Below are 57671 nucleotides of genomic sequence, written 5' to 3' on the forward strand. Positions count from 1 at the left end.
TTCGTTATAAACTCTACGACCTTTTTCATCACGAGATATATTTGGTAATATCCCTTGCTCTTCATAAAATCTAAGTGTCTTTGCAGATACATTTAAATTCTCCACTACATATTTCATCGGATACAACATTTTATTTTCCCACCTTTTAGTTACAGTTACTGTAACTATAATATATCATAAGGGAGAATATATACACAACAATCCTTTATATAATCATATAAAAATCAATACTTGACTTACCCTAACGTTAACCAATTACACTAAAGTAGAACTTCTAATAGGGATAGTTGTAACGGCTCAGAATGGTAATAATAGTAGTCAGATTAACTCAACATTAGAAGAATATTCGATAGAGAGGTTAAAGAAATGAATCAAAAATACAGTAGGTTATTTGAATCCTTCACATTCAAAAGCGGAATAACAATTAAGAATAGAATCGTCATGGCACCTATGACAACCTGGTCAAGTAATGAGGACCTTACCATCTCGGATGACGAGGTAAAGTATTACAAACAAAGAGTAAATGGAGTAGGACTCGTCATTACAGGGTGTACTCATGTTACACCTAATGGGCAAGGTTTTACGAATGAATTTGCTGGATACAATGATGAATTTACTCCAAGTTTACGAAAATTAGCTGATGCAGCGAAAAGTGGAGGCTCCCCTGCGGTATTACAGATTTTTCATGCGGGTAATAAAGCCTTGTCTGGATTGGATGCAGTTAGTGCGAGTGCATTGCAACCCGAAGTTACTAATTTAGGTTCAACTTCAGAAACAAGAGAACTATCACATGAGGAGATCTTGTCGATTGTACGTGCTTTTGGAGACACAACAAGACGAGCGATTGAAGCCGGATTTGATGGCGTCGAAATTCATGGGGCTCATGGATTTTTAATTCAGAATTTTTGGTCGCCAGCAACGAATCAACGGACGGACCAATGGGGAGGATCACTTGAAAATCGCTTGCGTTTTCCGTTGGCAATTATTGAAGAAATCAAAAATGTCATTGAAAAACATGCTACAAAACCATTCATTTTAGGATATCGATTTTCCCCTGAAGAATCCTCTAAAAAGGACGGATTACGTATGAAAGACACGTATGAATTAATTGATTTCCTTGTTGAACAAAATTTAGATTATATACACGCTTCATTAGATAATGTGTCTTCAAAGCCAGTAGATAGTCAAGATGAAAAAACACGCCTTGAATTGATTCTTGAAAAAGCAAATGGTAAGGTACCTGTATTGGCTGCTGGTTCCATGATAACACCAGATGATTCTCTTAAAGCTATGGAATTAGGATTACCGTTAGTTGCCATTGGGCATGCGTTAATTATGAATCCTGATTGGGTTGAAAAGGTCGCAAATGGGCTTGAAGCGGAGGTTGCTTCTGAGTTAGACGTATCGAAACTTGACCAGCTTAATATTCCAGAAAAACTATGGAATGTTATTCAAGCAATGCCAGGTTGGTTTAATATTGGTAAATAAAAAAGTAGCCCTATGGGTTACTTTTTTTATTTATCTTGCACTAGTCGAGTAGAAGAGAACCTCTCTACCTTGCGGTAGATTGTATTTCTCCCCCCTCACAGAACCGTGCTTGCGCTATTAACGCACACGGCTCCTCCTAGTCATCATTTACAGAATGTAGCTAATCTCTTTTCTTAAATCGTATATATTCACTTTAATTCTTGGTGATGGTAGTGGATATTTATCAAGAAAGAGTCTGTACTTATCCCAAGTAAAGGATTTTCTTTGACTTCTTCTATTGAGCCACTTAAACAGTAAGTATTGGATTTTGTCTTTGAAGTTGTTAACATTTTGGGTATTATCTGTGATGCAGTAATAGTTGTAATAACCTGTTAGTGAGCGTTTGAATCTATCCATAATCATATGAATATCTTTATTTCTATTATTCTTTAACCATTCTTTAGATTCCTTGAGTTTGCCTTGAACTTTCTTCCTACTTGATTTCCGCTTTACTCGGAAGTTACCTTGTTTACTCTTCCCACAATAGTGTGTAAAGCCTAAGAAATCAAAGGTTGCTGGTTTACCCTCTCCCTTTTGATTTGCATTTTTCTCCGCAAACCTCCCGAAGGGAATAATTTTGGTTTTATCCTCAGCTATTTCTAGGTTAAACTTCTTTAATCTCATCTTTAAAGAATGGAAGAATTCCTGAGCTTCACTCTTATATTGAAAACAACAAACAAAATCATCTGCATATCTCACTATGTATGCTTGTCCTTTGCACTGTTTTCTAACCCTTTTCTCAAACCAAAGGTCGAGGACATAATGGAGGTATACATTAGCTAATACAGGTGATATTACTCCACCTTGCGGTGTACCATTATCTGTTTTGTGTTTTCTACCTTCCTCCATATATCCACCTTTAAGAAACCTACCAATTATACTTAGTAAGTTAGGGTCAGCAATTCGCAGTTTTAAGAACTCCATCATCCATATGTGGTCAACGTTGTCAAAGAATCCTTTAATATCTACATCTACTACATAGTTTACTGACCTCTTTTCAATGTAGTGGTTCAGTATTTTCAAAGCATCGTGGCAATTACGATTTGGACGGAATCCAAAAGAGCAGTCTAGAAAATCATTTTCATAGATGGTATTTAGTATCTTCGTAATGCCTTTTGAACAATCTTATCTTCATGTTCCGGTATTCCCAATGGTCTTTTCTTGTTTGAGTTGAGCTTTGGAATATACATTCTCCTTACTGGAACAGGACGATAGCTTTTGCTTTTAAGCCTACATACTAAATCCTCTATGTTTTCTTCTAGATTTTCACTGTATTGCTCTTTAGTTGTACCGTTTACTCCAGTTGCCTTCTTATTAGGTAATTCAAGATGACATTGAACTAGTGATTGCTCATTTAGTAAATGTACAAGAGATGTAAATTTCATTTTAGGATCAGATTTTGCTAGTTTTGTTTCCATTTATTATCCCTACCTCTGTGTGTAGTAAATGTGTCCCTAGTAAGGGTGATAACTGGTAGCTAGCCTTTCCTCCATCGGCATTACCCAACTTCATCGGTACTACGCTGCTATCCGACTCCCTACATCGGCATTTGGTTTCCTTGCTTGTTATCGCTTGTACACCATACTCTTCTAAAAAAAAAAAGAAAAGACCGGTAGGGTCTCCCGAGTTGCCGTATCATATCAATGTGTAACGTGCCAAGGTCTCTGACTCCAGAGAGGTTTTATCCATCTTGCCCTTAACGAAGAATAAATTGTTGAATAAGATTAAGATAGTTCTTTCACGTCTATTTAACATAATAGTGCTTATCGTAAATGAAAAAGGCTGACTAAGCAGCCTTTTCTCTTTAATTTATCTTCTTATTGTCCTTGCTATTTACAATAATTTCATAAGATTCATTTTCTAATATTGAGGATATTTCTTCTGATGTTAGAAAATCAAGAATCATTGATTCAATTTCAGTTCCAAGTGTTTTAGCTGTTGGATCAGAACTTAAGATAGAGGTCTTTATTATAATGCTCAACGGTTCACTTTTATAACTTACCCCTGTAACCTTAAATTCCTTTTTCGACAAAAGCCCTTCAGCAATCGCAGGTATAATTTGAGCTCCTTTATCGGCTTTTGTTACCTTCACTGTTACTCTCGTTACATTAATTTTATAATCTTTATATTTATTCGCATTTGCAACTTCTATGACCGTTTTTTCAACAGCATCTTGAATCGAATTGTAGTATTTCTTGGAACCGACTATATTTATGAAAATTGTTTTCTCCGTGGGGTCGACTTGTACCATATCAAACTTATAATCCAATTGTTTGATCTTTTTTGTAACTTCATCTTCTAGTAGGTTTTTTTCTTTCGTTTCTTCCTCATTAAGGACATAATCGCTTTTGGCTACAAATTTATTAACTTTTACGAAATATGCATCATACCCTTTTGATTTTAAAATTCCATTTACAATCTTTTCGACATCATCTTTTACTTCATTGTAATAATCATCTGAACCCTCTATACTTACTTCAACTATTTTTTCAGGCTCGTATCGGATTCCTGTCGTAATGTTATAACCTTTTTCCTGTAGTTCTTCGTAAATCAAGCTATCTACTGATTTAGATTGAAAAATTAAACCTAAATATGGAAAATTAGAAATTACCTTTGCCATAGTAGGAGAAACAAATGCAGAACCAACAAATAAACCAAATAAAATAATTAAAGCAAAACCAAAGTAAGTTATCTTTCTAATCAGACCGAGTTTTTTGATATTATAAAACATATTAGGGATCTTTTTCATGCTCTCTAAATTTTCAACATCAGTCAAAATACGGTTCTTTAGTTCCCTTTTCTGTGTTTTATTCCATATAATATCATCTTCTAACTTTTTTAGAGAATGATCATCAAAACCGTCTTCAAAATGTTTTTGCATCCAAGAACCCCTCCTTTATTAATTGTTTTTTCAGAACTGGAATCGCCCTAAATAGCGTCGATTTAACCTTACTTTCAGACCAACTTAAAATCTTCGCGGTATCCTCAATAGAAAAACCCTTGATCTTTCTTAGAACTATCACCTTTCTATAAGTATCTTTGATTTCACTTAACGCTTTATAAAGTTCATATGAATTCTCTTTGATTTTAATAATTTCTTCAGGCAATGGATTATGGTCTTTTTGCGAAATAAATAATTCTTTAATAAACATGCTAGGCTTACGCTTTCTTAAAAAATCAACCGTTAGATTGTGAGCAATACTAAATAACCATGTTTTTTCATTAGAATGATGTTTAAATGAGTCATAATACAAATAGGCTTTAACAAACGTATCGTGGGTCAAATCCTCTGCTTGTTGATAATCTTTAACCATCAATAAAATAAAGGTTAAAACTGATTTACTATGTTGTTCATACCAATCTGCAATTTCTTCTTTTCTATACTCCCACAAAATTATCCCCCCTCCATTTCTTGATGTTCAATACTTAGACGGAATATCGAAATAAAAGTTTTGTTTTTAAATTTTTTTATTAAATTTTATCTTCTAAAAAACCCAAAATTACATAGAGATTTCATTCTCTCTTTTAAGGGTACCGCTAGCAAAATACGTATTTACAACGTTAAGGATATTCCAGTATTAAAAATCCCAATGTCTCAGTGATATAAATGAGACATTGGGATTTAATTCTTCAACAATATGGCCCTAATGTAGAATAACGATCGAATTCGATTACTCCGTTAAACTGCCCAATTCTTACATAAAGGGGACGATACTATGTGCTGCAATCGCCCCCGATTGTTGCATATCATTTATGTTGTCTTATCGAAAAAAAGCGCCCTATTCTTGAATAATCAACATAACTTCTATTTGCTGAAATTGCAGAATAATTGTCTGCCTATTTTACATAATTCTCGTTCCAGAAAGTCGAAAAAAAGCTCAAGAAACTTTGTATAGTCAGGTTTCTTGAGCCTTTTTTGTTTTTATTCTTTGTTTAGAAAAGAGAATTCAATTTGTCCTCTATTTGGTTTAGCATACCTTTTCGAGTAGCGTCATCTACTTGAGGAACACTTCCAAAGAATAAATGTTCTAACGTTTCGATACCAACAAAATCAAAAATACCTGTATCCGATGTTTTCTTTAAGGCATCCGTCATGCCAATAGAATCATAAATATCCTTTGGTGTTCCGTGTGTATTAATAATAACCCCTTTTTTCCCTGTAAGAAGTTTATTAATGTTCCCATCTTCACCATAAGCGTAAGCAAATCCATAGGAGAACACTCGATCAATATATCCTTTTAAAATAGCTGGAAGTCCTGTCCACCAAATAGGATAAATCAATGTAATGACATCAGCTTTTGTCACAAAATTCTGTTCAGTTTTAATGTCTGCTGGAGTGGCTCCTGATTGAAAACCAGCAAAATCACTGCCTTTCAGTACAGGTTCAATACGTTCCTTGTTGCCTCTGTGATTGTTTGCAGTCTGATTTTCACTAAACGAGAGGCTCTAGTTCAATATGCGCTAGTAGCTTTAGAAGCACTTTAAAATATTATGGATCTTCAACAATCGGACGCTTTTTTGAAGTAACCAAAGCCTCATTTCTCAGTGTTGTAAGCGAGAAATGAGGTTTTTTATGAAGTAAAGAGTACTCAATATTTACTTTTATTGGAAATTATCTGACGGACTAGAGCAAGAACCCTGTCACTACCCCTATTGCTATTGGTAGTAACCCCCTTTTATTTCAGCCGAACTCTTCTAATGAAATAAATAAAAGAATAATTTTTCTTCAACAGTTGGAAAATAGACAGGTAACCATAAAAGAGGAGGCTTTAAACCATGAACACTATTCGCAAAGTGATGATTTCTATCCTTTTCATTTTTCTTTTACTGCCCGCAACCATTGGTCAAGCACAACCGCCAGATTATGCAAAATGGGGGAAAATTGCGGTCGAGGAGACAAAAAAACAGTATCCAAATGCGCAGATTAGTGACTATACGTATCAAGGAAAGGTCTTCATCTCTGATGAAAGAGTCCAGTATAACTTTGAATTTTCCCTCATCACTAATCAACAAAAAAAGAAAGTACATGTATATGTTTTAGTTAACCCCAAATCGGATAAACTCATTGATGTTAATTTTGATGAGATCGAACAAGGAAGGCTCTAATGTTGCTTCTGGAAATGACTTTGACCGTCCGAATTACATAGTCATGAAAAGCAAAAAGAAAGGGGACTGTTTTCGACAGTCCCTTCATTGTTCAATTATTGCACCCTATAGTTAAACAAGATTTTTAGAAAATCCTATACTTTTATCCTTATACCCCATATTTAGATAAAATTGATGTGCCCCTTTTCGTTCTTCACGATTACCACTATTTAGTCCAATGGAGATAGCTCCTTGCTCTCTTGCCCAATTTTCAGCCTGCTGTATTAGTTTTTCTCCAATTCCTTTTCTCCGATAATTTGAATCCACAACGAAGGCTATAATTCGAACATATGAACCATCATATTCATAAAATAAACTTGTACATAACCCTGCCATTCCAACAACTTTCCCATCCAATTCAGCCACTAATGTATGATAGTTTGGATTTGCTGCAATAGCATTAAATCTTAGTTTAAACCTATCGACTGAAGTTGGATAACCAAGTTGGTCCATTAAAGAAACCAATTTAGGAACATCATTTATCGTAGCTTCTCTTATATCCATCAATTCCCCTCCATTTTAAATGATTCTTACTTTATTCTTCTTATCGAAATGACATTCCTTCTTCAAGAAACTTGCTTACATTAGTACAATAATTCAACAAAAATGCTTTAATCCAAGAAGGATTAAAGGGGATTAAAGCACGTTAGCACAACAAGAAAAGAGATCGCCGCAGCGATCCCATCTTTAACTCTTGCACCCGTTAGTTGAACAAGCATTTATTCATCATAGGCATCTCCTAAAGGTGTAAAATTGTCTTGAAGCCAGTAACAATGATTACCTTTATTCATTACTAAGCGTTCTAATAGTTCTGTAAAGAAATTTGCGATTACTGGGCAGCAACCACATGCCCATCATGTTAAGACTTAGTTAAGCCAGTAGGAACCTAGCAAATGACGCTAAGCAACCTTCTGCATGAGTTAATCGCTCCCCAGGCATGACAAATAAACGTCCGTTTTGAGCATTTTTTGCTGATGCAACCGTTTTCATTTTCCTTCTTCGCTCGTATACTACACACAGAATATCAAAAACGGTTTTCTTCTCATACCGGTGGGATTTTCGCTAGGCGAAATCTCGTTTCTAAACCTTAATCCAAAAAAATAAAAATAACACCAAGAAACGATCAACAACAGAAAGTTTAACTAACCAAAAATGTACAAAGAACCAGTCACATCAACAGGGAATAAACTAACCAATGACATTTCACAATGTCAAAGGCCAACCCTTGATATGAATGGTCTTTTTTAGAGATTGTGTGAACTAAGGAACAAAAAACAAGAGATCACTTTATGCTACTGGATATAAACATTGAGGCATCTTGATTCATAAAAATACGATTTCCATGATAGAATGTCTTAATTTCAATTGATTTAAATCCAACTTCGGATAATCTTTTTTTCAGTTCTTCATGCGAAAAACCGTTATGAACTTTCGGATGATTTATTTTATCGTTTTTGTCAAAATCAATAATAATTAGCTTGCCACCATTATTTAAAATGTTGAACAATTCATGTAAAATTTTTTTAGTATCCGGAATATGAAGAAGGACTAGTGACATTAAAACTATGTCTGCCTTAAGTTCAGGAGTTTCTTGAGTAAAATCTGAATAAAGTACTTTTGAGTTGGTAATCCCTTTGTGAGAAATTTTAGCTTTCGCAACCTCCAACATTTGTTTTGATGAATCTACCAACAAAATAGAATCTACTAAATCTGATAATTCTAAACTAATTAGACCAGTACCACTCCCATAGTCTATTAAAGATTTTGATTTACTATTTCGTAATTCTGGTCTTACTTCCTTAACTATAACTTTAGCTAATTCAATTCTTTCTTCTGTATCATATCTTTTTGCCATCTGTTCAAAAACGTTATTTTCCATATTCCACTCCCTATTTATTAAAAATTAAAGCTACATAGTGGTCATTATAACAAAAATTAAAACCTTAAGGGGCTATTCTCCCCCTCAAACCCTTTCGTATATACCCCGGTGGGCGCGGAAAGTCTACATAAACAATCTCGTATATTCCTTTCTTATCGAAGCAAATGTTAGATGGCCTAAGAATAATATTCTCCTCTGCTTATGTCATTTGTTGTTCCACTAAACTGCCATATAGTTTAAGTAAATTTCTTCACAATCTCTTCTAAAATATCCATTTATTTTGAAAATGAGTTACTCAACAATCTGGCCCGTTTGCTTAATAAGAAAAAATCATACATAATCAATCCAATAAATCTTAAATTTTATACACTTTGTTCTATCCTGATACTTGGAGGGTTTTTTTTGAATGTTAAAAGTAAACAAATTTAAAAAAATGTCTTATAAACAAATTATTATGTACACCATAATAGGACTTTGTTTTGTCGCCTCTGTTTTTTTTGTTAATCACAATTATTCATTCTATGAACGTCCAATAGCCGAAGTTATTGATACCAAACTAGAAAATACCTCTGAAATGGTTGATATACATAATAATGAAGATAAGCTATTCACACAGAGTATAATAGCAGAGTTAAAAAATGGAGAAAATAAAGGGCAGCTTATCCATTTAACGAATGAGTATTCATCCTCTAGAGCGTTTGATCAAGAATACCATGTCGGAAATGAATTGTTTGTTTCGATTAATACGAACACAGAAGAAAATACAGGTTTAACTGGAACCATAAAAGATGTAAAACGTGATAAATACGTTTTGATTATAGCTTGGATTTTTATCTTGACATTACTTATCGTTGGAAAAAAGCAAGGACTGTTTTCTATTATAAGTTTGGTAGTCAATGCTGCATTGTTATCGTATGCATTAGATATTTATCTGAATACATCAGGCATCAGTTTGGTATTGATTTGCAGTATAAGTGCTATTTTCTTTACTTTTATTTCTTTATTACTCGTTAACGGTTTTAATGGAAAAACATATGCAGCTATTATTGCGACTCTGCTAGGAACGTTTATATCGCTGTTAATTACCTATCTTGTTATGTGGTTAACTTCAGGAAATGGCCTTCGATATGAAGAAATGCAATTTCTAACTCGTCCTCCACAAATGGTGTTTATGGCGGGGGTATTAGTAGGATCTTTAGGAGCTGTAATGGATGTAGCCATTACAATGTCTTCGTCTATATATGGGTTGTATGAAAAGAATAACAACATACCAATAAAAGCACTTAAAACTTCAGGAATGAATATTGGGAAAGATATTATGGGAACCATGACAAATATTTTGTTTTTTGCATATATAAGTGGTTCGATTCCAATGCTTATTTTGTATTTGAAGAATGCTTCTCCATTGGCGTTTACCCTTTCCATGAACCTTTCATTGGAATTGGCTAGAGCTTTAGCTGGTGGTATTGGAATCGTGTTAACTATTCCAATCGGTCTATATACCTCTATTTTTTTCATTAATCGAAAGAGGGCACGATAATGAATGTATTAGTGTTGCTAGCAACTATTTTATTTATATTGATGATACTTATTGGTGGAAAAAAAGGAGCTAGGTCTTTTATTGCTCTCTTCTTAAACTTTGCTGTGTTGTTTCTAACAATCCTTTTTATGACAGATCCACATGTTAATCCGATTATCTTAACAGTAATTGCATCTACATTGATTAGTTGTATTACTCTCTTTTTTATTAATGAAGTGAATCGTAAAACAGCAACAGCGTTCTTTTCTACTATTATCACAATTGTGATTTTACTCTTTTTTATTCTCTTCGTGACAGAAAATGCAATGATTCAGGGATTTGGCGAGGAAGAAACGGAGGAGCTTGGCATATTTTCCCTTTATATCGGAGTGGATTTTGCTAAAATTGGAGCTGCAGTGGTTATTATGAGTACAATAGGTGCGATTACGGATGTTGCGATTTCCATTGCCTCTCCAATGCGCGAAATATTGAATCATAATCCACTAATTAGTAGGAAAGCTTTATATAGATCTGGAATAAGTATTGGGAAGGATATCTTAGGAACCAATACGAATACGTTATTTTTTGCCTTCTTTGGAGGCTATCTCGGATTGCTCATCTGGTTTAAAGATTTATCTTATTCTGTTGGCGATATCGTAAATTCAAAAGTATTTAGTGCTGAAATGATCACTATATTTTGTGCCGGAATTGGCATAGCTCTAATTATTCCAATTACTTCCTGGATTACTGCCTATTTTTTAGTGAAAACAAGAGAAAATAACGAGACATTTAAATAGGTTTTATGACAGGAAAGACCACAAAGTACATGGGAACTGATACTTTAACTTTTGACATCAATCCGAATCTATTCGGCCTTAATGAAAATGATAGTTACCCAGTTATTAAATTACTTCATTATAAACAATGGGAACCCAAAAATTAAGAGACCTCTTTTAAAAAGGAGGTCTTTAAAACTATTCTGCCACTTTGGTTTTAGTACAATCCTTCACAAACTCGCCATACTAATGCTAATATAAATATACAATTTGGTTTGAGATTCTTATTCAATTAAATGGCCCCTATAATACAAAAAGAGCACAATTCTTATTACAGAAAAGCCCCCGTTTGTTGAATATCATTTATGTTGTCTTATCGAAGATAAGCGCCCTTTTCTGGAATACCTAAAATATGATTTCAATCTTAAAATCAATTAATTCTTCTTTCACTAACGCCCCCGTTTGATAACGCCCCCGTTTGTTTAAGAACATTTCTTCACAATCTGTTACTTTTCTTCATTTAACCGTAGTTCTCTCTCATTCGGTTTATATCTACTCTAGGTGGAAAGCCAAACATTCGGGAATATTCTCGACTGAATTGAGATTGACTTTCGTACCCCACCCTGAATGCAACATCAGCTACAACTGTTGACTCAGCTAATAATAAGCGTCTAGCTTCCTGCAATCTCAGTTGTTTCTGAAACTGAATGGGACTCATAGCCGTTACCTCTTTAAAATGTCGATGTAGCGATGATACACTCATATTCGCTATTTCGGCAAGCCCTTCAATTTGAAAAGGCTTTTCATAATTATTAATGATATGGTCTATAACCTCTCTTATTCTAGAGGCATTGCTTCCTTCTAATGCCATTTGTTCAAGCGCTTCGCCATGTGGCCCTTGTAAAATCCAATAGATAATTTCTTTTTTAAATAATGGAGCAAGAACGGGGATATGTTTCTGATTTTCTACTAGAGAAGCTAGTCTGAGTACTGCATCCAACAAAGAAGGTTCTACTTCGCTAACAAACATAGCTCGTTTAGTGTTCTTCCCCTGTTCAAATTGAATGTCTGTTTCATTTAATACTTCTAAAACTTGGCTCGGTGTAAATTCAATTTTGAGAGCTAGATAGGGAGATTCTGCTGAGGCTTTAATTACTTGTCCTGTAACTGGTAAGTCAACGGATGCAACAATATAATTTCCAGGACCGTACAAAAAGCGTTCCTCTCCCAATAATACCTCCTTCTCTCCTTGGAGGATAATGCAAAAAGACGGCTCGTTAACTCGAGAAATTGGTTCAGTAATAATGGATTCACGGATGAGAAATAAAGATGGAATAGGCGTCGGATGAACACCATCCTGTTTTGAAAAGCGCTCAATAAGATTAGCAAGTTCATATTGCTGTTTATAGGTTTTCTCAGACATAAATTTATTCTCCTTTTTCTTCATCTTCGGTTCATTGTATCTGATATTCATTGAATAAGTAAGAGGTCTTGAGAGGATTAGGCAAAAACTTGATAGTAATGTGATAAGGGTTTCTTTATTATTTATGACATAATTAGTTGTAAATAGGTCATGATAAACGCGGCAAATAAACAAAAGAGAGGAAAAAATCAAATGGAGTATGTGAAACTTGGTAATACAGGCTTAGATGTATCTCGATTTTGTCTTGGGTGTATGGGTTTTGGGGACGCTAACAAATGGTTTCACCAATGGGTACTTAACGAAGAGGACTCTCGCCCTGTAATAAAAAAAGCCCTTGAGTTAGGGGTTAATTTTTTTGATACAGCAAATGTATACTCACTGGGTACAAGTGAGGAATATCTTGGACGAGCTTTGAAAGATTATGCAAATCGTGATGAAGTTGTAATAGCAACTAAAGTACACGGACAAATGCATAAAGGTCCAAATGGTTCTGGTCTTTCTAGAAAGGCAATTATGAGTGAAATCGATAAAAGTCTTAAGAGATTGGAAACTGATTATGTAGATCTTTATATCATCCATCGCTGGGATTACGATACCCCTATTGAAGAAACAATGGAAGCACTGCATGACGTGGTGAAAGCTGGAAAAGCCAGATACATTGGTGCTTCTGCTATGTACGCTTGGCAGTTCCAAAAGGCTTTACATGTGGCAGAAAAAAATGGTTGGACTAAGTTTGTGTCCATGCAGAACCATTTAAACCTAATTTACCGTGAAGAGGAAAGAGAAATGCTACCCCTATGTAAGGAAGAGAAAATTGGTGTGACTCCATATAGCCCTCTTGCATCGGGTAGATTAACGCGTGACTGGTCAGTAACAACGCATCGCTCTGAGACAGACCAGGTCCAAAAATCCAAGTATGATTCGACTGCGGATGCGGATCGATTAGTTGTGGAGCGAGTTGCATCCATTGCAGAAAAACACGATGTCCCTCGCACACACATCGCACTTGCTTGGATACTACAGAAAGCGCCAGTAACAGCTCCTATCATCGGTGCTACGAAAATATCGCATCTTGAAGATGCTGTAGGTGCTTTATCAGTTAAGCTAACAACTGAAGAAATTGCATTCCTTGAAGAGCCATATGTACCGCATCCAATAGTAGGTCATAATTAATTGTTTTGATGATATATAGAAGAAATCCAATTTTCCATAGTAGGAAGGATTGGGTTTTTTCACATTAAGATTATATATCAAATTTCATTGGGAATTAGCAGGCTGGGTTTCTAAGTATTCGAGTTACCAGGTATTGTTCATGTCTGTCTGTGTCAGTTGTGTTCTTCCCTATTGATATCACTTTGTTTGTGAAACGTTGAGGACCACAGAATTTAACCCTCAAGGAGGTGGTTCTATTTCTTCTAGAAAATTGTTCCTCTAATTGAACTATCTATTTTTAAACTTTCATGATAAAAATAATGCCGTTCTAATCAAGATGATCGGCCTTCCGTAAGGTACGCGGGCCGTAGTTTACATTACATCAAAAGTTCCAGATTCCACACTTGACCCATCCAAGACACACTACTCGTATTATCTTTTTGTGAAATTTGAAACTGCATATGAAAGGAGAAAACAATGACAAAAAAGTTATCAGCAACGATTGTGTCACTTATTCTGCTCACTTCTGCCATTTATTTTACAAGCCAAAGCATAGCAGCCGAAGCTAAGGAAAATTCAATGACCATCTCACGAAGTGGTTCCCAGCCTTCCTCAAAGGGATCATCCGAATTTTTTACCGGCAATGTACGCATTGAACCCCTTTTTTCTGAAAACGGATCGGCACCATATTCCGGTGCTTACGTCACATTCCAGCCAGGTGCTCGAATCATCATAAAATTCAAGTTCTGATTCACCGATAATTTCTCCTTTTACAATTAAACGATCGGTGCTGTCTTCCATTTTAAAACTATGCTTTTTTTCGTTTAACTCTTCCATATTTACCTCCTTTTAAAGCAATGCTGCTTAATAAACAGATTTATTTACCAGCGGTGATATCGGGGTAAGGCATGATGAGCTTCGCTACCTTTTCATAGCTCAACGGCCCTATTTCTCTTACTAAACGCGGAATGGCTTCTTCGGGATAACCATAGTCACGAAGAAGTTTTTCTACCTTTTCTGTATTGTTCATCATCTACACCTCCGTTTTATAGCATTCCCCATTTTGATAAAACAAAGCCGGTATGAAAATCGATTCCAATGGAAGGATCATTGAAGCCTTTACCATTCTTTTCTTTTTTCATTGCTAAAAATCGGTTAAAGAAAGATCAAAGTTAGAATTTTCTTCATTCAAAAGACCAAAATTTTATAAAAAAGGTTGATCAAAACAAACAATAATAGTGGATTTAACAGCAGTTTTATAAAAAAGGGACTAAAACTTGATCGATCTTTTTTATAAACATCGCAACTTTTTTATAGTTGATCAAACTTTATTTTAAATCTACATAAACAAGAATTAGAGGATTATATCCACTATTACAACCACAAACGAATTAAGGCAAAATTAAAAGGCATGAGCCCGGCTCAATACCGTACTCATGCCCTGTAGCTGCTTAAAATTCGTGTCTAACTTTTTGGGTTCAGATCAAATTGGCCTTTCTTTTTGTAGAAGAAGAGACAATTTTCACACAATTCATTAGGGGAAGGAATATAAATTGAAAGATGGTCGTCTAAGTATTATTCTGTGATTAATGTATCTGATCTATTTTTGGATATTTTCGCCGAAGATCTCGCGGTTGCTGAAGATAAACCGTCAACATTATCGTCTTTCAGATTATAGCCCTGGGAGTATACATCATCGTCTTCTTGATTAAACCTCTTAGCTTTTGCATTATCTTTTTCGATAAATGAATTATCCATTCTATCACCTCTAGGTTATTGTCTCATATTCTGCAATAAAAGATGTAATCCTTAATTAGTTACAAGAGTTTTTTTCAGTTGAGGTATCATTGGGTAGTAAAGTTAATCACTGCCCCTAATGAGGGAGATTCGAAAAAACTTGCCTTCATGTAAACGGGTGTTGACGGACAGCCTCATGACTGACGACCCGATTGTCCGGAAGTGTTTCAAGCACGGTGGCAAACTCCCGATAGTAAGGTCCATTAATGGCTAGCTGCATTGCAGATTTTTAACCAACGGACTAAGGTCCAACCCCCCTCTATTACTTTACATTGTCGTCATTTTACGGCATTCTTCAGCACACTGACGGCAGAAGTTAGCACATTCTTGACAATGTGCATCCTGGAAATTAGCACATTCAACTGCACATGCATCACAAATTGTTGCACATAGTTGGCAAAACTGCTTTGCATACATACTTCCACGTGACATCCATTGCGATGCCATTGCACAAATGTCTGCACAATCCCTTAAAATATTAATGCAGTGTGTTCGTGCTTTAACGTCAGCTTCCTTTAGACAAGAAGTTAAACATTCTTCACATGCTTGCATACATTTGTTACAAGAATCAATACACGTTTGAAATTGCTGAACAGATGAATCGATAACAGTTGTCATAAAATCGTTCACTCCCTTTTATGAAATTCTTTTTATTGTTATCTAATTAATGATCAATAAACTGGTAATAAAAACCCCCATAAAAAAAATGGCAGAAGTCCAGTGAAATTTGCTGAATCCCAATTCTTTTTATTCAGGCTTTAATTGATGATGGTTTGATGACATAAGAAAAAAACAAAAGCGACCTATCGCACTAGATGTGGGGAGTTATTCCTCGAATCGTTGACTTACCCCTGTAAGGATATGACTTATTTTTACTTGTATCTTGGTCATACCCCTACCCAGAATTTAGTAACATTGAGGTTCGATTCTCTTTCTAATAAATTCCTCTCTTATTCAAGAAAATGGCCCTTTAACTAAAGAAGAATGAAAATCGAATCCTCCACAATCCTGCCCTTTAATTCAATAACATTTTTTTCAAAATTCCGTGATTTGAGCAATCGCTTTATTCCACAATCTGGCCCTTATGTAGAAGAACTTCAGTATCCGCTTACTCTGTTAAACTGCCCTTTACCTTAATAAGAAGAGGCGACACTTTGTTAAGCAATCGCCCCCGATTGTGGAATATCGTTTATGTTATCTTATCGAAGAATAGCGCCCGATTGTTGAATACTAGCAGCGTGAGAAATGTATTGAAGAAGTGACTGAGTTATGGTAAACATGGAAAACCTTTTACAACAGATAAAATCAATGAAGTGACAAATATGATGAACAGACTCAATTTACGTAATATTCCACTCAAACAAAATGTTACCGTTGAAATGATTCAGGAATACGTAAATAAATTAATAAAATGGTGTTCATCTCAAAAAAGCGAACACTGTCGCTGTTCGCTTTTTTTAAAATTATTTAGCCTTTTTTACTTCTTCCATTAAGTTTCTGACGAAATTATCATCTTGTACAAGCCATGCTGAATATTTTCTTTTTAAGAACTTTTCTGCTTCTTCAAAACTTGGGTGGGTCTGTTCCGTTATTGTTTTATTTTTTTCAATCCCCCATTCCCCATTTTCTAAAGGATATATAAGATAGATCTCGTCACTTCTGTTTTTATACATGGTACCAAAAGTGGATTCTTTTACATTATATCGATTTTTTTTCGCATCTTCTGGTAACGGTTCAAGATGATAGGTATCAATTACGAATTGCTTGTAGGCATCTTCTGTTAAGGTGCAGCCGGATGCTTTTGCATGTCCCCCGCCACCGAATTGTGCAGCAACATCAGACACATCAATATGATCGTGGATTGTTCGAAAACCCATTCGTTTGCCGCCAATATTTAATATGGCTATATAATCTAGGTGCGGGTTTTCTTTACCGAGTTCATTCCCGAGTTCTGAGTGATACGATTCCGCATAAACCACACCCACAAAAAGTCCTCCAACCTCTGTTTGAACGAGCTCCCTTCTTTTCCTGCGAATATATCTGTCAATTTTATTTTCTTCCATATCAAGGATTTTTGTTTCAAATTCATCAAAGTAGAAATGATCACTCGTTTGCAGCCGGGAAATCATTTTTTCTTCAAATTGATCTATTGAGAGAAGAAAAAATAATGCATTCAGTCGCTGTGCATGGTGGTTTTCATTTTTCTCCCACTCCCACGTATCGTATTGTCTTACGAGTTCAACAAATTCCGCTGTTGCGTCTGATGGCTCCATTAGTTGATGAGATATGAGGAATTCATATAATAAGGAAGTAGCTGAAGTTAACTTCCCTTCCTCACCCTCCACCACAACATGCCCCCACTTATAATCATTATAACGGAGAGCCGTTTTATGGTGATCAATCAACTTAACCTTTCCCCCTGCTTGAAAGAATTCTTCCAGTCTTTTTTCATTTTCTTCACTTACGGACAAATCTGTAATAAATAAGAAAGTATCCTTACCCTCATTTTCTAAGAACCATTCCACTTCACGATTAAGACCTGAAATAGAATTGTAGCGTACTTTGACCTGCTCGCCAAAAGAAAGTTTTGCTAAAATACCGCAGCCAACTCCATCGAGATCATTATGAGATAACAGTTTATACATATTCTTCACCTCAAAAGATAGTATAGGTTTAACTATTGATTAACATGTAAATAAAAAAGCTGACTCAAGGTCCTCCCTTCAAGTCAGCTTTAATGATTTATATAGTTTCTTCACTTTCCCGCCCAATTGTTAATATGGCTTTCCATCAAAATCCCCCTAAATCGATTCTTCACTTATTCCGCAATTGTGCCGATTATTTGAAGAAGGAAAAAGCTGGAGATCACCTGGCTGATCTCCAGGTATCGAGCCCGATACTTTAAACACACACTTTCACAATCTTCAATACATAATAAGAAAGATGGGAATTAATCCTTTTTGCATTGCATTATGGATTAATTATTTCAACTTTACAAACTGGAGTTTGACATCCTACTTTGTTGTAATGTTACGATATACCATCAGATTAATTGCATTTAATATAATGGTAACGATAAGAAGAACTGTTGCCGCGAACGCCACAGTATAAATTGTGTCCATAAGAGCACCCCAATCCTCAATCTTTACGAGATGATAGTTATAGAAGATCTGGAAACATAGCGAAATAGCACAAGCACTGATGCTCATAATGGAAAGAACTACCCAATTCTTATGGTTATTCTTTTTAGATCGCATGAGATTAACAACTGGAAGCGTTCAAGCAATTAGTCCAAGCACGAGACTCCAAGATTAAGTAAACTAACCATGTTTAATTCCCCCTTTTTTTGTTTCTTAATTCTTGTTCAGCAATTCAATTCTGCTTCGTTAATTTAATTACCATCTATTCCTAATTTCAGCATAAATGACAAACCACGTTGTTCAACAATCTGGCCCGATTGTTGTAAAGAAACAATACTCACTCTTCCACAATCCTGCCCGATTGCTGAACAAGAAAAAATCTTGTACATTATTTAAATTTATTTCAAATCCACATTTACTAATGCTTTTTCATTTATACATTTAGATTACTCATTTGTCTTCTATGTTTCAAAACTCGTCCTTTTCTGAACACGCTTCTTTTTGAAAGGGGCTTTTTTATTGTCTTAAGTGTAATAAAACCCTGTTCACTATTCTATGTTCAATAACCTTTTTATTTTTATCTTATGTTACAATGAAATCAGAGTAAAAATGAGAAAGAGTGATAATTGGTGTTAATTGGATATGCACGTGTGTCGACAGGATTACAAAATTTGAATTTACAAACAGATGCGCTAACGCAACATGGTTGTACGAAAATTTATCACGATAAGATGAGTGGGACAAAAAAACAACGTCCCGGTTTAGAGGAAGCACTTCAGTATGCACGTGAAGGCGATACAATTGTCGTTTGGCGATTGGATCGACTAGGACGTAACATGCAAGATTTGATTCAAATTGTCAACAGCTTAAATGAACGAGGTGTTGGCTTTCATAGTTTGCAAGAAAACCTAACAATGGACAAAAGCAATGCAACGGGGCAATTGATGTTTCACTTATTCGCAGCGTTTGCAGAATTTGAACGTAACCTGATCGAGGAACGCTCGGTTGCAGGACGAGCAGCTGCAAAAGCGCGTGGGCGTCTAGGTGGGCGCCCAGAGAAGCATGGACCAAAAGATATTGAAATGATGAAAGCTTTAATTGAAAGTGGTACACCGATTAAAGATGTTGCGGAAAAGTGGGGCGTGTCTCGCACGACGATTTATCGTTATTTAGAAAAACAGTAAACCGGAAGTAATGAAGAAACCCAGCTAATCTTCTCATGGTAGCTGGGTTTTAAAGTTGGATGTGCAAAATAACACTTAAAATAAGTGCAAAATATCTCCATCCTCACTATTTCGGGATATGTCAAGTGACACTCCGATTATTGGATTCTAACAATATTATAAAATCACAAATAGGGTTTATTCTATTGGAATGTTAACTTAACAGATGTTTTTAATTTAGTAATAGACATATGGGTACGTTTTTTTAAAAGGAAATCGTATAGAAATGTTGAATTGAGTAGATGAAAAGACAACATGGAAGGAAAAAACACTTTTTTATCTACTAAAATTATTTTATATGGAGGTTATGTTCATGAGTAAAAAAGTACTGATTGTTACTGGGGATGCTGTAGAGGCGCTTGAAATTTTTTATCCATATTATCGGTGTCTTGAAGAAGGATTTGACGTAACGATTGCTTCACCTTCTGTAAAAAAACTACAAACAGTAAGTCACGACTTTATAGAAGGAATGGAAACATATGTAGAAAAACCTGCATATGGCATTGATTCTCAAGTAGCTTTTGCTAATGTTAATCCCTCGCAATATGACGGGTTGATTATTCCTGGAGGACGAGCACCTGAATATATTCGTTTAGAGGAATCGTTACCGAAAATTGTCCGTCACTTCTTTGAGGAAAATAAGCCAGTAGGTGCTATCTGTCATGCGGCACAAGTGCTTACTATTGTACCGGATTTGATGAAAGGCCGGGAGTATACAGCATATATTGCTTGTAAACCTGATGTGACTGCATGTGGCGCTACATATATTGATGAAACATTACACACACATCAAAACCTTGTTTCTGGTCATGCGTGGCCAGATCTACCTGGGTTCATGCGTGAATTTATTAATTTACTAAAATAAGATGAGTTTCCCAAGGATATCTTGGTACAAAAAGCAGCAAATCTAAATGTTAGGTGGTACCTCATTAGAAAATTTAAAAGATAAGTATTATTTACATATTTCATGAGGATTTATTGTCGTAGAATAGTTCTTTCCAAGTTTAATGGAAAGGTAAAAATATATACTCGACACAGATCCACGATGGCAAAATTAGTGTTTCAGACCCTGATGGAAAGCCAGATTTTGAAGCCATTATCTATACTCAAGATTAAAAAACCCAATCTCTCAGTGTTTCACATGAGAAATTGGGTTTATTTACTCAACAATTGCGCCCGATTGTTGATTTTTATTTTGCTAAAATACGCATTAACACATCCACATCTGGCAACCCATACTCTTCATCCACCTCATCCTGAATAAGAAGACTGTTGATGATGGTAAAATACCAGGACAACATCTTTCGGGGTTCCCCTTGCGAAAATCCCCCCGATTCCTGCCCTTTAACGAAGACAGGAACCAACAGATCAATCAGAACATTCGTAGAATGTTCTTCAAAGATCTGAGTGACTTTTTCTGGAACATCATCCGCCTTACGAGCCCGTTCAATTAGCATAAAGGCGTACTTATTATTCTCATCAAGCATGTTTTCGGTTAAGTTTCTGATTTGTTCAAAGGGTGTTCCTGGTAAGTATTGAACATACTCAAGGTCCCTTCTCGCTTCTTCCATCAATTCTTGGACGATCGTGATGAAAAGTTCCTTTTTAGAATTGAAATAGCGGTAAATTAGTCCTTCACTAATACTTGCTTCCTTAGCGATCATGCTCGTTTTCGTTCCTGTGTACCCTCGGCGAGCAAACACTTTAAGCGCCGCTTGCTTTATCTGCTCTGTGCGCTCGTCACGGATTTGATCAAGCTGCTGTTTATTTAATGGGGACAATGTTCCAACCTCCGGATCTTTGAAAAATGTTATATTCTTTGTACCATCAATCGGGTGAAGTTATTGCAATTAGGAGAGAGACGTGGGTGCCAGCGGACGTACTCTCTTTATCAATTCCTCAAGGAACTGATCGGCACGAGCAAAAACCGCAAGATGGCCAGCGTTCTTGATTAGAACAAATTCCTTGTGAGGAGCTTCAATCTCGTCGTAATATGCTTTAGCCAGTTCAGTTGGCGTTAAAATGTCTGTGTCTCCTTGAAAAATAAAGATTGGCAGCTCAAACTGCATCCCAAGTTTTTTTAAGTCAAAATTCATTAATTCATCAAATAGGTGGTCAATGGAAAAACTCATACCTTTAAAGATATCAATCATTTCATGTATTTTGTGTTCAGGAGAAGAGAGCATAGATGGCAAAATTAGGTCCGTAATCATATTGGGAACATCCTTAATAGCTTTAACGATTAATCGATTCCTTTTGTCGAAGTCTTTACGACTCCACTGGGACTGATCCGACCCCATTTTCTCAAGCAACTGAACACCTTTCGTATTACCTACTGCACGGAGAGCATTGACTGTTAATTTGAAAAGATTTTGTGGATCCGGGACATTCTGATCTGTGCCGACATATGCATAAAAAAGATCTGGTCGAAGCTTTACCATCATGACACCAATCAAGCTACCAACGGAGCTTCCAATGATAATTACTTTTTGATGGCTGAGTTTATCGCGTAAGTATTCAGTCACCTCTATCCCATCCTGAGCGAGGCGATCGAAAGTAATGGTTCCGCTCCCGTCTTTACCGTTATTGCGGAATGTCTTACCTGCGCCACGCTGATCCCAGTGAACGATAGTGAAGTGCTTCTCCCAAGAACGTAACAACGGGCTGAAGATGGAATACGTAGAACCCGGTCCACCATGGATAAACAACAAAACAGGGTTATTTCGATCCTCACCGCGTATAGTGATCCACTGATCGATACCTCCGATTTTAACGTAACGGCCTTCAACGATACTGTTCGTAGTGTTGATCTGCAGTTCCTTGGTATTCTTGCTCTGATTACGCTTTCGTAGAACGATTTCCCGCAGGATATTGGTTTTGCTCATTTGAACATGCCCTCTTCCTTTTAATGAGTAAGCAACTCACTCATTATTATAATGTGGTATTTTCTGGAATATGTCAATAATAAATTTTTATTAATATACATGAGAAGATTTCTTTATAGATTCTTCACCACAGAAAATGTAATAAAATATCGTTCTTGCATGTTGGTTCAATAATCCTTATTCCATTAAATGGCCCTTATGTAGAATAAAGATCGAATTCGATTACTCCGTTAAACTGCCGAATTAAACTCCCTGTGAAATCTCATTTCACAATAATAAAGCACACCAACTTATATGATAATTGGTGTGCTAAATGATGTGTTATTTAGTATGCGATTTTAATGTTTTGTACCTCTAAACCGAACCCGTTACATTTATGCATGCAGCTTTTTTTATTTGCAGTTCTATTCTGATTCAATTTTTCTGATCTCTTTTGTTACATTTATGCATGCAGCTTTTTTTATTTGCAGTTCTATTCTGATTCAATTTTTCTGATCTCTTTTATTTGAATGGGATCGATAGGGTTACTATAAGTTGATTCATAACGGATTCCCGAACCAAAATGAACTTCTCCCACGTTAACTTTTTCTAAGAATGCAGGCAAATTTCGAGGTGTTAACCCTGATCCTGCCATAATTGAAAGACCAGTACTTGCTGATAGATCTGTCAGCTGACTTAGCTCTTCTATAGCTTCTGTAGCTTTATCCTTGCTGCCAGATGCGAGTACTCTAGATATGTCAGGGTACTTTTGAAGATCTCCTTAAGCAGTGAGCTGATGATCGACCTCGTCAAACGCGCGGTGAAAGGTAATATCTAACCATTTGGCTGCTCTGATTAATTTAGTAAGCATTTCTTATATATTTCCTTCTCGTTGGTAAGTGCACCAGTAACAACTTCAGCTGCACCTAAATTCCTGCAGATTTCAATATCTTCTAACATAATATTCAACTCTGCATCGGAATAACAAGCTCCGGGTATGCGGGTGAATCATTACATTTACTGGAATCGTCAATTCGTAGCAAACATTTCTAATTAAACCATAGCTAGGCGTAAGAATTTGCTGGCTATCTTGAGACTCAACTTCAAACCATTGTGCAGACGAGATTAATTAGCCTTCTGCTGCAGCGCCTGTACGTTATTGTTAGTGTACCAAATATATTTCCCTGTATAACCATAAATGATCGCAAGTGCAATGGAAACAAAACTTAACCACATGAATGGAACATAGGAAAAGGTAGATATACCTAGAATCCCTGCCATGAAAATTCCATTGTCGGACCAAGGAATCATCCCAGATGTTAGCGTACCGCCGACCTCAGAATTTCGAGCTAAAACTCTCCGATCAATGTGTAATTTATCATAGTTTTCTTCCATGATCTTTGGTGTTAAAATTAATGAAACGTACATAGCACAACCAAATACATTTGCTAAAAAGGCAACAATTAATGTTGACAGGGTTACATTACCTGCTGAAGTTAGCTGGTTCTGGAATTTGGAAACAATTACTTTTAGTACTCCTAAATGCTCCAATAGACCACCAAATCCCAATCCGAAAATAATGACGACAATTGAGCCAAGCATTCCCTCGATCCCCCCACGGTTTAGAAGATCATCCATGAATTCAATGCCTGTATCAATTGAAAAACCACTGTAAGCCGTACCGAGGGCCACAGAAAAATCCATCCCTTGGAATACGGTAGCCCAAATGATCCCTAAGAGAGCCCCTGCAGCAATCGTTGGCATAGAAGGTTGTTTTAGTGCGAGCATTAGAATGACAAATATCGCAGGAATTAGCATCCAAATTTGAATATCGAAGTTTTCTAGTAATGCAGTCTTCAGAAATTCTACTTTTTCTAAATCTGTATTTTTCACGCCATACATAAACCCTGCTATGGTAAAAAGAATAGCAGTAATAATGTATGCAGGGACATCTAAATATAACATGGCACGTACGTGTGCAATAACATCCACTTTCGACATTGATGCTGCGAGTACGGTACTGTCAGATAGTGGAGAAAGTTTATCTCCGAAGTATGCACCGGAAAGAACGGCACCAGCTACAAGCGGCAGAGGGATACCCATTCCCTCTCCAATTGCCATCATTGCGATTCCAGCAGTCCCGACTGTTCCCCAAGACGTACCTGTTGCCAAAGATGTGATCGAGCAAATGACGAGAGTGGCTAATAAGAAAATGCTAGGGTGGATAAACTCCAATCCGTAATAAATAAGTGTCGGTACGACTCCTCCTGCAATCCACGTCCCGATAAGGGCACCGACTGCAATCAGAATTAATATAGCCTCAAGACCATTCGAAATCCCGTTTGTAATAGCGCCTTGCAGTTGCTCGTATCGGTGTCCTAATCGTAATCCAAGTAAAATAACAATGAACCACGATATAAATAGTGCTAGTTGTATCGGTAAATCAAACATCGCGGTAAATGAAAAAACAATGGCTAAAAACAACCCCAATGTAAAAATAATTTCTAACATAGATGGTAATCGTACATGCTTCACTCTAACGCCCCCTTAAAATAAAACGCTTTCAAAATCTTGTTTTTAAAAATTAAATTTTTGTTTTACAATCATCCGCCAGTTGAGTGACTCATAACCAAAATCGAATTAGAATAACTTAAACGATCAATGACATTGCCTATCAAGCTTTGGCACCTAATAGGCAGGTTCTTCCTATAGAAATTCAAAATACATTTATTTCATCTGCAGATTTAATGGTTACTCTCGATCGAATAAAGTGCCACCTGATATACCAGGATTTGTCATTTCGTAGGGGTTTAAAATCAAATCGAGTTCTTCCTCTGTCAGCACGTCATATTGCAGGCAAAGCTCTCGTACCGATTTGCCTTTTAAAATGGCTTCCCGTGCAATTCGCGATACAACTTCATATCCTAAGTGCGGATTCACGGCTGTAATTATTCCCACACTTTTTTCAACATATTCTTTCATCCGGTCTTCGTTTGCCTCGATACCGGTTAGACAATAGTCTGTAAAGCTTTTAAACGCATTGTTCATAATACTGATGGATTGAAGCAAGTTAAAGACTAGCACGGGTTCCATCACGTTTAATTCAAGCTGTCCCGCTTCAGAGGCCAAGCAAATTGTATGATCGTTTCCGATGACCTGAAAGGCGACTTGGTTAATGAGCTCCGCCATTACTGGGTTGACTTTCCCAGGCATAATGGAGGAACCAGGCTGACGTGCAGGTAAGGTAATTTCACCAAGTCCAGCACGCGGGCCGGAAGCCATCAATCGTAAGTCGTTCGCGATTTTGGACATATTCATCATACAAACCTTCAATGCAGCTGACACTTCTGTGTAGGCATCCGTGTTTTGTGTTGCATCGACAAGGTGCTCAGTACCGACAAGCGGCAATCCGCTTAAGTCTGCAAGGTGCTTGACGACATTTTTGATATAGCGAGGGTCCGCATTTAAACCTGTCCCTACCGCTGTCGCGCCCATATTCACTTCGTAAAGATGCTGGCGAGTTTGCCCAATTCGTTTAATATCGCGTTCCAGTACGCGGCTATAAGCTTCAAATTCTTGACCAAGGCGAATTGGTACGGCATCTTGAAGATGGGTGCGTCCCATTTTTATGACATGATCGAATTGCTGAGCTTTCTTCTTGAAGACATCCAACATGTCATTCATGGTATCCAGTAGCTTTTCCAGCAAATTAAGGGTTGAGATGTGAATGGCTGTCGGAAACACATCGTTCGTTGATTGCGACATATTTACATGACTGTTCGGACTTAATTTTCCATATTCACCTTTATTATGACCGAGCAGTTCAAGCGCACGGTTTGCAATGACTTCATTTGCATTCATATTCATTGAAGTGCCGGCTCCGCCCTGGATCGGATCGACTATAAAATACTCGTGCCATTTTCCTTCCAGTATTTCATCTGAGGATCGAACGATTACTTCACCAATTCCTTCATATAGACGCTTGACATCCATATTGGCTAGTGCGGCTGCTTTTTTTACCATTGCTAGCGCTTTAATCATTTCATTATGAATTTTGTAGCCAGTGATTGGAAAATTTTCTACAGCGCGTAACGTTTGTATTCCATAATAAACATCTGCAGGAATTTCCTTTTCACCGAGAAAATCTTTCTCAATTCGGTATGCTCTCTCAACTCTCACCATTTTCCCCTGCTCCCCTTGTATGTTTTAGACTGTAATGTCATCTGCAACTGGTGTTTCCATCATTTCCTTCACCTTTTGTGGGTCCTGTGTCTTGCCTAATACCCACATCAATTTAGGAACGATAGCTTCTGTATTCATATTTCTGGAACGAATGATGATATTTTGATTTACTTTTCGCCCCACTTCATATATATCTATATCCTCCCCTTCCTCTAAACATTGAGTAGTAATGACAACTGATATTCCACACTCGGTCAACTCATTCAATTTCTGCAAAATGTTTCTTCCTTGAAATGGAATGCCACCGCTTCCATAACTTTCAATTACAATTCCTTTACATTGATTTTTCAGAATATCAAAGAATTCTGGCTTAATCCCGGGATGTAACTTAATCAAAGAAACATCCGTACAAAGGGAAGTATCTAACTTAATTTCCTTATTCTTTGGTGAATGAAAAGACTTATTATACTTAATATCATCTTCATGTATAGAGGCAATATAAGGATAATTAATACTTTCAAACGAGTCATAGCTTTTCGTTCTCAGTTTAATGGCCCTTGTTCCCTGGATAACTCTACCGTCAAAAACCACATATACCCCGCCTATATCTTCACAAGCAAATCGAACCGCGTCAGAGATATTTCTTTTGGCATCTGTTTTCTTAAAGGCAATTGGAATTTGAGAACCTGTAATCACTATTGGTTTATCTACATCTTGTAACATATATGAGAGCGCAGCTGAAGTGTAAGCCATTGTATCCGTCCCATGGGTGATAACAAAGCCGTCGTAATCATTGTATTTTTCATAAATAGATTTTGCCATGTCAGCCCAATATTCCGGTTGCATATTTGTACTATCAATATTCATCAAAGGCTTACTATCAATCTGACAGAGACTATTTAATCCCGGTAGATGACTTAAAATTTCTTCGGCTTTCATCTCAGGAAATAGCCCATTTTCCCCTTCTAACGAAGCAATTGTCCCGCCGGTAGTAAGTAACATCAACTTCTTCAATATAATACCTCCCTAAAAACTCCCTTGTTTCAGCATTAAAATTACTATAAGCATATTGACAGAAAAAAATGTATTTTCAGTAAAAAATACGCGTTACGCGTACTTTAATTGTAATTATAGTGATGTTTCAGGGTGAAATCAAGCAAATGATATTCATAACGCGTACATTTTGTATTCATATGATGATATAATAAATTGAAATAAAAGGAGAGTAATAAGATGATTTTAAATAGATTAACTACATTAAGGAAGGGCAAAAGGTGGTCATTGCAATATACGGCTGATCGACTCGGAATCGCCAAGAGTACTTATGCCGGTTACGAATCGGGGCACCGCCGCCCTTCATTAGAAGCCCTTAATTCAATGGCTGATTTATTTGACACATCAACCGATTACCTTTTAGGTAGAGTTGATCATCCAACTTTTCAGCTTGAAGAGGATACAATAAAGTCAGTTCAATTTATGGAATTAACTGATCTACCAAATTTAGAGCTGGCAGTGGATGGAACCTCTCTTTCTGTAGAAGAAATGCACCAATTTATTGCTTTTATTAGAGCTAAGCGAGAATTGGAAGGAAAGGCACCATAAATGCTATGTCTCGCTTGCTTCCTACTATTCAACACAAGTTAACGTCCAATGCTCCAATTTCCAAAAAGAAGACGTGAGTTTTTCAGTACGGAAAAATGGCAACAAATAACTTCAGCTACCACTGAAAATGTGGTTCTACTGAAGCAGGTTTAGCTTTAGTGCTAACGGAGGGGGATGAGTTCCCTAAACCATTAAGAAATTGCTTCGAAAATAAGGAACGTAAACCCATCGGCACTTGATAAACCTCATTTTTCCAAATAGCATGTGTATCCGTAGACGGTTCATTTCCCTTGATTGTAATCCCGAGTTCATCAAATATCTTCATTGCTTCACCGCCTTTATAAAGGGCATGAGCACCTAGGTTCATGAGAACGCCATTTTTATTAATGGTCATCGATCGTCCACCGTATCGGTCTGATTTCTCAAGCACCACTACCTTCTTACCTTCCTTTGCTAGAAAAAGAGCAGCTGTTAATCCAGCAAACCCACCACCAATAATGGCCACATCAAATTTATTCATTTAAATCCCTCCTATTCTTTTCATTAATCAAGACGGATAGAGGGTTTCAATTGTGACAAAAAAACTTAATTTATGAAAACCTTTTTCTTTAGCCGAATATACGAACCAGTTTACTTATGGGCTATATTCATTATTGGACATATGGTGGCACAATTCGCAGATGCTACCTTTACTGGCGGTATCCATTATGTAAATAGTTTTTTCACAATCTGGCCCGATTGTTGATCAAACTCTTGAAACCACTCTTCAACAATCCTGCCCTTTAATGGAATAACTACATATTCAAGATAAACTAACTAATTTCCTTACTCCAGAATCGGCCCGATTGTTGAAGATCAAAGGCTGTTGAATCTGGATCACACTTATTGAACTCTAGCACCCGTTACTTTAAGTACTATACTTCACAATCTGCTTCGTTAATAAAACCAAAAAAGGCGATACCTTTAAAGAATCGCACTCATTTAGACTAGTTAAAATATATTCTTGATTATACGAATCATCATTCTTGGTATAAACATTAAGATGTTCCAAACTAATTCAAATAAGATTGAATCTCGAATTTCAATAAGTATGTCTTTAAAAATGCCGCCCTGACCATTCTTTTTTTTTTGATTTTCATCCTCTATCTCCTAATAACTCAATATTTACTATTATGACCCGATTTTCTAAAAAAATATTTCGATTATCCTTTCTGTTAGCACAACAAGAGCTGTCAAAATGACAGTTCTGATCTTCAAGTATGCACCCGTTAGTTTAGTAAGGAAATGATTTCAATACTCAACAATATTAAGCCATTGACCATCAGGACCAACAGTTATGTGAGGAATTTGGTTTGTTTTGTAAAAGGTTTCCTCAATGCTAACATAAGAAATCTTCCTATTAGTAAAATCTTTGTGCTTCGCTTCTTCTATCATCGCCGTTTGAAAGGATGGATGGAACGATTTCAAGGAGTTGGTACGTATTATTTAGACCATTACTTATACTGGTATCGTTGGATTGAGTGGCATTTGAAAATCGGGTAGAGAAAATGCTTATTTCACTTGTCAAAAATCTAACTATTTCACAGTAGAATCATTAAAAGAAAACAAAAAAAATCAACTGTTTTCAGCGACTTAAAGTAGCTGATTCAATTGTAATTAAAGGATTTTAGAAATATTTGTAAAATATAAACACTTATAATTCTTCGTTATTCAATTAACGCAGCAGGTTAATTGAAGAAAAACCGTAAAATAAAGGGAGAGAACTGTGAATAAAGAGATAAATCTTGGAAAGTATTTGAAGATGTCATCTACGTTTGAACAGTTAAGAAAATTAGAGGAGATTCTCAAAAAAGAAGGAGATTCTTTAGGTGAAGATTTAAATCTTTTCTTACACTCTGAACGTTTTGCTTATGATGTTACTCCCTATGATGTAATTACATTTGCGAGTACGGGTATGGATGGTCTACATTTCGGCTTATTAACCGACTTTGGAACGGTATTAGATATAGAGAATGCTTTTGTTGTCTGCGTTAGCCCAATGGATTATGGTGAACATATAAAAATTGTGGCTCGAAACATAATGGAGTTTGTGGGCTTAATTTGTACAATGAAAAGTGCAGTAGCAATTTCTAACTTTATTTTCTTTCAAGAAGAGGCAAGATATGTAGATTACTTAAAAGAACTTAAGCAACAAGAAAATGATGAATATACAGAGAAAGCAAACTATATAATTGCCAATTTAATGTCTACAATCAAATGCGAATTAATTGACGATGTATACGATTATGTAGAAAGAAAGGTAAAAACAGGGAATAGGAATAACGCCTTTAGGAAATAAAAATTGTAATCATACAATCTACAAACTTGAAAAAGATATTGAGGTTAACCTAAATGAAGTAAAATCTTTTTTTAATACTTCAACTATAGAAAGTAAACTTGCATTTATTAGAGATGCTCAATTTACTGCCTTAATTCCATATGAAAAAGAGTTAAAGGATTTAGTAATCGATGAAATGCTTAAATTAGGTCTAACTTATGAAATAGGTAGACTAAAGAATCCGTATTAAAATAATCCCATTAAAATTATCTACTAACGGAGGTTTTAATTAACAAACGATTATGAATTACTAAAATAAAAACAGGGTTTAATTCTACACGATTTGTAGATCAAACTCTGTTTTTATTTTAAACCTTAGTTAGCAACAATCTTTGAGAAAACAGCGTTTTTTAAATGCATTTAACTACTTGCTACAAAAAGAACCTAGGAAAAATCCCAGGTTCTTTCTATAATTTAACGATAGATGATTTTAAATTGAAAGTGTAATACTTTTAAACTCCCAAATATTCATCATTATTTTTTATAATTCTACTTTCCATTTGATTTTTTTAAACGTCCTATATGAATATCTAACGAAGTCTAAAAATTTATAAGGTATTTTCACCGGAATCTTATACAACGTTTTTTTATAGATCTTATAGTACGCCTTTACTAAATCATCCCATTTTTCATCTTGACCCTCTTTATAGAAGTCAGATATATCCACAACATACCCCCTGCCATCCTTCATCATTACGTTTTTACCGTGAACATCATATGGATTTAAACCTTGGCTTCGAGCAAAAGTAAGAGCTTGATCGATATCTACAATGACACTCTCTGGTATTTTAATTCCTTTTGCGATTGCATCATACAGTGTAATTCCGTCTAATCTTTTTAAAACCAGATAATTTTGTCCCTTATATAGTAAGTTTGAAAACGCTGGATGTATGCCTAATTGGGTATATACATTCGCTTCTTTTTCTAAAGCTTCAAAACTTCTCCCATATACTTTGACAACTGCATTAGGATTAGATTTATGCGAAAATACAGCAGCATAATTCCCTGTCCCTAAGCATTTCCAATCCTTAGGGACATTTTTAGCAACAATTGGATCATATGCGCTTTTGCTTATTAGAATAACTTTATGAATAAGTTCTTTTTCTATCATATTTAAAAATGTGTTATTGATCATTAAACTTCCTCAAATTCGAGTTGGATTTTATATACTAATTTATTGAGAATTTAGCTTTGTTTAAACACGGCTCATAGCTAGCACCTTAATTTATAACATAGAATTAACTCTAAATGATTATATAAAATTCATCAACTTCTTCTTTATCTTCATCTATCCATTGCTGCCACGCAATATTCTTTACTGGACGGAGACGTCATTATATATACTCTCCTCCTATATCAGATTTGGAAAAACTTAAATATTCGTTGACCTCATATTAAAAAACCGCTTTATAATTAAAGCGGTTTTTGGTTTTTATGGACCCCTACCGAGTCCCCACCAAATTCAATTGCTTCTTGGTCGAGCGTGTAAGATTCTACTGTGAAATTTGTCATATTTAAATACCTTCACTCTTATTTTATCCAATTATAAGATAAGATTTATTCCATTAAACTCCCTCTATAAAGAAAGGAATAACTCTGGATTTCTAGCTTTTTCTTAAGATTTCATTAGGATTTATTTTAATTAGACATCAAAGTCATGGAAGTAAGTTGAAAATAAGGTTATTTTTGGTGCGTTAGAGAAAAAAAGTCCTTAACTACCTAACCACTCCTATCCAAAAAGTGGTTACCTAGTTAAAGTATGGTTGCACTGGTGGATGTCCACATGTCTCATGGAGGTCAACCCTCCCATATCTCACAGAGTCTACGCTCCAAAATTCCTTCGTCCAACCTTTCCATGAGGTGGATGTCAGTGATGCTGCCCGACAGGATCAAAGTCCGTACTTTAATTGTTTTACTGACTAATCCGTGCTTCAAATGTCTAAATAATAATCCTAAATAAAACCTTTTGAATATTAACTAATGAACCCTAAGCTGCTTTCAGTAAAGGAGCCATATGAGGAATATCCTTCAACATTCTATCTTCACTAAATTCACATTGTTTTGTACCAATCGTAAAAAGAATACGTATCAGCTTATTACATATCGCTATAAGAGACTGCATTTTCTTTAGAGGATTATTTTTACGTGTTGTAAAATACTCATGTAAAGCTTTAAAAGCAGTGTTCTTAGCTACCAAAGGCATCGCTACTCGGAAGAGGAGAGCCCTTAGTGTCTTCCTGCCTCTCTTTGTAATCTTCGTATGCCCTTTGTGCTTTCCAGAGGTGTTCTCCTTTAAACTCAACCCAGCTAACTTGATGATTTGTCGAGGGTGAGAATAGTAACTTAAATTCCCTACTTCAGAAAAGAAGCCAGCTACAGTGTCCTTGCCGATTCCTTTGATGGCCAACATTTGTTGAACACCTGGTATCCGTTCAAGGAGTCCATCAATATCAGATTCTAGTTCTTCGAACTTTTCATTTATTAACTCATACTTGTCTAGTAAAGTGCGAAGCTCTAATTTAGCCATCCTTGAACCTTCACGAATACCGATAGAGTCTTTGGCTACCCGTTTAAGTTCTTGAATTTTACTGAGTCCAACCGCACGTTTTACAGCCTTTCTGAGGTGAATTAGGATCTCTTGTTCCGAGACTATCTCTAACTCATGTGGTAATACGTTTAACTTTAATAATTGTAATGCTGCTTTTCCTTCCCAATCCTTAAACACTGTAAGGAATTCAGGAAAATATCGATCTAACCAGTTATGAATTTGCCCCTGCACAGCTTGTAAGTCAACAAATAAGAGATCGCGTATTTTCCTTGCCACACGAAGTTCTGCATAAACTCCTTGTGGAATATTAGGTTCGGCATATCTCCCATCTTTGACTAGTTGTGCAATGACTTTAGCGTCCTTCACATCATTTTTGGTTGGAGAATTATCATCTAATTCTTTAGATTTCTTCACATGCATAGGATTTACAACTACAAACTTTATCTCCTCTTCTTTCAGAAAATGAGCGAGGTTGAGCCAATAATGACCTGTCGGCTCCATTCCTATTATCGCCTGTTCCATGCCGTTCTGTTCCATCAAATGTTTTATCCAGCCTAAAAAGAGTTCAAAATGATCTTTGGTGTTCTCAAAGTGACAAGGTGTTCCAAACTCTAGTCCTCTAAAATCTTGAGCACGAGCTACATGCTTGTACTTCGCAATATCTACACCTACAATTAGTGTTTGAGAAGTTATTTGAGCAATCTTTTCATTTTGGTTATAATTCATATTGAAGGCCTCCTGGTATATATGTTTTGTCCTTTTCGCTGGCCAGCTTCAGGACACTCATATCTTACCAAGAGGTTTATTTTTTGTTCAAATCCCATTTTTCTTCATTACAGGAATGCTGCCCTTTACCTCAATAAGAAGAGGTGACACTTTGTTAAGCAATCGCCCCCGAGTGTTGAATATCATTTATGTTGTCTTATCGAAGAAAAGCGTCCTATAATTGAATAAATAAAATCTGACTTTACTCATAAAGTCACTTAATTCTTATTGAACTACCGCACCCGTTACTTTAAGTACAATATTTCACATTTTAATTAAAATTACCTTTTTCTAGTAAATACTCTTCATTGGAATTTTTTAAAACAATATCAAAATTTTGATGATAAGGATGCATAAATAAATCATATTGAATTCTACGCTCTTCATGAGATTTTCTTAAATAATTAATATCTGTTCCTCTTTCAGAAACATCACGAATAGACCTTCTCATTAACTCGGTTTCTCCATCAGTATATAAGTAAACTTTTAAATCAAACAAAGTTGGATTTATAAAGGCAACACTCATTCCTTCTACAATATTCACTTTGTTTCGTGAAGAAATTAAAGTGCTCTTTTTATAATGCGTACCTATTGTATAAAAATCTAAACCATCTCTCATCATGTTTATATCTCTCTCTAAAGCTGTTAAATTATGAGCAGCAGGATGACAAGCTGTCATTTTATAATGATGATTTTCATTGTTATATTCATAATCTAAAACAGTGTACTTCCTAATATTAGAGCCAATAATATATGGGTCAGTATTAATATAATTCACATCATTATTTCCCAAAAGTTTTAAAAGATTATTTGCAAACGTTGTCTTTCCAGAAGCACCATGACCCGAAATCCCAATGATTATTTTTTTATCTTTACTGCTTATTAAATTGGCTATCTCATGTAATACCTTGTCCATAATTTCCTCCATTTGGTGGTCTTGTTGAACTAAAGCCCCCGATTGTTGAATAACGGATACAATTAAACTTATAGCCGAAAACGTTAGATATCGCTACTATTAATATCAAGTGAGTAATCACCGGATATATAGTTTGGGATTTTTCCAGGTGAGTTAAATAGACTATTCTTACTGAATATAGTAAACCCAACCTCTTCCACATCGACAAATGTTTCGACTTTATTTATATCAACATTTTTAAAGAACACTTTAGGTTGTTTATTCCATTGTCTTGAGGGAATTAAACCCTGCTCTACAATACCTATCCCGTGAAAAATAAATACACTTAGTCCATTACGGGGTTTCACCAGCAAAACGCGGATTTACAACGTTTAGGATATTCCAGTATTAAAAATCCCAATGTCTCAGTGATATAAATGAGACATTGGGATTTAATTATTCAACAATCGCGCCCTTTTCTTGAATAACTAATATGCTTTTAGAAGCTGGTATTGGGAAGATCAAAATCTGTTAGAATTGGTACGTACTTATATAGCATTAGTACCCGTTCGTTGAGTAACTTTATTCATCTTCTAAATAAACATCGAAATCTTTAACATGACTGCATTCCCAGTAATTTCAACATCATAAGATTCGCTTTTTTTCGAAATTTGCACCATAACGGGGTTAAGCCGAGATACGTGTAAAAATGGGTCATAAGCTGGATTTTACTTCCAGTTATGACCCGTTTATTGTGTAGTAGAATCGTCTTTTCAACTCTCGATTCCCGATAGTTGAATACGAATTTAGCACACCTTTTTTCGTAATATTCCTACTACAAGTAGTAGCAAGGGAAAGAAAAACCCAAAGGTTAAAGCATAGGGTGTCCATATTTTGGCGGTAAAGAATTCGTAATAAACAATGTTAGGGCTTATGACAAGGGATAATACAACGGTAATCATCCCTAGAGGATAAGTTAGCGAGCGATATTCCTTCAAATTTAATGTTTGGGCAAGTCCTAAAACGGAAGCATAAAAACAAATAGTCATTTTAAAAAAGATAGAAATAAACCAAATTACAGCTATCACTGCCTCTATCCTTTGCAGAAATTCACCTATATTGATTTTTTTAGCTAACATATAGGTTGGATACTGAATTCCTGCCGTATGATAAGCTCCAATAATACTAATTGAAAGAAATGTAATCAAAATGGTAACGATTCCTCCGATTAGAGTTCCTATCAAGAGGACATTTCCTGTTTTTTTCGGATCATTTACATAAGGAAAAATGGTTAAAAACACAATTAATTCTAAGAACAGCACTCCGATATGGACAACATTTGCTCTTAGTAAAGTTTTGATATCCGCTTCAAATATAGGCTGTATTTTTTTAAAGTCGATTTGAGGAGCAGTAGTTAGAACAACAATAAATAAAAGAAAGATAACCAAAGGCATCAAAATCTCGGAGGATCGTGAAAATACTTCAAGTCCATGGCGAATACCCATGATGACAATGGAGAGAAATATTATGATAATGGCTTGTATGGGGGTTTGAGGCATAATTTGTGTTGTGATAAAATCCCCGATTACCCTAACCAAAAATGCACATATAATAAAGAAAAACGTAAAATACAATACGGAAATCGTTTTTCCTAACCATTTTCCAAGAATTTTTTCACTAAGTTGAAACAACGTCAAATTTGGGGAGAGTTTCGCCAAGGCGTTATATAAAGGAATAAACAATAAGCCTATTCCTAACCCAACAATGCTTGCTATCCAAGCGTCTTGTTTCGCTTCTTGAGCAAGGCTAGATGGTACAATCAAAATCGTTGTACCAATATTAAATAAAACTACTAACATCATCAATTGAAGTGCAGATATTTTATCGTTTTCGATCATTTTATCATCCTTTATTAATCTTCTTATTAATTTAACCAATTTTAACCAATTTTAACTAAATTTATCCCTACTATTTGTAAATTGGGTGTTTTTGCTCAATCCCTCGAAAGGTCCATTTTGAAAAATACAACGCAGATATTGTAGTACTAGAAAATGAGACACTTTTTGACCGGTTACACCTTATCGTGGTGAAAACCGGTTGTTTTCCTTAGCGTTGTAAATTCGCGTTTTGCTGGTGGTACCCCATGCCCATCAAGCTAACGATGATGAATGGTTAGTGAAGAGCTATTTCTATAAGACAATCTTTCATGCTACTAAAGAAAGACATACCAAATAAGCCTAAAATAGGTCATTTTTTTGCGCTATGCTGCTTTCTTGTGACACATGGTATAATCATAGACAACACCCAAAATATCAAAGACTGTCTTTTTCTCGTAACGATGGGATTTTCGCCCGTTTTTCTGTAGGAGGGTAAACAGGCGAAGGAGGATCTTTGATAGCTCTATGGGCAGTTTAGATTAGCAATCCATAAGAAACAACCCAAGTTGAATTATGCTAAAATGTAGTTAATGTATAATGTAGATATCCCTCATGAACAAAGGAGAACTGAAAATGAGAAAACTCGTTCTATTTCTGCACGCATCGCTTGACGGTTTTGTAGAAGGGCCGAACGGTGAAATGGACATTGGCTGGGTTTCCTACGATGCTGATTTGGAGAAACACGCGAAAGAAATTCTGAGTACTGCCGACACTGTCATTTGGGGACGTGGGACTTATAAGATGATGCACAGTTACTGGCCATCTGTGCCTTCGAACCCATCAGCTTCGCAGCATGAACGGAATCATGCCGAGTGGATCGAAAAGACAGCCAAAATCGTTTTTTCCACGACGCTGGAGAAAGTCGAATGGAACAATTCCAGACTGGTGAAAGAAGATGTCGAGGAAGAGATCAAGAACCTCAAACAGCAGCCAGGCAAGGATATGGTCATCCTCGGCAGTCCTAGGTTCGCACACTACCTTATGCAGCTTGATTTAATAGATGAGTATAAAATTACGGTTTCTCCCGTCCTGATCGGCAGCGGGTTGCCGTTATTCCAAGGTCTCAAGGAGAAGATCAATCTTAAACTTATCGAAAACAAGACATTTGATTCTGGAGCCATAGGCCTCGTTTACCAGACGGTTAGATGACCTTGTCTCCTAAAGTAGATTACGCTAACGGATTACGTTAGCACAATAAAAGCAGCGGCAGTCTAGGTCTTTCGAGTTCCTAGTCCGTCACTGCTTTTTTTACGAGTCAGTCTAATTCAGTTTGTTGGGTGATCGTGTCGTTTGAGCTTAGAGTAAGGAGAACGCCAAGTCGGACGCAATTCAGGGCTTAGCGTATATTTTCGTTAAAATGTTGGCGGTACCCCGACTGTAAAAACAATTGAATTAAACCAGAGCTTGGATGAATTCATTTTTAATGTAATTTACACAATATACAACATTTTATACATTAACATATATTATAACAATAAAATAAACATATATATTAATGTATATAATAATATAGAAAAACCAATTTGAATCTATTGCTATAGATATTAAAAACACCGTTCATTCTGAACGGTGCTAATAGTAGTTATTGAATGACATTTCATTAATTTGTTTCAACAATCTTAATATCTTGGTAATAATTTACCACTTCTTTATTAAACATATGCCATTCAACACTTGAGGAAATCCGAATTCTGATAACTCTGCTGAAAACTGTGAAATGATGAGTGGTTTTAGTTTTAGTGAATGCAACATTTAATAGTTTTAAAAGAAGACTTCTTTAGGACAACCCTCAAGTACAATTTTTCCTGCGTCTATGACTAATACTCTACTAGCGTATTGAGCCGCTACCTCCATATCATGAGTAATCATGACCACTATTGCTTCTCTTTCCTTAACCAACTTTCCCATTAAGGTTAAGAGTGCTTTCAAGCTTTGATCATCCTGACAAATGGTGGGTTCATCAAGTTAAGATCATCGGATCTGAAAATAACATAGGAGCTACAGCTAAACTTTGTCTTTTACCCCTACTTAAGGAAAAAAGATATTCCTTTCTTTTCTTTTTTAGCTCCACTTGTTCACTAATGACATCTTCAGGTATACGGAAATCTAGAACTGATATCTTCATTTTAAAGTTAACAGTACAGGTTTTTTCAATTGATTATATTTCTAATGATCAATTCGCTGATAGTCTTGCAGATCTTCTCATTTCACTATGTTCTGTAGTCAAACAATCTCTATTAGAGTAAGAATCCAAATCCCTAAGATTTAGTAGACCGGTGACAGTTCAAGATAGACATACATTTATCTTCGTTATTATTACAAATAGATAGATTTCACTATTGATAGTTCTAATTATGCTGAGTTTCTAATCTATTTACTTTCTTACCAAATATAATCATATATAATTTAATATATATAGTAACATATGTATTATATTTAAAAATCACATATACAATTTTGTTAATGTTAATATTGACATTAGTTTTATTAATATATATACATTAATCTTAAATATAATATTAAAGATAAAATGAACATTAACATATAAAACGCCATATATTTCAACATTAACTTTTAAATATATACTAAATTAATTTTAATAGTATCAATCTAATATATAATCACTTATATGTAGTTATATACTAGAATACATACATTAACATATATAGCATCATATAACTTAATAATAACTTTTAAATATATAATAAATTAATTTTAATAGTATCAATCTAGTATATAATCACTTATATGTAGTTATTTACTAGAATACATACATTAACATATATAGCATCATATAACTTAATAATAACTTTTAAATATATAATAAATTAACTTTAATAGTATCAATCTAATATATAATCACTTATATGTAGTTATATATTAGAATATATACATTAACATATATATCATCTTATAACTTAATAATAACTTACAAATATATAATAAGTTTGATATTAATAGTATTGATTTAATCACTTATATGTTTAACATATATAGCATCATATAATTTAACACTAACTTTTAAATATATAATGAAGTTGATTTTAATAGTATTGATTTAGTATAAAATCACTTATATGTAGACATATAAGTGATTTTATACGTTAATTTATTTATAACATTTAACATTAATTACATATTATTTATTACCATATCAAACTAGCAGCTATCGCTATAGACTGCACTATTTCTGCAAATAGCTATTGAATAAGTTTACATTATAAAAAGCAAATACAAGACCTTTATATACTGTATTAATATATAAAGTGACATATACAACAACATATGTTTTAATATAAATGACGTTATTGTTATTTTATACATATAAATCAATGTAATAAAGGATAACAAAATCTCTAATATATATAAATTTATTAAAAGAGGTGTTCATGTTGGCAGCGAAAATAGTAACATTTGGTATAAGCAAGGGTGGCTGTTCAAAATCTACCAGCAGTGGAATTACATCCTATCTATTAAGTAAGGAAGAAAAGGTTTTAGCAATTGATATGGATGGACAAGGAAATCTGACCAGCTTCTTAACCGGGGAGTATGATATATGCAATGTGTTCGAGGAGAAAACCATTCTTGAAGCTATATTAGATGAGGACGCACGTTCATATATCATTAAGATCCAAGAGAATCTAGATTTAATTCCATCTAACGATTTCTTGGCAACATTACCGAGAAGGATGTATGAAAAAGGGTTAAAATTAGATGCTTTACAAAAAGCCCTTCAGCCTGTCATGGAGGATTATGATTGGATTATTATCGATACACCTCCAGCGTTATCTGAGCAGACAGTCATGCCATTAAGTACATATTCAGAAGCTGGAAGTTATGCTGTTGTCATGTTTGATGGATCGATGTTTGCATATTATGCCATTCCTAAATTCTTAGAGATTATTGAAGGAGCAAAAGAGCGATATAACCCTGCATTAAAAACTGCCGGCGTTCTATTCTCTTTAATTGATGCTAGAGCTAAAGAAAATGAAGTGATGGAAGAAGCCATTCAAGAAGATTACCCTGGATTAATGTTTAATTCAATCATTAGGAGAAAAGCTTCTACGAGACGATTAGCGATTTCAGGTTTTGATGGTAATGCCGAATTAAAAAATGCATTAGAATATTACATACCATTTGTGAAGGAGCTGAAAGATCGTGTCAACCAAAAACAGCCTCAAAGATAAAATTAAAAAACCAAATGCTACACAGGCATTTTTTAACTCATATGATACAGAGAAAACAGATGAGAAATTAGATAACAATAGTGATAATAATCTCAATCATGAAAATATAATCAATAATAATGACAAAAATAAAGATAATGATAATAACATCGATAAAGTTAACAACAACACATATGTTAAAAAGGACAATATTGATGTTGTTAATACTAATGTCACCGTTAACAGTGACATTGACAATAACAACGATGATGATGATGATGATGATGATGATGATTATCTTCGTGATTTAGTCGCTGGAAAAAAAACAACAAAGAAAAAAGCGAAGAAGGTATTCACCTCTTTTTATATGGATCCTGACTTAGCTGCAGAAGTAGACAAAATCGCAGCAAGAGGAGAAAAAGGGGATAAGTCCAAACTAATCAATGCGGCCATTAGAAAGTTATTGGAAGAGTACGGGGTTCTCGAAAGAAAATCTTGAAGATAAAACGATTGAATTGATTTCTAAAAACTTTCATTCAAACGAAATCAGATAAAAGAAAAAGAGCAATCAGGTTATTTCTGATTGCTCTTTTTAATATAACGCTTTGTTAATAATAATATTAATTTATTATTCTTTCTTTCGCTCACGAGCAGCAGTATTAGGAGCTGACTTTAAGATTCATTTTTAGATGCAACTGAAGAGATGCTTTTAGAGCGTCTTGCAGCAAGAAATGCACAAATACCTGAAGTTACGTTTCGGTTATCTGAGACTAACCTTAAAGAGTACATGCTTCTATTCGAACCTCCTTCTCAAGAAGAGCTGATCCATCTCATATAACAACAAACGGGTGCAAAAAAGACGAAGTTAATCACTCATTTTTGTTTGTTTAAAAAATCAACAATAAGCGTTTAACAGAACCTCATATTAAGCTATTGCACCTTTAAAAGTTTTACTGTTTAAAAGTACCATTAGCGAATTAGATTTCAAACCTCCATTTCCTTATTGATAATCGACATCTTAATCATTGAAAATCACGCTTCTTCTCTACTGTATTGATGTGAAACGCCTTAGTTACTTTCATACACAACAGATGTTCTTAACTTTTTTGATATATTGAATTCAAATAATATTTGAAACATGTATAAAATAATATTGATAATACAAATATAAACATCAATAATGGTGAAAATAAAATATATGATAATGACAATGATAAAAACATATGACAATGATAACAATGTTGTCATTGTCAATGATGTAATTACTCTAAACATAGGTTAATATCGAGAAATCCGTAAATTTCGATTTCATTAACACTCATCGCTTTCATATATATAAGAACTTTAATAAAAACCCCAGAGAATATGATCTCTAGGGCCTCTTTTTAGTTAGCTATTTTATCGCGTACTTCAATCCAGCCTACTTGCTCAGATACGATCTCTTTTACCTCAGCATGGATGATTTGATCTTTTTCCCTTTCAGATAACCCCACAAATTCCTCTTCATCAAAAGTGATAACAAAATCATTTGGAATCTTAGCGATCACTCTCATAGGATCCCCTCATTTAGAATGTATTGTTATAAGCCGGATCTGGTTATGACTGATTCGTATAGATCTTACGAAGTTATGAATGTCGAGAATGTTCGTTTTTTTCAAGGAATCTTTTTTACAAGGAGCTAGCTTGTAAGATAGTGTATTTGCTAGCTCCTCACTATCATATGAAACGAACAATGAAAATAATCTCCTCCCTCCCTTTCGTGATGCAGCCGCTGAATTGGTGCACTGAACCACTTTTCCGATTCGAAAAACCTAAGAAAAATCAATCCTATCTGTTATGTAAAAGAGGTGAGGGGAGGTATCTTAAAGCATTTTTATGATTGTAAGATTCATTAATTTATAGAAAAAAAGATTTAAAAAGCTTGTCTATGCTCCATTTCTTATAACCAGGCAAAACAAAAACACGAACAATCACCTTGTTCGTGGTGCAGATTTTTTGTATATAGCTAAGCTAAAAAGAACCAAATTTCGTTCAAGTACCTTCACTTATTCCCATGAAAAGCTCGGTAATATATATCATAATTTTCAAAAGATTATAAATATTACCTTGACTGTTTAAATCGGATGAGCCTATACTTTTTATATGGTTTGTTAGTAACCTTAACAAACAAAAAGGTAGGTGAATGATGTGACATCTTTTTCGAAGGGAAAAGCAAGTCCTCCATTAATGAGAGAGCTAAATCGAAACTTAATATTACAAGAGCTTCGATCTCATCCACTACAATCTCGTGCTGCTTTAGCAAAAAAAACAAAGCTTAGCAGACCTAGTGTGTCTGAGTTGGTAAAAGAAATGATAAACGAGGGAATGGTTCGCGAAGTGGGAATGGGAAATTCAACTTCAAATGGGGGCCGTAAACCTATTTTACTTGAGTATAATGCTCAATCTAATTATGTTGGGGGAGCTATCTTACAAGATGGTTTGATAAAAGTGACACTCGCGGACATGAATGGAAACTTCATCAAAACGGATAGTGAATGCATTAAAATGCCTGTGAACGACAATGCGATTATTACCGTTGTAGATTCAATGTTAACAAAAATTATCACCTCTTTTTCAATATCCAAAAATCAGATTCTAGGTATGGTAATCGGCGTACCAGGAATCACCACAGAAACAGGAGAAGGAATAAGATTTTCACCTGGAGTATCCTGGTCGGACAATGACGTAGTAAGAATATTTGAAAAGCAGATTGGTATTCCTGTTGTAATTGACAATGATGTGAATCTAATGACACTCGGCGAATTTCATAAAGGATTGGGTGCCAGTTATCAAAATACAATCTACTTATTTGCAGGAAACGGAATTGGAAGCGGTATTATTATTAACGGAGAATTTATTAGAGGTGCACATAGAGCAGCTGGGGAGATCGGGTATATGCTGATCGGTAACACTTTAAATAATAACTTAGACATGGGTGTTTTTGAATCAAATTATGGTACTACTGGATTACTGCAAAGGATGGAGCGCTTAGGTTTGCCCGTTGATTGCGGTAAAAAGGCGATCTTTCAATTGCAACGCTTCTCATTGCAAGATACAAGTGCTAAGGAGTTATTAAATGAACTGCTTGATAGCTGGACCATAGCTATTGTAAACCTAGCAAGCATCCTAGACCCTGAACTTGTTATTCTCTCTGGGGAAATGTCTGACTTACAAGATGAGTACCTGGAGTTATTAAAGAAAAGCATCGAGAGGTACATACCAAAATTACCATCCATTTCATTAACGACACTTGGTTCTAAAGCTGGGCTATATGGCGCTATTCATCTTGCATTGGAGGAATTCACTCAGTTCGGCTATCAGAATAGATCATTATAATCTAGGAGGGGTAGACATGTTCAAGAAAAAGGGATTAATTAGTTTACTTTTGGTTATGGTATTGGTCATCATTACTGCCTGTAACAGCAACAGCAGTGGGGGAAGTGAAAAAGGAAACAGCAAAGAAAATGAAGGCGATACGGGTAAGCTTGTCATCTATACAGCTCGTGACCAAGCGGTTGTTGACAAGGTAGTCGGAATGTTTAACGAAAAATATCCAAATATAGAAGTCGAGACACTTACAATGGGGGCACAACAAATCTTAGAGCGTATACGGGGAGAGAAAGCAAATCCGCAGGCTGATTTTTGGTGGGGAGGTACACAATCTTCACTCATGGTAGGAGCAGAGGAAGATCTACTTGCTGCATTTAAGCCATCTTTTGATGATGTGATTGAAGAAGAACATAAAGATGCTGAGGGCCGTTGGTATGGTGAAATGCTTTTGCCGGAGGTTATCATGATTAACAGTGAAGCCCTAAAGAAAGAAGATGCCCCGCAGGATTGGGATGAACTTCTAAATAAAGAGTGGAAGGACAAAATTGTTATTCGTGGTGTCATGGCTTCTGGAACGATGAGAACCATTTATTCGTCTATGATTTTCCGTGAAGGAGCAGATACTCCTGAGAAAGGTTATGAATGGCTTGAAAAGCTTGATGCAAATACCAAGGAGTATGCTCAAGACCCGACAAACTTGTATTTGAAATTAGCTAGACAAGAAGGATTGATATCGCTTTGGAATCTGCAGGATATTCTTCTTCAGAAAAATGAAAATAACCAGCCATTTGATTATGTTTATCCAGAAAGTGGTGCACCTATTTTAGTTGACGGAGTAGCTATGGTGGAGGGTGCTAAAAACAAGGCAAATGCAGAAAAATTTTATGAATTCTTATTCTCAAAAGATACCAGAGCTAAACTTGCCGATGAATTATATCAAATTCCAACACGTACGGATATTGCAAAAGAGGATATGCCTGACTGGTATAAAGAGTTAGATCTGAAAGCACTTGATATTGATTGGTCAATAATGGCTGAAAAAGAAGCAGAGTGGATGCAGCATTGGGATGAAAATATTAAAGGAAAATAACAGAGAGAGATAAGTGGTTTTATTTCAAACTATATTGATTTTTTATAACGGCTACATCCATTCATAGGCTGGCCTTGAGAAGATAAAAACCCTCTCGAGGCCTCCTTTATTTCAAATAAAGAAGTTTTCATGAAAACGAGGTGCATAAAGATGAAAAGCGTGAAGCTGGATAAAGTAAGCAAAATGTTCGGTAAAGCTCGTGGAGTTGAAAACGTCGATATCGATATAAAACCAGGGGAGTTCTTTACTTTCCTAGGGCCAAGTGGGTGTGGCAAAACAACTACCCTAAGGATGATAGCTGGCTTCTATTTTCCATCTGAAGGGAAGGTGCTTTTCGATGATCATGATGTAACCACCCTCCAGCCCAACAAAAGAAACATTGGAATGGTTTTTCAAAACTATGCATTATTTCCCCATATGACTGTTTTTGAAAATATTGCTTTTGGACTCGAAGTCCGTAAATTAAGCAAAGCTGAAATAAGAAGAAAAGTAGAGAAAGCCCAATCGATGGTTCACCTCGATCAATATGGTGAACGAAAAATAAATGAGTTATCAGGAGGACAGCAGCAGCGTGTTGCTCTTGCAAGAGCACTCGTTATTGAACCAAACATTCTTTTGCTGGATGAGCCCCTATCAAATTTGGACGCGAAGTTGCGTGAAGAGACTCGCCTTGAAATTAAGCGATTACAGCTGGAGCTTGGTGTGACAACTATCTATGTTACACACGATCAAACAGAAGCAATGGCAATGTCAGACCGTATTATGGTTATGAACAATGGAGTTGTGCAGCAAATTGGATCTCCAGAAGAAATCTATAACAGACCCATCAACAAATTCGTCGCATCTTTTATCGGGGAATCCAATGTACTGGATGCTACTATTGATCAAATTTCTGAAAACGGCATAACGGCTAAAACGTCAGATGGATTGGATTTGAAGGGGTTGCTCAAAAACTCATCACCGAACGTGTCCTTTCGTGCAGGTGAGCCTATTAAACTATCAATACGTCCAGAAGCACTGGCAGAAGGGCCAGGGCCTAATCAATTCAGTGCAGAAGTTCAATTTGTAGAATTTACGGGTGTCACCATCAACTACATTGTAAAGGCAAATGAAACCACGCTTAAGGTAATGGTTGTCAACAAAGGGAACAAGGTGATGAGTCGAGGTGAAAAAATAATGCTCCACATTCCCGAAAGAAGCATTTATTTTATTGGAGAATAGGAGGTGACAACGTATGGCATCAATAGAAGATTTTTCAAGAAATGAAACCTCGTGGTCACGGATTACACGTTCGAAATACTTTATTTATGTTTTGATATCGCCCCTCTTTTTAATTCTACTGGCATATGTTATTTACCCATTTTATCAAACGTTCATGGAGAGCTTTTCAAGTGCAGATGGTTCATTTTCTAACTATAAAAAGTTTTTCAGTCTTAAAAGCACGGCGAATCTGGAGGCATTGTGGAACAGTGTGTACATATCCGTTTTAAGTGTAATCACGTGTGCAGTCGTCGGTGTCGCGATGGCCTTCTTACTAGATCGATATGAATTTCCTGGCAGAAAGATTTTATCGGTGCTTGTACTTGTTCCAATGGCATTACCGCCCTTGGTCGGGGTACTTTCGTTTACATTCTTGTATGGAGAAAGTGGAATTTTCCCTCGTGCAGTACAAGAGCTTTTCAATTTAGAAAGTGTTCCTTTTTCTTTAAAAGGAATTACGGGAGTAATTGTCGTCCATACATTCACAATGTACACTTATTTCTACCTAACGGCTTCAGCCGCAATTAAAGGGCTTGATCCTTCTTTGGAGGAGGCTGCTACAAGCTTGGGCTCCGGCCGAATTCGTATTTGGTTAAAAGTGATTTTACCGATGCTTACGCCTGCGCTAGTTGCATCATCTTTGCTTGTTTTTATGATAGCAATGGCTAGTTATACAGCCCCACTCATATTCGGTGTTGAGCGAACAATGACGATGCAGATTTATCTATCTAGGACAAATGGGAACCTTGATATGGCAGCCACCCAGTCTACCATTCTATCATTTGTTTCAATTTCCTTTCTTATCTTGATGAGATGGTATCAAAACAAACGTAACTATCAAAACCAAAGTAAAGGAATAAGTGTCCACCGTACAGAAGTACGCTCTTCCTTTATGAAGTACTTCTCTATGATACTTTCAATTATCGGAGTAATCGTTCTTTTATTGCCAATTCTTGTCTTAGTTCTTATCTCGTTTTCAGTAGATGGAACTTGGACGATTCAAGTTTTACCACCTGCTTATACCTTTGAACATTATCTAACACTTTTTACTGATGAACGGACATGGCGACCAATATGGAACTCCATTCAAATGAGCTTTGTAGCCACCATAGCAAATATCATTTTCGGTGTAGCTGCAGCTTATGTTATGGTCAGAACTAAATTTAAAGGAAAAACAGTTTTGGACATTTTGATAATGGTCCCTTGGGCACTACCCGGTACGGTTGTAGCCGTAAACCTCATTGCCGCATTCAGCGAACCAACTGTATTCAGCTTTAATCAAGTTCTGATCGGGACGTTTTGGATTCTTCCACTTGCCTACTTTGTCAGACATCTGCCACTCATTTTCAGATCGACATCTGCGAGTTTGATGCAAATGGATCAGTCGATCGAAGAAGCTGCACGGAGTCTCGGTGCTAGTTGGATAACTTCATTCCGAAGAATTATCCTCCCAATGACCATGACTGGAATCCTTGCAGGTACGTTGCTGGCATTTGTACAGGGCATTGGTGAATTTGTTGCTTCCATTTTAATATATAGCACATCGACTATGCCCTTATCTGTAGCAATATTCCAAAAAATGTATGCCTTTCAATTTGGGACGGCATGTGCATACGGCGTTTTGCAAATCCTATTGATTCTTATCGTTCTATTCGTCTCACAAAAATTGACTAATGGAAAAGCTGGATCCGCAATGTAAGGGGGAAAGAAAATGAACGCACTTGAGTTACACGGAAGGCAACTTGATGAATTTAAAAAAGCTGCCTTTGTGGTACTGCCACTTGGAAGCTTTGAATACCACGGTCCCCATTCTCCCTATGGTACGGATATTATCCTTGCGGAAGGTTTTGGGGACTTAATTCAAAAGGACCTTGGTGGTATTGTCTATCCAACTGTTCCATATTCCTCCTGTCCAGGAAAAACGGCTAAATATCCAGGAACGATTTCCGTCCGACCTTCTATCATGCTTGAATACTTGTCGGATATATTACAGGGAATACTCGAACTCGGGACCGAGAGAATTGTCCTTCTGAATGCCCATGATGCCAACATGGGACTTTCACGATCAGTTGCCGAGTACATCACCATTCATTATCCAAACGCAAAGTTTTTATTGATAAATTGGTGGCAAATGGTTGAAGTTGGAAAAGCCGAGGAACTCGGTTTTATTGGAACAACCGGAAGAGGACATGGAGGTCCGTTTGAAATGTCTACTGTAAAAGCTTTCAGGCCTGATCTCGTAAACGTGGAGCGAGAAGATAACGAATTCAATGAGACAAACAAGTATTCGACCCTCCCATATATAACAGTAGAGGGAACACCTGAGAGTTGGGATGGATACACAGGATTAATTAAACAAACAGCGCAGGAAAAAGGAGAAGTAATCGTCAGAGCTGCGGCAGATAACATGAATAAGCTAATAAAAAATTGGCTTATCGGAACCGAGAGAGGAGACTGACATGGATTCAAAATTCAGAAATCAAATTATTGAATTAGAAGGAGATTCATTTCCATCAAAATCCTATACATCGCTGGTTTTAAAACCAGCGTACAATGAAGCAAAAAAAAATTTTTTAAAGTCAATGCTTCAAATTCACACAGCTCATCTAGTAATGCTTCAAGAGCAAGGTCTAGTTACTGAGGAAGAGGCAAAAAAAATTGGTTATGCAATTAAAAATGTAGAAGTAGACAAGCTTCAAAAAGGAGAATATGATCCAAAGTTTGAGGATCTTTTCTTCCAAGTGGAGCATGACTTAATCAAACAGGCTGGGGATATTGCGGGTAATCTTCATATTGGACGCAGCCGTAACGATATGGGAATTGCTATTTACCGAATGACCCTAAGAGAAAAACTCTTGGATCTCCTTGATGGTGCATTGCATTTAAGAAAATCCTTAATTGAACTCTCAAAAGAACATATTGAGACTATTATGATTGGTTACACACACACGCAACAGGCTCAGCCGACAACGCTTGGACATTATCTTAATGCCTTGACCGATATGCTTACGCGTGACATTGGGCGTCTTCAATCAGCCTACCAAACCGTTAACCGCAGCAGCATGGGGGCGGCAGCCCTTACTACATCTGGCTTTCCGATTAGCCGTAGTCGAATGCAGGAGCTGCTTGGATTCGAAGATATAATCGATAATGCTTGGGATGCCGTGTCAGGTGCGGATTACATCATGGAAACAGCCTCTGTTGTACAAATTGCCGCATTAAACCTAGGAAGGTCCACACAGGATTTCTTGTTATGGGGTACTCAGGAATTTGCAGCTTTTCAACTTGCAGCCCCTTATGTTCAAATCAGTTCAATCATGCCACAAAAGAGAAATCCAGTTTCCATTGAACATATGAGAGCCCTGCTATCGGGTGTCGCTGGTGATGCACAGACTGTTCTCACAATGGTGCACAATACACCTTTTGGCGATATCGTAGACACTGAAGATGATATGCAGCCTTACCTTTGGAAAGCAATGGATCGTCTAAAAGGAATATATCAGCTGCTTTCGAGTGTTTTGCTGACTATGAATGTAGATAAGGAACTTTTGTTAAATCGAGCTAAAGAAAGTTTTGCTAATGTTACTGAGCTTGCAGATACGATTGTTCGGGAAGACGGCCTTTCTTTCCGCCAAGCACATCATATTGTCAGCGGTGCCGTCACATCTCTTACCCAATCTGGGAAAGATTCTCTAAGCAATCTTACTTTATCGCTTGTGAACATGTATGCCCAAAAAGTGATTGGAAAACCGTTAACTCTTACAGAGGATACCTTCAAGAACACATTGAACCCAGTTTCTTTTGTGCACGTACGAACTTTGCCCGGAGGACCTGCTCCCAGCAGAATGACAACCACCCTGAAAAAGAAGAACGACGAGCAGCAAGAATTATTAGATTGGATAAAAAGAAAAAAAGATGCCCTTGAACAGTATGAACAGGAATTAAAATTACACGTTCATCAGTGGGCTAAAGAAAGTGAATAATTCAACGTTCCCTCTTTTAGCTGTTGATGGAGGGGGAACGAAAACACTTGCTGTCGTTACTGATTCCACCGGGAAAGTAATGGGAATTGGCCGGTCGAATGCTTCAAACTATCAGGTAGCAGGTATTGAAGAAGCTAAAAATGCTCTAATAGTGGCTATCGAAGAAGTGTTAATAAAGATTTGCAAGAAAGATCAAATTACATTTCAAACAGGTGTTTTCGCCTTGGCAGGAATCGATACTTCTGAAGATAGAGATATTGTCCATCGTATTATTATCAATGCTTGTATACAATGTGGGATCAATATTGAGAAAATCATTATTGAGAATGATGCCCTTTCTACTTTAATTGGGGCCACGTCAAACCGTCCTGGGGCCCTGGTTATATCAGGCACGGGGTCCATTGCATTTGCACATAATGGAAAGGGCGAATACGTACGTGCAGGTGGCTGGGGGCACAAAGTTGGTGATGAAGGAAGTGGCTATTGGATTGGCAAAGAAGCTATTCGCTCAATCTTAATGATGAGTGATGGACGAGGACCGAATACGATATTAAGGGATAAAGTGTTAAAAGCACTCAGCCTGCCAACAGTTGAAGCTCTCTATAATTGGATATATGGAGCAAACGATTCAGTCGACACAATAAGTGAAATCGCTCAAATCGTAGAAGTATCTAGAAGAGAGGGTGATTCAGTTTCCCACACTATTCTCGATGCAGCATCGGATGAACTCTTTTTATTGCTATTTGCTGTGATGGAAAAAACATTAAACACGCATGAGAACAATACAATCATCCTTCAAGGTGGGATTCTTAAGCACAATCAATATATCCAAAAACGATTATCCGATAAAGTCAAAAATCAATTTCCTAATAGTCGGTTAATAACAGCCAATTTAGAGCCTTACGAATACATTGTTCAAAGAGGTATATTGAACAATGAGCAAATAAACGACTAAAAAAGAACCTGCTTTGAGATGAATACTCAACAGAAGCAGGTTCTTTTCATTCTGATGTGTAGAATGTAAGACTATAGCAATCCATAATCGACCATAGAAAACAGATTATGAATACTGAATAATACTTTCATACTCTCTAAGGAAAAGGGATACAGCACCGAGTACTCCAGACCTATCACCTAAAAATGAGCACTTCAATTCTACTGTACTTGGTAGGTACTGCTTCATAATTTCTTGTAATTTCGGAAGTATGAGCTCAGATGATTTTAGTACGCCGCCTCCCATAATTATTACCTCAGGGTTCAGCAGACTTGCAGCGTTAATGATGCCATATGCTAAATGTTCATTAGCTTCATCTATAACAGAGAGAGCAACTATATCACCACATTTAGCTGCTTTAAACGCGTCTTCTCCGGTTAAGCCAGAAGTATGAGCCAGCTCATGCATAGGATGATCAGAGATTTCCTTTATTCTATCCGTAAATTTGTTGCCAATGGATTTCCCCCCAGCAACACTCTCTAGATATCCATAATGGGTAAAAACAGGTTTAAATTCATTTTTCATATCATTTTTATCTGTGACCATGTATCCGATTTCCCCAGCAGCACATGAAGAGCCTCGATAAAGCTGATTGTTGATAATAATCCCACTACCAATACCGGTACCGACTGAAATGTAAAGAACGTTCCTTTTGTTCTTGGCATTACCAAGCCACTGTTCTCCCAAACATGCAACATTGACATCGTTATCGACAAACACAGGAAAAGAAAAATATTGCTTTATCTCTTCAATAAAAGGGTACTGAACCCAATTTAAGCTGGGTGCTTCTATTACTAACCCACTAGAAGTGTTTGTAATTCCCGGTACACCAACGCCCATCCCCAACACTTGAGTAACTTCGATATTCTGCTTTTTAATCATGCCATCTACTTTTTTTGATAACTGTTCAAGTAATCCTGAAGGTAGATACTTTTGGGTAGCAAAGCTACAAGACGCAACAATGTTACCTCCTAAATCACATAAGACCGTTCTGACATTGGTACCACCTATATCTGTCCCAATAATATAGGCTGCCTTTTCATTAAAATATAGTTGAATTGGTCTCCTGCCACCTTGTGAAGAGGACTCGCCTATACCTTTTTCTATAACCCAATTTTCATTTATTAGCTCGTCTACCAATAGCGAAACAGTAGGTTTGCTTATTTTCGTTTTCACAGCTATTTCCGCTCTCGAAATAGGAGATTGATCTTTAATGCATTGGAGAATACATTTTTTATTAAATGATTTCATATGCATAGGGATCCCTTTAAAACTCATAACATCACGGCCTCAATATATAGGTTGATAGTACATAATTAACTAAAATATAACCCAATTTCACAATGTTTACAAAGATTATCACCACTAAAACTGTTGGAATAATACAACAGCATATATAGTATTGAATTTCCAATTTATGTTTTTTCGGAAAATAGAGAGTATTTACATTTTTAGCTCTTTATGGTATTCATTAGATAAGGCACCTTAAGTTAGTTAGTCAGGTTTACTAACCTACTAAATATTCAGGCGGAAAGGAGTGTCTTATTACACTGGTAAAACAAAATAATGAAAGGGGTTACGGTCATTGAAAAAGTTTATAGTAGCATTACTCTCCATTATCCTTGTTATTTCTACACTGCAAATCGGAGGCAATGCAAGTGCATCGCAGGAAGAACCAGATGTAGAGCTGTGGAATACGCTCAAACCACTTGAAACAACGGTCACCTTTTTAAATACAGGGGCCCATCCAGATGATGAAAGAAGTGACTTTTTAGCTTACTTATCAAGAGGGCTTGGTGTTACGACCTCTAGTCTTATAGCTAACCGTGGCGAAGGCGGACAGAATGAAATCGGAAATGAGTTAGACAACGCGCTTGGGATTATTCGTTCTAGAGAAATGATTGAGGCGTCCAAAATTACGGGTGTTAAAGCATATCATCTTAGTGATACGACTTCTGATCCTATATACGATTTCGGTTTCTCAAAAACACCTGAAGAAACCTTAGCAAAATGGGGAGAGGACCTTACCTACGAACGCTTAATTCGTTTTATTCGTACGTATCAGCCAGATATTCTTATGCCATCTTTTAGAAATGACCACACTCAGCACGGTCACCATAGAGCGATGGAAATTCTAAGTGAACGGGCCTTTGAAGATGCCGCAAACCCAAAAGTATATCCACAACAGTTAAAAGAAGGACTGTCTGTATGGCAAGTGAAAAAGTTGTTTTTGCCAGCAGAATCTCCACAAACAGCTACTACCTCTATTGAGATCGGAATGTACGATCCCATCTACAACATGACTTATCCTCAGCTAGGAGAAGAATCTCGGTACATGCATAAGAGTCAAGGCATGGGTAATGACATTCCTGCAGCTCCTAGACAAACCCATCTAGAATTGCTTAAGACTTCAGTAGATACGAAAGATATCAATGAATTGTTCGCAGGGGTCCCATATGACCTGGCAGAATGGGCTCTGACCCTTCCTAAAAAAGAGAAATCAACGGGTGTCCATTTAACTCAGCTTCAAAAAAATTTAAACTCCATCGTATCAGCTTACCCTAATAGAGACAAGGTTTTCACAAAAACACAAATTGCACTAAATGATGTGCGTAAGCTGATAAAGAAAACAGAGAAAACCAAGCTTGATGAAAAACTAAAGAAAGATCTTCTTCATAAGCTTTCCATTAAAGAAAGTCAACTAGAAACGGTAAGTTTTGTTTCTTCTAACCTTGAAGTATCTGCTGAAGCAGAATCAAATGTCTTAACAAAAGGTCAAAAAACATCTGTGACAATAACACTTAAGAATGGGGGAGAACAAACCCTTAAAGACATCGATCTTTCTTTAGCCGTTCCTATAGGATGGAAAGCATGGGCGAAAAATAATGGGAATGATCTTTCTCCTGGAAAGACAGTGAAAATCATCTACAAAGTTGAGGTGCCTAAAAACGCGAAGGATTATCATGCTTATGACGAACCTGCAATACGCGTCAATGTTGATTTTAAGAATCGTGGAACCAAGACTGGACATACAGAAGAATTAGACGAGACAGTAGCTGTTCTCCCAGATCTCTCTCTCACAATGTCTCCTAAAGATACTGTTGTGAATACAGCAGACATACCAGAGGAAATGCCAATTAAAGTGAAGGTTAAAAACTATTACAGCGGAGAAATCCAATCGTCAATTTCATTAAACATTCCTGATGGCTGGGAAGCAACACCGAATAAAGCAACAGTCAACTTCAGTAAACAGTTTGAAGAAAAAGAAGTAGCATTCAAGCTAATTCCTCCTAAGGACATTACTGAGGATGAATTTGATATTGGGGCTAAAGCGGTAGCGAACGGAAAAACCTACAATTCTACCATTCAGGAAATAAGCTATGATCACATAGGAACTTTCTATTATCAGTATCCTGCACAAATAGATGGAGTTGCCTTCGAACTCCTGCAGCAGCCTAACTTAAAAATAGGCTACATTGATAGTGGGTTTGACACCGTTGCAGATTCTTTGACAAATACAGGGTTAGACATTACAAAACTGACTGAATCAGACCTTGCAACTGGAGATTTGAGTCAATACGATACGATTGTTACAGGAATTCGAGCTTACCTTTCAAGAGAAGACCTAAAATCCAATAACGCACGCCTGATGAAATATGTAGAAGAGGGCGGTCACCTTGTCGTCCAATACCATAAGCCAAGTGATGGCTGGGATGCACTGACGACTGCCCCGTATCCATTGACTATTGGAAATCCTTCTATTCGCTGGAGGGTCACAGATGAGAACGCTACTGTAAATGTACTTCAACCAGAATCACCACTTTTCAATTATCCTAACAAAATTACAGAGAAGGATTGGGAAGGATGGGTTCAAGAGCGAGGACTTTATTATCCAATGAAATGGGACGATCGATTCGAGACATTCGTTAGCATGGCTGACCCTAATGAGGAACCATTCGATGGCGGAATTCTTATGGCAAATCACGGTGAAGGAACCTATCTCTATACCAACTTAGTATTCTACCGTCAAATCCAGGGCCAGGTGCCTGGAGGGTATAGAATTTTCACAAACCTTATCAGTTACGGAGAAAATAAGTAATTTTCAAGGCTTGTACCATACTATTTGGAATGAATAAAGATAGTATACTTCCTTTAAAAACCTCTCTCCTTTGAAGTGAACCCAAAAAGTTAGACACTTTATTATTAGGCAACGGGTAGGGCATGAGTTCGGTATTCTACCGGACTCATGCCTTTTAATTTTGCTTTAATCCGCTCATGATTGTAATAGTGGATATATGCTTTAAGCTCATGCTTAAAATGTTCAATATCCTTAAATTCTTAAAGATATACCAGTTCTGATTTTAAAAGCCCGAAAAAGTTTTCAATGACCGCATTATCCAAGCAATTCCCCTTTCGGGACATACTTTGAATAACACCGTGTTGCTTCAGGTGCTGCTTTCTTTGCTTCTTTCTTCTTCATGGATGGACGCCCCTTTTTCTTTGTTTGCAGGGCGTCAACACCTCCACTTTCGTAAAGAGATATCCATCTATGAATGGTACTTGGATCCTTAATGTTGAAAACAGCAGCTGTCTCTCTTGTTGACGTCCTATGTTCGTGCATATAGTTAAGTACGTCCAGTTTATCGCTTGCAGAATAGATTGTATATACCTTTTCAAATGCTTCTTCCCCGTAATATTCAAATCGTTTAAGCCAAGTACGTAAATCCCCTGTATCTGCACCAATAGAATTAGCGATTCCCTTAAAAGAATCTTCACCTGCTAGATATCTTTTAACGGCCATTATTTTTTCTTCTTTTGAAAATTTAGCCATAGAAAAACTGCACCTTGTTAGATGATGTCTAACAATTGGGGTGCAGTTCATATGATCTCTGGGGTTTTCTTATTTAAATAGCCATTTTTTCGGGCACTTCGATCCAGCCTACTTGCTCAGATACTATCTCTTTAACCGCAGCAAGGATGATCTGATCTTTTTCTCTTTCAGATAACCCCACAAATTCCTCTTCATCAAAAGTAATAACAAAATCACTTGGCACCTTAGCAATCACTCTCATATGATCCCCTCATTTCGGACATGTTTTTATAGGATATTCAAAACCATATAACCATATGACTGAATAATTACCATCCTCACATTTTTAAAATGTCGAGAATGTTCGTTTTTTTCTATGAATCTTTTTTACAAGGAGCTAGCTTGTAAGATAGTGTATTTGCTAGCTCCTCACTATCATATGAAACGAACAATGAAAATAATCTCCTCCCTCCCTTTCGTGATGCAGCTGCTGAATTGGTGCACTGAACCACTTTTCCGATTCGAAAAATCTAAGAAAAATCAATCCTATCTGTTATGTAGAAGAGGTGAGGGGAGGTATCTTAAAGCATTTTTATGATTGTAAGATTCATTAATTTATAGAAAAAAAGATTTAAAAAGCTTGTCTATGCTCCATTTCTTATAAACTAGACAAACCAAAAACACGAACAATCACCTTGTTCGTGGTGCAGATTTTTTGTATATAGCTAAGCTAAAAAGAACTAAATTTCCGTTCAAGTACCTTCACTTATTCGACATGTATAAAATATTTAAGCTTGTTTATCATCTAAATAAATCTCTCCTGCATCCTCATTTCTCATTCTAATAAATATATTGCCTGTTCACTAAATGCCGATTATAGGAAAGCGACCCTTGTTAAATGATAAAGAACAGTTCTTTTCCAGGAAAGTCCTACATATCTTATAACATCACTGCATCACTCATTCACTTTTGGAGGTTGATTAAACAATGGCGAAAGTTAAAGTTCCCAATAAATCGAAAAGTGCGAAAACAAAAGGATTAGGCGGAAAACGATGCTGCAGGTTCTCGACATCCGTCAGCAATGATACTGAAAAGAAGTTAGACGCTCTTGCAGTCAGTACAGGTTTTTCTCGATCAGAGCTCGCAGATTACCTTCTGCAGGCATGTGTCAACTCACCTGACTTTGTATATGCCCTGCAGGAAAAACACAACGTGAATGAAAAATACAAAGTCTATCCTACGATCATT

General features: G+C 36.3%; 51 protein-coding genes and 7 pseudogenes (2 of these 58 cut by a window edge). 25 read left to right on the plus strand and 33 right to left on the minus strand.

Annotated features, from left to right (window positions below; genetic code table 11):
- On the minus strand, positions 1 to 129 hold the beginning of the coding sequence (locus tag QFZ72_RS28625; protein ID WP_307440495.1) for a MerR family transcriptional regulator. The gene continues 294 nt to the left of window position 1, outside the view; the window shows 129 of its 423 coding nt (coding positions 1–129); it begins with the start codon at positions 127 to 129; its stop codon lies off the left edge, out of view.
- A 237-nt stretch (positions 130 to 366) separates the two neighbouring features.
- Between QFZ72_RS28625 and QFZ72_RS28630 the strand changes: the two genes are divergently transcribed.
- Complete coding sequence (locus QFZ72_RS28630) at positions 367 to 1488, plus strand: NADH-dependent flavin oxidoreductase (protein WP_307440497.1); 1122 nt, start codon at positions 367 to 369, stop codon at positions 1486 to 1488.
- A 147-nt stretch (positions 1489 to 1635) separates the two neighbouring features.
- Here the strand turns inward: QFZ72_RS28630 and QFZ72_RS28635 are convergent, their stop codons facing one another.
- From QFZ72_RS28635 to QFZ72_RS28655, 5 genes and pseudogenes are all read right to left on the minus strand, one after another.
- Positions 1636 to 2637: a reverse transcriptase domain-containing protein gene (locus QFZ72_RS28635; RefSeq protein ID WP_307440672.1), complete on the minus strand. Its 1002-nt coding sequence runs from the start codon at positions 2635 to 2637 to the stop codon at positions 1636 to 1638.
- Entirely contained in the window at positions 2622 to 2945 is a 324-nt protein-coding gene (locus QFZ72_RS28640; RefSeq protein WP_307440498.1) for a reverse transcriptase family protein, read from the minus strand. The genes QFZ72_RS28635 and QFZ72_RS28640 overlap by 16 nt, the downstream gene beginning before the upstream one ends.
- 386 nt (positions 2946 to 3331) lie before the next feature.
- A complete protein-coding gene (locus QFZ72_RS28645) occupies positions 3332 to 4408 on the minus strand; it encodes a DUF4030 domain-containing protein (protein WP_307440500.1) in 1077 nt (358 codons plus the stop codon).
- Positions 4392 to 4919, minus strand: coding sequence for an RNA polymerase sigma factor (locus QFZ72_RS28650; RefSeq protein ID WP_307440501.1), 528 nt, complete (start codon positions 4917 to 4919; stop codon positions 4392 to 4394). The genes QFZ72_RS28645 and QFZ72_RS28650 overlap by 17 nt, the downstream gene beginning before the upstream one ends.
- Positions 4920 to 5460: 541 nt before the next feature.
- Positions 5461 to 5913 (minus strand): annotated as a pseudogene (locus QFZ72_RS28655) (NAD(P)H-dependent oxidoreductase); the annotation flags it as partial.
- Here QFZ72_RS28655 and QFZ72_RS28660 point away from each other — a divergent pair.
- Both QFZ72_RS28660 and QFZ72_RS28665 read left to right on the plus strand, forming a co-directional pair.
- Complete coding sequence (locus tag QFZ72_RS28660) at positions 5875 to 6012, plus strand: hypothetical protein (protein WP_307440503.1); 138 nt, start codon at positions 5875 to 5877, stop codon at positions 6010 to 6012. The pseudogene QFZ72_RS28655 and the gene QFZ72_RS28660 sit on opposite strands and share 39 nt — an antisense overlap.
- A gap of 291 nt (positions 6013 to 6303) precedes the next feature.
- The gene (locus tag QFZ72_RS28665; protein ID WP_307440505.1) at positions 6304 to 6633 is read left to right on the plus strand and encodes a DUF3889 domain-containing protein; all 330 of its coding nucleotides are present in this window, start codon (positions 6304 to 6306) and stop codon (positions 6631 to 6633) included.
- A 111-nt stretch (positions 6634 to 6744) separates the two neighbouring features.
- Here QFZ72_RS28665 and QFZ72_RS28670 read toward each other — a convergent pair whose 3' ends face one another.
- Positions 6745 to 7176, minus strand: coding sequence for a GNAT family N-acetyltransferase (locus tag QFZ72_RS28670; protein WP_307440507.1), 432 nt, complete (start codon positions 7174 to 7176; stop codon positions 6745 to 6747).
- A gap of 778 nt (positions 7177 to 7954) precedes the next feature.
- The gene (locus QFZ72_RS28680; protein WP_307440509.1) at positions 7955 to 8551 is read right to left on the minus strand and encodes a class I SAM-dependent methyltransferase; all 597 of its coding nucleotides are present in this window, start codon (positions 8549 to 8551) and stop codon (positions 7955 to 7957) included.
- Positions 8552 to 8957: 406 nt separating this feature from the next.
- Between QFZ72_RS28680 and QFZ72_RS28685 the strand changes: the two genes are divergently transcribed.
- Together QFZ72_RS28685 and QFZ72_RS28690 are read left to right on the plus strand one after the other, a co-directional pair.
- Entirely contained in the window at positions 8958 to 10091 is a 1134-nt protein-coding gene (locus QFZ72_RS28685; RefSeq protein WP_307440510.1) for a YibE/F family protein, read from the plus strand.
- A complete protein-coding gene (locus QFZ72_RS28690) occupies positions 10091 to 10867 on the plus strand; it encodes a YibE/F family protein (protein WP_307440511.1) in 777 nt (258 codons plus the stop codon). Before QFZ72_RS28685 ends, QFZ72_RS28690 begins: the two co-directional genes overlap by 1 nt.
- 499 nt (positions 10868 to 11366) lie before the next feature.
- Here the strand turns inward: QFZ72_RS28690 and QFZ72_RS28695 are convergent, their stop codons facing one another.
- Entirely contained in the window at positions 11367 to 12269 is a 903-nt protein-coding gene (locus tag QFZ72_RS28695) for an AraC family transcriptional regulator (protein ID WP_307440513.1), read from the minus strand.
- Between the two features lie 192 nt (positions 12270 to 12461).
- Between QFZ72_RS28695 and QFZ72_RS28700 the strand changes: the two genes are divergently transcribed.
- On the plus strand, positions 12462 to 13442 hold the full coding sequence (locus QFZ72_RS28700) for an aldo/keto reductase (RefSeq protein ID WP_307440515.1): 981 nt from the start codon (positions 12462 to 12464) through the stop codon (positions 13440 to 13442).
- Positions 13443 to 14042: 600 nt separating this feature from the next.
- On the opposite strand, the gene QFZ72_RS28705 is transcribed toward QFZ72_RS28700, so the two are convergent.
- Complete coding sequence (locus tag QFZ72_RS28705; RefSeq protein ID WP_307440516.1) at positions 14043 to 14258, minus strand: hypothetical protein; 216 nt, start codon at positions 14256 to 14258, stop codon at positions 14043 to 14045.
- A 40-nt stretch (positions 14259 to 14298) separates the two neighbouring features.
- Positions 14299 to 14451 (minus strand): hypothetical protein, encoded by a 153-nt coding sequence (locus QFZ72_RS28710; protein ID WP_307440519.1) that lies wholly within the window; start codon positions 14449 to 14451, stop codon positions 14299 to 14301.
- A 315-nt stretch (positions 14452 to 14766) separates the two neighbouring features.
- Here QFZ72_RS28710 and QFZ72_RS28715 point away from each other — a divergent pair.
- Positions 14767 to 14868 (plus strand): annotated as a pseudogene (locus tag QFZ72_RS28715) (IS3 family transposase); the annotation flags it as partial.
- 128 nt (positions 14869 to 14996) lie between these two features.
- On the opposite strand, the gene QFZ72_RS28720 reads toward QFZ72_RS28715, so the two are convergent.
- Positions 14997 to 15179, minus strand: coding sequence for a hypothetical protein (locus QFZ72_RS28720; protein WP_307440522.1), 183 nt, complete (start codon positions 15177 to 15179; stop codon positions 14997 to 14999).
- 306 nt (positions 15180 to 15485) lie between these two features.
- Positions 15486 to 15836 (minus strand): four-helix bundle copper-binding protein, encoded by a 351-nt coding sequence (locus QFZ72_RS29725; RefSeq protein ID WP_373464738.1) that lies wholly within the window; start codon positions 15834 to 15836, stop codon positions 15486 to 15488.
- Positions 15837 to 16543: 707 nt separating this feature from the next.
- On the opposite strand from QFZ72_RS29725, the gene QFZ72_RS29730 reads away from it, so the two are divergent.
- The gene (locus tag QFZ72_RS29730; RefSeq protein WP_373464744.1) at positions 16544 to 16711 is read left to right on the plus strand and encodes a hypothetical protein; all 168 of its coding nucleotides are present in this window, start codon (positions 16544 to 16546) and stop codon (positions 16709 to 16711) included.
- Here QFZ72_RS29730 and QFZ72_RS28725 read toward each other — a convergent pair.
- On the minus strand, positions 16682 to 17863 hold the full coding sequence (locus tag QFZ72_RS28725) for a DHH family phosphoesterase (protein ID WP_307440523.1): 1182 nt from the start codon (positions 17861 to 17863) through the stop codon (positions 16682 to 16684). The genes QFZ72_RS29730 and QFZ72_RS28725 overlap by 30 nt on opposite strands.
- Positions 17864 to 18987: 1124 nt before the next feature.
- Between QFZ72_RS28725 and QFZ72_RS28730 the strand changes: the two genes are divergently transcribed.
- Together QFZ72_RS28730 and QFZ72_RS28735 are read left to right on the plus strand one after the other, a co-directional pair.
- On the plus strand, positions 18988 to 19542 hold the full coding sequence (locus QFZ72_RS28730) for a recombinase family protein (protein WP_307440525.1): 555 nt from the start codon (positions 18988 to 18990) through the stop codon (positions 19540 to 19542).
- A 352-nt stretch (positions 19543 to 19894) separates the two neighbouring features.
- Positions 19895 to 20446: a DJ-1/PfpI family protein gene (locus tag QFZ72_RS28735; protein WP_307440527.1), complete on the plus strand. Its 552-nt coding sequence runs from the start codon at positions 19895 to 19897 to the stop codon at positions 20444 to 20446.
- A 325-nt stretch (positions 20447 to 20771) separates the two neighbouring features.
- On the opposite strand, the gene QFZ72_RS28740 is transcribed toward QFZ72_RS28735, so the two are convergent.
- The 7 genes and pseudogenes from QFZ72_RS28740 to QFZ72_RS28765 all read right to left on the minus strand — a co-directional run bounded on the left by QFZ72_RS28740 (position 20772) and on the right by QFZ72_RS28765 (position 27641).
- Entirely contained in the window at positions 20772 to 21362 is a 591-nt protein-coding gene (locus tag QFZ72_RS28740) for a TetR/AcrR family transcriptional regulator (protein WP_307440528.1), read from the minus strand.
- Positions 21363 to 21431: 69 nt separating this feature from the next.
- Positions 21432 to 22466, minus strand: a complete 1035-nt coding sequence (locus QFZ72_RS28745) for an alpha/beta fold hydrolase (RefSeq protein WP_307440531.1) — start codon at positions 22464 to 22466, stop codon at positions 21432 to 21434.
- A gap of 472 nt (positions 22467 to 22938) precedes the next feature.
- A pseudogene (locus QFZ72_RS29735) lies at positions 22939 to 23316 on the minus strand (copper homeostasis protein CutC).
- Positions 23301 to 23444 carry a copper homeostasis protein CutC gene (locus QFZ72_RS29740; protein WP_373464745.1) on the minus strand — a complete coding sequence of 48 codons (144 nt, stop codon included), beginning with the start codon at positions 23442 to 23444 and terminating at the stop codon, positions 23301 to 23303. The pseudogene QFZ72_RS29735 and the gene QFZ72_RS29740 overlap by 16 nt, the downstream one beginning before the upstream one ends.
- Before the next feature lie 126 nt (positions 23445 to 23570).
- Complete coding sequence (nhaC, locus tag QFZ72_RS28755; protein ID WP_307440536.1) at positions 23571 to 24980, minus strand: Na+/H+ antiporter NhaC; 1410 nt, start codon at positions 24978 to 24980, stop codon at positions 23571 to 23573.
- A 216-nt stretch (positions 24981 to 25196) separates the two neighbouring features.
- A complete protein-coding gene (gene aspA, locus QFZ72_RS28760) occupies positions 25197 to 26627 on the minus strand; it encodes an aspartate ammonia-lyase (RefSeq protein ID WP_307440538.1) in 1431 nt (476 codons plus the stop codon).
- 24 nt (positions 26628 to 26651) lie between these two features.
- Complete coding sequence (locus QFZ72_RS28765) at positions 26652 to 27641, minus strand: type I asparaginase (protein ID WP_307440540.1); 990 nt, start codon at positions 27639 to 27641, stop codon at positions 26652 to 26654.
- Between the two features lie 219 nt (positions 27642 to 27860).
- Between QFZ72_RS28765 and QFZ72_RS28770 the strand changes: the two genes are divergently transcribed.
- A complete protein-coding gene (locus QFZ72_RS28770; protein WP_307440542.1) occupies positions 27861 to 28229 on the plus strand; it encodes a helix-turn-helix domain-containing protein in 369 nt (122 codons plus the stop codon).
- 190 nt (positions 28230 to 28419) lie between these two features.
- On the opposite strand, the pseudogene QFZ72_RS28775 reads toward QFZ72_RS28770, so the two are convergent.
- Positions 28420 to 28749 (minus strand): annotated as a pseudogene (locus tag QFZ72_RS28775) (FAD-dependent oxidoreductase); the annotation flags it as partial.
- Positions 28750 to 29657: 908 nt separating this feature from the next.
- Here QFZ72_RS28775 and QFZ72_RS28780 point away from each other — a divergent pair.
- A pseudogene (locus tag QFZ72_RS28780) lies at positions 29658 to 29865 on the plus strand (hypothetical protein); the annotation flags it as partial.
- Positions 29866 to 29994: 129 nt separating this feature from the next.
- Entirely contained in the window at positions 29995 to 30567 is a 573-nt protein-coding gene (locus QFZ72_RS28785; protein ID WP_307440545.1) for a hypothetical protein, read from the plus strand.
- A 520-nt stretch (positions 30568 to 31087) separates the two neighbouring features.
- On the opposite strand, the gene QFZ72_RS28790 is transcribed toward QFZ72_RS28785, so the two are convergent.
- The 5 genes and pseudogenes from QFZ72_RS28790 to QFZ72_RS28810 form a co-directional block, all read right to left on the minus strand.
- A complete protein-coding gene (locus tag QFZ72_RS28790) occupies positions 31088 to 31741 on the minus strand; it encodes a serine/threonine protein kinase (RefSeq protein ID WP_307440546.1) in 654 nt (217 codons plus the stop codon).
- Positions 31742 to 32593: 852 nt separating this feature from the next.
- Complete coding sequence (locus QFZ72_RS28795) at positions 32594 to 33880, minus strand: IS110 family RNA-guided transposase (RefSeq protein WP_307440417.1); 1287 nt, start codon at positions 33878 to 33880, stop codon at positions 32594 to 32596.
- A gap of 310 nt (positions 33881 to 34190) precedes the next feature.
- The gene (locus QFZ72_RS28800; RefSeq protein WP_307440547.1) at positions 34191 to 34835 is read right to left on the minus strand and encodes a uridine kinase family protein; all 645 of its coding nucleotides are present in this window, start codon (positions 34833 to 34835) and stop codon (positions 34191 to 34193) included.
- Positions 34836 to 35620: 785 nt separating this feature from the next.
- Entirely contained in the window at positions 35621 to 36712 is a 1092-nt protein-coding gene (locus QFZ72_RS28805; RefSeq protein WP_307435308.1) for a GerAB/ArcD/ProY family transporter, read from the minus strand.
- Positions 36713 to 37074: 362 nt separating this feature from the next.
- A pseudogene (locus tag QFZ72_RS28810) lies at positions 37075 to 37215 on the minus strand (IS4 family transposase); the annotation flags it as partial.
- A gap of 109 nt (positions 37216 to 37324) precedes the next feature.
- Between QFZ72_RS28810 and QFZ72_RS28815 the strand changes: the two are divergent.
- Entirely contained in the window at positions 37325 to 37900 is a 576-nt protein-coding gene (locus QFZ72_RS28815) for a dihydrofolate reductase family protein (protein ID WP_307440549.1), read from the plus strand.
- A 612-nt stretch (positions 37901 to 38512) separates the two neighbouring features.
- Here QFZ72_RS28815 and QFZ72_RS28820 read toward each other — a convergent pair.
- The gene (locus tag QFZ72_RS28820) at positions 38513 to 38680 is read right to left on the minus strand and encodes an ATP-binding cassette domain-containing protein (RefSeq protein ID WP_307440551.1); all 168 of its coding nucleotides are present in this window, start codon (positions 38678 to 38680) and stop codon (positions 38513 to 38515) included.
- Between the two features lie 1463 nt (positions 38681 to 40143).
- On the opposite strand from QFZ72_RS28820, the gene QFZ72_RS28825 reads away from it, so the two are divergent.
- Together QFZ72_RS28825 and QFZ72_RS28830 are read left to right on the plus strand one after the other, a co-directional pair.
- Positions 40144 to 40938: a ParA family protein gene (locus QFZ72_RS28825; RefSeq protein WP_307440553.1), complete on the plus strand. Its 795-nt coding sequence runs from the start codon at positions 40144 to 40146 to the stop codon at positions 40936 to 40938.
- Positions 40910 to 41416 carry a ribbon-helix-helix domain-containing protein gene (locus QFZ72_RS28830; RefSeq protein WP_307440555.1) on the plus strand — a complete coding sequence of 169 codons (507 nt, stop codon included), beginning with the start codon at positions 40910 to 40912 and terminating at the stop codon, positions 41414 to 41416. The genes QFZ72_RS28825 and QFZ72_RS28830 overlap by 29 nt, the downstream gene beginning before the upstream one ends.
- 886 nt (positions 41417 to 42302) lie before the next feature.
- On the opposite strand, the gene QFZ72_RS28835 is transcribed toward QFZ72_RS28830, so the two are convergent.
- Complete coding sequence (locus QFZ72_RS28835; RefSeq protein WP_307440556.1) at positions 42303 to 42470, minus strand: DUF7167 family protein; 168 nt, start codon at positions 42468 to 42470, stop codon at positions 42303 to 42305.
- A gap of 634 nt (positions 42471 to 43104) precedes the next feature.
- Here QFZ72_RS28835 and QFZ72_RS28840 point away from each other — a divergent pair.
- From QFZ72_RS28840 to QFZ72_RS28870, 7 genes are all read left to right on the plus strand, one after another.
- Positions 43105 to 44292 (plus strand): ROK family transcriptional regulator, encoded by a 1188-nt coding sequence (locus QFZ72_RS28840; RefSeq protein WP_307440558.1) that lies wholly within the window; start codon positions 43105 to 43107, stop codon positions 44290 to 44292.
- Between the two features lie 16 nt (positions 44293 to 44308).
- A complete protein-coding gene (locus QFZ72_RS28845) occupies positions 44309 to 45376 on the plus strand; it encodes an extracellular solute-binding protein (protein WP_307440561.1) in 1068 nt (355 codons plus the stop codon).
- Positions 45377 to 45526: 150 nt separating this feature from the next.
- Positions 45527 to 46597 carry an ABC transporter ATP-binding protein gene (locus QFZ72_RS28850; protein WP_307440562.1) on the plus strand — a complete coding sequence of 357 codons (1071 nt, stop codon included), beginning with the start codon at positions 45527 to 45529 and terminating at the stop codon, positions 46595 to 46597.
- A gap of 13 nt (positions 46598 to 46610) precedes the next feature.
- Positions 46611 to 48335, plus strand: coding sequence for an ABC transporter permease (locus QFZ72_RS28855; RefSeq protein WP_307440565.1), 1725 nt, complete (start codon positions 46611 to 46613; stop codon positions 48333 to 48335).
- 12 nt (positions 48336 to 48347) lie between these two features.
- Entirely contained in the window at positions 48348 to 49094 is a 747-nt protein-coding gene (locus tag QFZ72_RS28860; protein ID WP_307440567.1) for a creatininase family protein, read from the plus strand.
- Position 49095: 1 nt separating this feature from the next.
- On the plus strand, positions 49096 to 50619 hold the full coding sequence (argH, locus tag QFZ72_RS28865; RefSeq protein ID WP_307440569.1) for an argininosuccinate lyase: 1524 nt from the start codon (positions 49096 to 49098) through the stop codon (positions 50617 to 50619).
- Positions 50612 to 51574 carry a BadF/BadG/BcrA/BcrD ATPase family protein gene (locus tag QFZ72_RS28870; protein ID WP_307440570.1) on the plus strand — a complete coding sequence of 321 codons (963 nt, stop codon included), beginning with the start codon at positions 50612 to 50614 and terminating at the stop codon, positions 51572 to 51574. Before argH ends, QFZ72_RS28870 begins: the two co-directional genes overlap by 8 nt.
- A 105-nt stretch (positions 51575 to 51679) precedes the next feature.
- On the opposite strand, the gene QFZ72_RS28875 is transcribed toward QFZ72_RS28870, so the two are convergent.
- Positions 51680 to 52891 (minus strand): ROK family transcriptional regulator, encoded by a 1212-nt coding sequence (locus tag QFZ72_RS28875; RefSeq protein WP_307440571.1) that lies wholly within the window; start codon positions 52889 to 52891, stop codon positions 51680 to 51682.
- Between the two features lie 307 nt (positions 52892 to 53198).
- On the opposite strand from QFZ72_RS28875, the gene QFZ72_RS28880 reads away from it, so the two are divergent.
- Entirely contained in the window at positions 53199 to 55712 is a 2514-nt protein-coding gene (locus QFZ72_RS28880; RefSeq protein ID WP_307440573.1) for a PIG-L family deacetylase, read from the plus strand.
- 104 nt (positions 55713 to 55816) lie between these two features.
- On the opposite strand, the pseudogene QFZ72_RS28885 reads toward QFZ72_RS28880, so the two are convergent.
- From QFZ72_RS28885 to QFZ72_RS28895, 3 genes and pseudogenes are all read right to left on the minus strand, one after another.
- Positions 55817 to 56062, minus strand: a pseudogene (locus QFZ72_RS28885) (IS3 family transposase); the annotation flags it as partial.
- Positions 56007 to 56495, minus strand: a complete 489-nt coding sequence (locus tag QFZ72_RS28890; RefSeq protein ID WP_307440574.1) for a helix-turn-helix domain-containing protein — start codon at positions 56493 to 56495, stop codon at positions 56007 to 56009. The gene QFZ72_RS28890 and the pseudogene QFZ72_RS28885, both read right to left, overlap by 56 nt.
- Positions 56496 to 56517: 22 nt before the next feature.
- A complete protein-coding gene (locus QFZ72_RS28895) occupies positions 56518 to 56685 on the minus strand; it encodes a DUF7167 family protein (RefSeq protein ID WP_307440576.1) in 168 nt (55 codons plus the stop codon).
- Between the two features lie 725 nt (positions 56686 to 57410).
- On the opposite strand from QFZ72_RS28895, the gene QFZ72_RS28900 reads away from it, so the two are divergent.
- A protein-coding gene (locus QFZ72_RS28900) for a hypothetical protein (protein WP_307440578.1) crosses the window boundary here: on the plus strand, positions 57411 to 57671 show its 5' portion. It continues 33 nt past the right edge of the window; 261 of the gene's 294 nt are visible here — the first part of the coding sequence; the start codon lies at positions 57411 to 57413; its stop codon lies off the right edge, out of view.

The organism is Bacillus sp. V2I10 (assembly GCF_030817055.1).
Taxonomy (GTDB): Bacteria; Bacillota; Bacilli; order Bacillales; family Bacillaceae; genus Bacillus_P.

What these genes read in the sequence shown, in the direction of transcription:
- QFZ72_RS28630 (WP_307440497.1), top strand. Translation starts at nt 367, where the DNA reads ATGAATCAAAAATACAGTAGGTTATTTGAATCCTTCACATTCAAAAGC.
- QFZ72_RS28640 (WP_307440498.1), bottom strand. Translation starts at nt 2,945, where the DNA reads ATGGAAACAAAACTAGCAAAATCTGATCCTAAAATGAAATTTACATCT.
- QFZ72_RS28645 (WP_307440500.1), bottom strand. Translation starts at nt 4,408, where the DNA reads ATGCAAAAACATTTTGAAGACGGTTTTGATGATCATTCTCTAAAAAAG.
- QFZ72_RS28665 (WP_307440505.1), top strand. Translation starts at nt 6,304, where the DNA reads ATGAACACTATTCGCAAAGTGATGATTTCTATCCTTTTCATTTTTCTT.
- QFZ72_RS28670 (WP_307440507.1), bottom strand. Translation starts at nt 7,176, where the DNA reads ATGGATATAAGAGAAGCTACGATAAATGATGTTCCTAAATTGGTTTCT.
- QFZ72_RS28680 (WP_307440509.1), bottom strand. Translation starts at nt 8,551, where the DNA reads ATGGAAAATAACGTTTTTGAACAGATGGCAAAAAGATATGATACAGAA.
- QFZ72_RS28685 (WP_307440510.1), top strand. Translation starts at nt 8,958, where the DNA reads ATGTTAAAAGTAAACAAATTTAAAAAAATGTCTTATAAACAAATTATT.
- QFZ72_RS28690 (WP_307440511.1), top strand. Translation starts at nt 10,091, where the DNA reads ATGAATGTATTAGTGTTGCTAGCAACTATTTTATTTATATTGATGATA.
- QFZ72_RS28695 (WP_307440513.1), bottom strand. Translation starts at nt 12,269, where the DNA reads ATGTCTGAGAAAACCTATAAACAGCAATATGAACTTGCTAATCTTATT.
- QFZ72_RS28700 (WP_307440515.1), top strand. Translation starts at nt 12,462, where the DNA reads ATGGAGTATGTGAAACTTGGTAATACAGGCTTAGATGTATCTCGATTT.
- QFZ72_RS28705 (WP_307440516.1), bottom strand. Translation starts at nt 14,258, where the DNA reads ATGGAAGAGTTAAACGAAAAAAAGCATAGTTTTAAAATGGAAGACAGC.
- QFZ72_RS28710 (WP_307440519.1), bottom strand. Translation starts at nt 14,451, where the DNA reads ATGAACAATACAGAAAAGGTAGAAAAACTTCTTCGTGACTATGGTTAT.
- QFZ72_RS28720 (WP_307440522.1), bottom strand. Translation starts at nt 15,179, where the DNA reads ATGGATAATTCATTTATCGAAAAAGATAATGCAAAAGCTAAGAGGTTT.
- QFZ72_RS29725 (WP_373464738.1), bottom strand. Translation starts at nt 15,836, where the DNA reads ATGACAACTGTTATCGATTCATCTGTTCAGCAATTTCAAACGTGTATT.
- QFZ72_RS29730 (WP_373464744.1), top strand. Translation starts at nt 16,544, where the DNA reads ATGAACAGACTCAATTTACGTAATATTCCACTCAAACAAAATGTTACC.
- QFZ72_RS28725 (WP_307440523.1), bottom strand. Translation starts at nt 17,863, where the DNA reads ATGTATAAACTGTTATCTCATAATGATCTCGATGGAGTTGGCTGCGGT.
- QFZ72_RS28735 (WP_307440527.1), top strand. Translation starts at nt 19,895, where the DNA reads ATGAGTAAAAAAGTACTGATTGTTACTGGGGATGCTGTAGAGGCGCTT.
- QFZ72_RS28745 (WP_307440531.1), bottom strand. Translation starts at nt 22,466, where the DNA reads ATGAGCAAAACCAATATCCTGCGGGAAATCGTTCTACGAAAGCGTAAT.
- aspA (WP_307440538.1), bottom strand. Translation starts at nt 26,627, where the DNA reads ATGGTGAGAGTTGAGAGAGCATACCGAATTGAGAAAGATTTTCTCGGT.
- QFZ72_RS28770 (WP_307440542.1), top strand. Translation starts at nt 27,861, where the DNA reads ATGATTTTAAATAGATTAACTACATTAAGGAAGGGCAAAAGGTGGTCA.
- QFZ72_RS28790 (WP_307440546.1), bottom strand. Translation starts at nt 31,741, where the DNA reads ATGATCAATAACACATTTTTAAATATGATAGAAAAAGAACTTATTCAT.
- QFZ72_RS28795 (WP_307440417.1), bottom strand. Translation starts at nt 33,880, where the DNA reads ATGAATTATAACCAAAATGAAAAGATTGCTCAAATAACTTCTCAAACA.
- QFZ72_RS28800 (WP_307440547.1), bottom strand. Translation starts at nt 34,835, where the DNA reads ATGGACAAGGTATTACATGAGATAGCCAATTTAATAAGCAGTAAAGAT.
- QFZ72_RS28805 (WP_307435308.1), bottom strand. Translation starts at nt 36,712, where the DNA reads ATGATCGAAAACGATAAAATATCTGCACTTCAATTGATGATGTTAGTA.
- QFZ72_RS28815 (WP_307440549.1), top strand. Translation starts at nt 37,325, where the DNA reads ATGAGAAAACTCGTTCTATTTCTGCACGCATCGCTTGACGGTTTTGTA.
- QFZ72_RS28835 (WP_307440556.1), bottom strand. Translation starts at nt 42,470, where the DNA reads ATGAGAGTGATCGCTAAGATTCCAAATGATTTTGTTATCACTTTTGAT.
- QFZ72_RS28845 (WP_307440561.1), top strand. Translation starts at nt 44,309, where the DNA reads ATGTTCAAGAAAAAGGGATTAATTAGTTTACTTTTGGTTATGGTATTG.
- QFZ72_RS28850 (WP_307440562.1), top strand. Translation starts at nt 45,527, where the DNA reads ATGAAAAGCGTGAAGCTGGATAAAGTAAGCAAAATGTTCGGTAAAGCT.
- QFZ72_RS28855 (WP_307440565.1), top strand. Translation starts at nt 46,611, where the DNA reads ATGGCATCAATAGAAGATTTTTCAAGAAATGAAACCTCGTGGTCACGG.
- QFZ72_RS28860 (WP_307440567.1), top strand. Translation starts at nt 48,348, where the DNA reads ATGAACGCACTTGAGTTACACGGAAGGCAACTTGATGAATTTAAAAAA.
- argH (WP_307440569.1), top strand. Translation starts at nt 49,096, where the DNA reads ATGGATTCAAAATTCAGAAATCAAATTATTGAATTAGAAGGAGATTCA.
- QFZ72_RS28875 (WP_307440571.1), bottom strand. Translation starts at nt 52,891, where the DNA reads ATGAGTTTTAAAGGGATCCCTATGCATATGAAATCATTTAATAAAAAA.
- QFZ72_RS28890 (WP_307440574.1), bottom strand. Translation starts at nt 56,495, where the DNA reads ATGAACTGCACCCCAATTGTTAGACATCATCTAACAAGGTGCAGTTTT.
- QFZ72_RS28895 (WP_307440576.1), bottom strand. Translation starts at nt 56,685, where the DNA reads ATGAGAGTGATTGCTAAGGTGCCAAGTGATTTTGTTATTACTTTTGAT.